Source organism: Thermolongibacillus altinsuensis (assembly GCF_004341205.1).
In the GTDB taxonomy this organism is placed as follows: domain Bacteria; phylum Bacillota; class Bacilli; order Bacillales; family Anoxybacillaceae; genus Thermolongibacillus; species Thermolongibacillus altinsuensis.
In genome coordinates this window covers 1-50,584 of sequence record NZ_SLUL01000017.1, presented here as the reverse complement: position 1 = coordinate 50,584, position 50,584 = coordinate 1, and the positions used below count along the sequence as shown (strand labels likewise).

General features: G+C 39.1%; 53 protein-coding genes, 2 tRNA genes and 2 rRNA genes. 1 reads left to right on the top strand and 56 read right to left on the bottom strand.

What is annotated here, in order from left to right:
* From EDD69_RS13330 to metG, 47 genes are all read right to left on the bottom strand, one after another.
* Positions 1 to 68, bottom strand: a 16S ribosomal RNA gene (locus tag EDD69_RS13330); the annotation flags it as partial.
* A 257-nt stretch (positions 69 to 325) separates the two neighbouring features.
* Entirely contained in the window at positions 326 to 1,810 is a 1,485-nt protein-coding gene (gene lysS, locus EDD69_RS13325; protein ID WP_132949416.1) for a lysine--tRNA ligase, read from the bottom strand.
* Positions 1,811 to 1,875: 65 nt separating this feature from the next.
* The gene (gene dusB / locus EDD69_RS13320) at positions 1,876 to 2,883 is read right to left on the bottom strand and encodes a tRNA dihydrouridine synthase DusB (RefSeq protein WP_132949415.1); all 1,008 of its coding nucleotides are present in this window, start codon (positions 2,881 to 2,883) and stop codon (positions 1,876 to 1,878) included.
* 25 nt (positions 2,884 to 2,908) lie between these two features.
* On the bottom strand, positions 2,909 to 3,112 hold the full coding sequence (locus tag EDD69_RS13315) for a helix-turn-helix domain-containing protein (protein ID WP_132949414.1): 204 nt from the start codon (positions 3,110 to 3,112) through the stop codon (positions 2,909 to 2,911).
* Complete coding sequence (gene folK / locus EDD69_RS13310) at positions 3,064 to 3,591, bottom strand: 2-amino-4-hydroxy-6-hydroxymethyldihydropteridine diphosphokinase (RefSeq protein ID WP_132949413.1); 528 nt, start codon at positions 3,589 to 3,591, stop codon at positions 3,064 to 3,066. Before folK ends, EDD69_RS13315 begins: the two co-directional genes overlap by 49 nt.
* A 3-nt stretch (positions 3,592 to 3,594) precedes the next feature.
* A complete protein-coding gene (gene folB / locus EDD69_RS13305) occupies positions 3,595 to 3,957 on the bottom strand; it encodes a dihydroneopterin aldolase (RefSeq protein ID WP_132949412.1) in 363 nt (120 codons plus the stop codon).
* The gene (gene folP / locus EDD69_RS13300) at positions 3,947 to 4,783 is read right to left on the bottom strand and encodes a dihydropteroate synthase (protein WP_132949411.1); all 837 of its coding nucleotides are present in this window, start codon (positions 4,781 to 4,783) and stop codon (positions 3,947 to 3,949) included. The genes folB and folP overlap by 11 nt, the downstream gene beginning before the upstream one ends.
* Before the next feature lie 5 nt (positions 4,784 to 4,788).
* Positions 4,789 to 5,658, bottom strand: coding sequence for an aminodeoxychorismate lyase (gene pabC, locus EDD69_RS13295; protein WP_132949410.1), 870 nt, complete (start codon positions 5,656 to 5,658; stop codon positions 4,789 to 4,791).
* Between the two features lie 3 nt (positions 5,659 to 5,661).
* The gene (gene pabA, locus EDD69_RS13290; RefSeq protein ID WP_132949409.1) at positions 5,662 to 6,240 is read right to left on the bottom strand and encodes an aminodeoxychorismate/anthranilate synthase component II; all 579 of its coding nucleotides are present in this window, start codon (positions 6,238 to 6,240) and stop codon (positions 5,662 to 5,664) included.
* Positions 6,241 to 6,245: 5 nt separating this feature from the next.
* Complete coding sequence (gene trpE / locus EDD69_RS13285; protein WP_279388154.1) at positions 6,246 to 7,646, bottom strand: anthranilate synthase component I; 1,401 nt, start codon at positions 7,644 to 7,646, stop codon at positions 6,246 to 6,248.
* 128 nt (positions 7,647 to 7,774) lie between these two features.
* Complete coding sequence (cysK, locus tag EDD69_RS13280; RefSeq protein WP_132949408.1) at positions 7,775 to 8,701, bottom strand: cysteine synthase A; 927 nt, start codon at positions 8,699 to 8,701, stop codon at positions 7,775 to 7,777.
* 77 nt (positions 8,702 to 8,778) lie between these two features.
* On the bottom strand, positions 8,779 to 9,666 hold the full coding sequence (gene hslO / locus EDD69_RS13275; RefSeq protein WP_132949407.1) for an Hsp33 family molecular chaperone HslO: 888 nt from the start codon (positions 9,664 to 9,666) through the stop codon (positions 8,779 to 8,781).
* 4 nt (positions 9,667 to 9,670) lie between these two features.
* On the bottom strand, positions 9,671 to 10,444 hold the full coding sequence (locus EDD69_RS13270) for a type III pantothenate kinase (RefSeq protein ID WP_132949406.1): 774 nt from the start codon (positions 10,442 to 10,444) through the stop codon (positions 9,671 to 9,673).
* 100 nt (positions 10,445 to 10,544) lie between these two features.
* Positions 10,545 to 12,437, bottom strand: a complete 1,893-nt coding sequence (gene ftsH / locus EDD69_RS13265; RefSeq protein ID WP_132949405.1) for an ATP-dependent zinc metalloprotease FtsH — start codon at positions 12,435 to 12,437, stop codon at positions 10,545 to 10,547.
* Between the two features lie 84 nt (positions 12,438 to 12,521).
* Positions 12,522 to 13,067, bottom strand: coding sequence for a hypoxanthine phosphoribosyltransferase (gene hpt / locus EDD69_RS13260; RefSeq protein ID WP_132949404.1), 546 nt, complete (start codon positions 13,065 to 13,067; stop codon positions 12,522 to 12,524).
* A gap of 21 nt (positions 13,068 to 13,088) precedes the next feature.
* Complete coding sequence (gene tilS / locus EDD69_RS13255) at positions 13,089 to 14,474, bottom strand: tRNA lysidine(34) synthetase TilS (RefSeq protein WP_132949403.1); 1,386 nt, start codon at positions 14,472 to 14,474, stop codon at positions 13,089 to 13,091.
* An 87-nt stretch (positions 14,475 to 14,561) separates the two neighbouring features.
* On the bottom strand, positions 14,562 to 15,506 hold the full coding sequence (locus tag EDD69_RS13250) for a protein kinase domain-containing protein (protein ID WP_132949402.1): 945 nt from the start codon (positions 15,504 to 15,506) through the stop codon (positions 14,562 to 14,564).
* The gene (locus EDD69_RS13245) at positions 15,475 to 16,209 is read right to left on the bottom strand and encodes a vWA domain-containing protein (RefSeq protein ID WP_132949401.1); all 735 of its coding nucleotides are present in this window, start codon (positions 16,207 to 16,209) and stop codon (positions 15,475 to 15,477) included. Before EDD69_RS13245 ends, EDD69_RS13250 begins: the two co-directional genes overlap by 32 nt.
* A 67-nt stretch (positions 16,210 to 16,276) precedes the next feature.
* Entirely contained in the window at positions 16,277 to 18,751 is a 2,475-nt protein-coding gene (gene spoIIE / locus EDD69_RS13240; RefSeq protein WP_132949400.1) for a stage II sporulation protein E, read from the bottom strand.
* A gap of 185 nt (positions 18,752 to 18,936) precedes the next feature.
* Positions 18,937 to 19,008, bottom strand: a tRNA-Glu gene (locus tag EDD69_RS13235).
* Positions 19,009 to 19,017: 9 nt separating this feature from the next.
* Positions 19,018 to 19,091 (bottom strand) — tRNA-Met (locus EDD69_RS13230).
* 143 nt (positions 19,092 to 19,234) lie between these two features.
* On the bottom strand, positions 19,235 to 19,627 hold the full coding sequence (locus EDD69_RS13225) for a S1 domain-containing RNA-binding protein (RefSeq protein ID WP_132949399.1): 393 nt from the start codon (positions 19,625 to 19,627) through the stop codon (positions 19,235 to 19,237).
* A 99-nt stretch (positions 19,628 to 19,726) separates the two neighbouring features.
* On the bottom strand, positions 19,727 to 20,098 hold the full coding sequence (locus EDD69_RS13220) for an FtsB family cell division protein (protein WP_132949398.1): 372 nt from the start codon (positions 20,096 to 20,098) through the stop codon (positions 19,727 to 19,729).
* A gap of 17 nt (positions 20,099 to 20,115) precedes the next feature.
* Positions 20,116 to 20,724, bottom strand: coding sequence for a spore cortex biosynthesis protein YabQ (gene yabQ, locus EDD69_RS13215; RefSeq protein WP_132949397.1), 609 nt, complete (start codon positions 20,722 to 20,724; stop codon positions 20,116 to 20,118).
* A complete protein-coding gene (gene yabP / locus EDD69_RS13210) occupies positions 20,721 to 21,014 on the bottom strand; it encodes a sporulation protein YabP (RefSeq protein WP_132949396.1) in 294 nt (97 codons plus the stop codon). Before yabP ends, yabQ begins: the two co-directional genes overlap by 4 nt.
* A 65-nt stretch (positions 21,015 to 21,079) precedes the next feature.
* Positions 21,080 to 21,337 (bottom strand): RNA-binding S4 domain-containing protein, encoded by a 258-nt coding sequence (locus EDD69_RS13205; protein WP_132949395.1) that lies wholly within the window; start codon positions 21,335 to 21,337, stop codon positions 21,080 to 21,082.
* 2 nt (positions 21,338 to 21,339) lie between these two features.
* The gene (yabN, locus tag EDD69_RS13200) at positions 21,340 to 22,803 is read right to left on the bottom strand and encodes a bifunctional methyltransferase/pyrophosphohydrolase YabN (RefSeq protein ID WP_132949394.1); all 1,464 of its coding nucleotides are present in this window, start codon (positions 22,801 to 22,803) and stop codon (positions 21,340 to 21,342) included.
* Positions 22,800 to 24,407 carry a putative polysaccharide biosynthesis protein gene (locus EDD69_RS13195; protein WP_132949393.1) on the bottom strand — a complete coding sequence of 536 codons (1,608 nt, stop codon included), beginning with the start codon at positions 24,405 to 24,407 and terminating at the stop codon, positions 22,800 to 22,802. Before EDD69_RS13195 ends, yabN begins: the two co-directional genes overlap by 4 nt.
* A 106-nt stretch (positions 24,408 to 24,513) precedes the next feature.
* Entirely contained in the window at positions 24,514 to 25,050 is a 537-nt protein-coding gene (gene spoVT, locus EDD69_RS13190) for a stage V sporulation protein T (RefSeq protein ID WP_132949392.1), read from the bottom strand.
* A gap of 176 nt (positions 25,051 to 25,226) precedes the next feature.
* Entirely contained in the window at positions 25,227 to 28,754 is a 3,528-nt protein-coding gene (gene mfd, locus EDD69_RS13185; RefSeq protein WP_132949391.1) for a transcription-repair coupling factor, read from the bottom strand.
* A 60-nt stretch (positions 28,755 to 28,814) separates the two neighbouring features.
* A complete protein-coding gene (gene fin, locus EDD69_RS13180; protein ID WP_132949390.1) occupies positions 28,815 to 29,045 on the bottom strand; it encodes an anti-sigma-F factor Fin in 231 nt (76 codons plus the stop codon).
* Between the two features lie 66 nt (positions 29,046 to 29,111).
* A complete protein-coding gene (gene pth / locus EDD69_RS13175) occupies positions 29,112 to 29,672 on the bottom strand; it encodes an aminoacyl-tRNA hydrolase (RefSeq protein WP_132949389.1) in 561 nt (186 codons plus the stop codon).
* A gap of 62 nt (positions 29,673 to 29,734) precedes the next feature.
* Positions 29,735 to 30,361 (bottom strand): 50S ribosomal protein L25/general stress protein Ctc, encoded by a 627-nt coding sequence (locus EDD69_RS13170; RefSeq protein WP_243643119.1) that lies wholly within the window; start codon positions 30,359 to 30,361, stop codon positions 29,735 to 29,737.
* Positions 30,362 to 30,440: 79 nt separating this feature from the next.
* Positions 30,441 to 31,391 carry a ribose-phosphate diphosphokinase gene (locus EDD69_RS13165; RefSeq protein WP_132949388.1) on the bottom strand — a complete coding sequence of 317 codons (951 nt, stop codon included), beginning with the start codon at positions 31,389 to 31,391 and terminating at the stop codon, positions 30,441 to 30,443.
* A 12-nt stretch (positions 31,392 to 31,403) separates the two neighbouring features.
* Positions 31,404 to 32,780, bottom strand: a complete 1,377-nt coding sequence (glmU, locus tag EDD69_RS13160) for a bifunctional UDP-N-acetylglucosamine diphosphorylase/glucosamine-1-phosphate N-acetyltransferase GlmU (protein ID WP_132949387.1) — start codon at positions 32,778 to 32,780, stop codon at positions 31,404 to 31,406.
* A gap of 189 nt (positions 32,781 to 32,969) precedes the next feature.
* Complete coding sequence (spoVG, locus tag EDD69_RS13155) at positions 32,970 to 33,260, bottom strand: septation regulator SpoVG (RefSeq protein ID WP_132949386.1); 291 nt, start codon at positions 33,258 to 33,260, stop codon at positions 32,970 to 32,972.
* 88 nt (positions 33,261 to 33,348) lie between these two features.
* Positions 33,349 to 33,735 carry a RidA family protein gene (locus EDD69_RS13150; RefSeq protein WP_132949385.1) on the bottom strand — a complete coding sequence of 129 codons (387 nt, stop codon included), beginning with the start codon at positions 33,733 to 33,735 and terminating at the stop codon, positions 33,349 to 33,351.
* A gap of 53 nt (positions 33,736 to 33,788) precedes the next feature.
* Positions 33,789 to 34,613: a pur operon repressor gene (gene purR / locus EDD69_RS13145; RefSeq protein WP_132949384.1), complete on the bottom strand. Its 825-nt coding sequence runs from the start codon at positions 34,611 to 34,613 to the stop codon at positions 33,789 to 33,791.
* 51 nt (positions 34,614 to 34,664) lie between these two features.
* A complete protein-coding gene (ispE, locus tag EDD69_RS13140) occupies positions 34,665 to 35,534 on the bottom strand; it encodes a 4-(cytidine 5'-diphospho)-2-C-methyl-D-erythritol kinase (RefSeq protein WP_132949383.1) in 870 nt (289 codons plus the stop codon).
* A 248-nt stretch (positions 35,535 to 35,782) separates the two neighbouring features.
* On the bottom strand, positions 35,783 to 36,046 hold the full coding sequence (veg, locus tag EDD69_RS13135; RefSeq protein ID WP_132949382.1) for a biofilm formation stimulator Veg: 264 nt from the start codon (positions 36,044 to 36,046) through the stop codon (positions 35,783 to 35,785).
* Positions 36,047 to 36,202: 156 nt separating this feature from the next.
* Complete coding sequence (locus EDD69_RS15430; protein ID WP_165871798.1) at positions 36,203 to 36,367, bottom strand: hypothetical protein; 165 nt, start codon at positions 36,365 to 36,367, stop codon at positions 36,203 to 36,205.
* Between the two features lie 63 nt (positions 36,368 to 36,430).
* Positions 36,431 to 37,324 carry a sporulation peptidase YabG gene (gene yabG / locus EDD69_RS13130; RefSeq protein ID WP_132949381.1) on the bottom strand — a complete coding sequence of 298 codons (894 nt, stop codon included), beginning with the start codon at positions 37,322 to 37,324 and terminating at the stop codon, positions 36,431 to 36,433.
* A 95-nt stretch (positions 37,325 to 37,419) separates the two neighbouring features.
* A complete protein-coding gene (gene rsmA / locus EDD69_RS13125; protein WP_132949380.1) occupies positions 37,420 to 38,307 on the bottom strand; it encodes a 16S rRNA (adenine(1518)-N(6)/adenine(1519)-N(6))-dimethyltransferase RsmA in 888 nt (295 codons plus the stop codon).
* Complete coding sequence (gene rnmV, locus EDD69_RS13120; RefSeq protein ID WP_207893287.1) at positions 38,300 to 38,860, bottom strand: ribonuclease M5; 561 nt, start codon at positions 38,858 to 38,860, stop codon at positions 38,300 to 38,302. The genes rsmA and rnmV overlap by 8 nt, the downstream gene beginning before the upstream one ends.
* Before the next feature lie 83 nt (positions 38,861 to 38,943).
* Positions 38,944 to 40,137 carry a G5 and 3D domain-containing protein gene (locus EDD69_RS13115; protein ID WP_132949379.1) on the bottom strand — a complete coding sequence of 398 codons (1,194 nt, stop codon included), beginning with the start codon at positions 40,135 to 40,137 and terminating at the stop codon, positions 38,944 to 38,946.
* 209 nt (positions 40,138 to 40,346) lie between these two features.
* A complete protein-coding gene (locus EDD69_RS13110) occupies positions 40,347 to 41,117 on the bottom strand; it encodes a TatD family hydrolase (protein WP_132949378.1) in 771 nt (256 codons plus the stop codon).
* A 127-nt stretch (positions 41,118 to 41,244) separates the two neighbouring features.
* Positions 41,245 to 43,191: a methionine--tRNA ligase gene (gene metG / locus EDD69_RS13105; RefSeq protein WP_132949377.1), complete on the bottom strand. Its 1,947-nt coding sequence runs from the start codon at positions 43,189 to 43,191 to the stop codon at positions 41,245 to 41,247.
* 522 nt (positions 43,192 to 43,713) lie between these two features.
* Here metG and EDD69_RS13100 point away from each other — a divergent pair.
* A complete protein-coding gene (locus EDD69_RS13100; RefSeq protein ID WP_132949376.1) occupies positions 43,714 to 43,998 on the top strand; it encodes an AbrB/MazE/SpoVT family DNA-binding domain-containing protein in 285 nt (94 codons plus the stop codon).
* A gap of 34 nt (positions 43,999 to 44,032) precedes the next feature.
* On the opposite strand, the gene rsmI is transcribed toward EDD69_RS13100, so the two are convergent.
* The 9 genes from rsmI to rrf all read right to left on the bottom strand — a co-directional run.
* The gene (rsmI, locus tag EDD69_RS13095) at positions 44,033 to 44,905 is read right to left on the bottom strand and encodes a 16S rRNA (cytidine(1402)-2'-O)-methyltransferase (protein ID WP_132949375.1); all 873 of its coding nucleotides are present in this window, start codon (positions 44,903 to 44,905) and stop codon (positions 44,033 to 44,035) included.
* A 17-nt stretch (positions 44,906 to 44,922) separates the two neighbouring features.
* A complete protein-coding gene (locus EDD69_RS13090; protein WP_424565368.1) occupies positions 44,923 to 45,615 on the bottom strand; it encodes a tRNA1(Val) (adenine(37)-N6)-methyltransferase in 693 nt (230 codons plus the stop codon).
* A 104-nt stretch (positions 45,616 to 45,719) separates the two neighbouring features.
* Positions 45,720 to 46,079, bottom strand: a complete 360-nt coding sequence (gene yabA, locus EDD69_RS13085; protein WP_132949373.1) for a DNA replication initiation control protein YabA — start codon at positions 46,077 to 46,079, stop codon at positions 45,720 to 45,722.
* A gap of 13 nt (positions 46,080 to 46,092) precedes the next feature.
* Entirely contained in the window at positions 46,093 to 46,920 is an 828-nt protein-coding gene (gene ricT, locus EDD69_RS13080) for a competence/sporulation regulator complex protein RicT (protein WP_132949372.1), read from the bottom strand.
* Positions 46,913 to 47,917, bottom strand: coding sequence for a DNA polymerase III subunit delta' (holB, locus tag EDD69_RS13075; RefSeq protein WP_132949371.1), 1,005 nt, complete (start codon positions 47,915 to 47,917; stop codon positions 46,913 to 46,915). Before holB ends, ricT begins: the two co-directional genes overlap by 8 nt.
* A gap of 20 nt (positions 47,918 to 47,937) precedes the next feature.
* Positions 47,938 to 48,579 carry a dTMP kinase gene (tmk, locus tag EDD69_RS13070; RefSeq protein ID WP_132949370.1) on the bottom strand — a complete coding sequence of 214 codons (642 nt, stop codon included), beginning with the start codon at positions 48,577 to 48,579 and terminating at the stop codon, positions 47,938 to 47,940.
* Between the two features lie 11 nt (positions 48,580 to 48,590).
* Complete coding sequence (locus tag EDD69_RS13065; RefSeq protein WP_132949369.1) at positions 48,591 to 50,018, bottom strand: aminotransferase class I/II-fold pyridoxal phosphate-dependent enzyme; 1,428 nt, start codon at positions 50,016 to 50,018, stop codon at positions 48,591 to 48,593.
* A 142-nt stretch (positions 50,019 to 50,160) separates the two neighbouring features.
* Positions 50,161 to 50,346, bottom strand: coding sequence for a sigma factor G inhibitor Gin (locus EDD69_RS13060; RefSeq protein ID WP_243643118.1), 186 nt, complete (start codon positions 50,344 to 50,346; stop codon positions 50,161 to 50,163).
* Positions 50,347 to 50,489: 143 nt separating this feature from the next.
* A 5S ribosomal RNA gene (rrf, locus tag EDD69_RS13055) occupies positions 50,490 to 50,584 on the bottom strand; the annotation flags it as partial.

Here is a 50,584-nt window from a genome sequence, read left to right as displayed (position 1 = left end):
CGCTCGACTTGCATGTATTAGGCACGCCGCCAGCGTTCGTCCTGAGCCAGGATCAAACTCTCCATAGAAAGTTTTCTCACTAGCTTTCACGCTTCTGTTTCGTTCAGTTTTCAAGGAACATTTTCATCGCTTTTTGAAGCGACTTTTTCAATATATCATTTTTCATCCTATTCGTCAACACTTTTTTTATTTTATTTATTTCGTTCAGTGAAGACGTTTAGTAATATACCATACATAACGAATCTTCATCAATACCTTTTTTGAAATTTTTTTAGAAAAAAATCCTTTATGTAGATCAGGCCATCTACATAAAGGATCGAAAAGCTTATTTATGACGCATTTGCGGGAACAACAAGACATCTCGGATCGAAGGAGAGTTCGTAAGCAACATAACTAAGCGGTCGATACCAATGCCTAAACCTCCAGTCGGCGGCATTCCATACTCTAAAGCTTCGATGAAATCTTCATCCATTTCATGCGCTTCATCGTTTCCTTGCTCTCTTTCTTTCAATTGAGCTTCAAATCGTTCGCGCTGATCAATTGGGTCATTCAATTCTGTAAAGGCATTCGCATGTTCACGACCGACAATAAATAACTCGAAACGATCTGTAAAACGAGGATCGTCTGGATTTTTCTTTGCTAAAGGTGAAATTTCCACCGGATGTCCATAAATAAATGTCGGTTGAATTAACTTATCCTCAACTTTTTGTTCGAAAAATTCATTGACGATATGTCCAAATGTCATGTGCGGAGCGATTTCAACACCATGCTCTTTCGCTAACTCCCGCGCTTCCTCATCGCTCATTTGCTTCCAAAAGTCAACACCGACATACTCTTTAATCGCATCAACCATGTGGAGTCGCTTCCATGGCGGAGTTAAATCGACCTCATGCTCACCATATTGGATTTTTGTTGTTCCTAATACTTCTTGAGCGATGTGGGAAATCATTTCTTCAGTTAATTTCATAATATCTTTATAATCCGCATATGCTTCGTACAGTTCAAGCATTGTAAACTCCGGATTATGACGAGTAGAGATTCCTTCATTGCGGAATACCCGACCAATTTCATATACCTTTTCTAATCCACCAACAATCAATCGTTTTAAATGAAGCTCAATGGCAATCCGCATATAAAGGGTCATATCAAGTGCATTGTGGTGCGTAATAAATGGACGGGCAGCCGCTCCCCCAGCAATGGAATGCATCATTGGCGTTTCCACTTCTAAATATCCTCGACTGTCTAAATAGCGTCGCATGGATTGAATGATTAAACTGCGAGTAATAAATGTCTTTTTACTTTCTGGATTCATAATTAAATCGAGATAACGCTGGCGATATCGTTGTTCAATGTCTTTAAGCCCGTGATATTTTTCCGGTAACGGGCGCAAAGATTTTGTTAAAAGCTCATAAGAAGAAACTTTAACTGACAATTCTCCCACTTTTGTTTTAAAAACGGTACCGCGAACACCTACAATATCGCCTAAATCTGATGTATCAAAAAGCTCGTATTGTTCTTCTCCAACATCATCTTTACGAACATAAATTTGAATTTGCCCTGTCACATCTTGAATATGAGCAAAGCCAGCTTTTCCTTTGCCGCGCTTCGTCATAATTCTTCCAGCGATCGCTACAGGAATTTGTTTTTCCTCTAATTCTTCTTTAGAGAATTGGCCATATAAATCAAATAGCTCTTGTGCTTTATGAGTGCGCTCAAAACGTTTTCCAAACGGATCGATCCCTTTTTCTCTTAATTTATGTAATTTTTCTCGACGCACTAAAAGCTGATCATTTAATTCTTCATGTGACATGTCTATTCACTCCAAACATTTTATTTTTTGGGAGAAAAACTGCCAGCGAAGGCTGGCAGTAAGCATCAAATTTGCACAGTTGCCAACTGACTTTGTTGTTTTTCTTCTACTTCCTCAACAAAGTTCATTAATAAAGTCACAAGCTCATCGCGAGTATTGCATTCGCTGATCGCATTGCGAACTTTTGCATTACCACGAATACCTTTTAAATACCAAGCCGCATGTTTTCTCATTTCCTTAACAGCAATATGTTCACCTTTTAACGCAATAAGGCGATCTAAGTGCAAGATGCACACTTCTACCTTTTCCCTTACAGATGGCTCTGGAATTAACTCCCCTGTTTCTAAATAGCGTACAGTACGATAAATCATCCATGGGTTTCCAAGGGCTGCACGCCCGATCATCACGCCATCTACTCCTATTTCATCTAACATTCTTTTCGCATCTTGCGGAGTTTGCACATCCCCATTTCCGATAACAGGAATATTGACAGCTTCTTTCACTTGCTTAATGATGTTCCAGTCGGCTTTTCCTTCATACATTTGTACTCTTGTACGACCGTGAACCGCTACAGCTTTTCCGCCCGCTCGCTCAACCGCTTGTGCATTCTCGACGGCATAAATATGATTTTCATCCCAGCCAATACGCATTTTGACAGTGACAGGTTTTTCAACTGCATCGACGACAGCCGCAACTACATCATAGATTTTATTCGGATCTAACAACCACTTAGCTCCTGCATCACACTTTGTAATTTTAGGAACAGGGCACCCCATATTGATATCGATAATATCTGCATTTGTGTTTTTATCGACATACTTCGCCGCTTCGACAAGCGATTCTTTTTCCCCGCCAAAAATTTGCAAACTAATCGGCTTCTCGCGTTCGTCAATATAGAGCATCCCCATCGTTTTTGGATTGTTAAACACAATGCCTTTATCGCTTACCATCTCGGCGCATACAAGTCCAGCCCCAAATTCTTTTACCGTTAATCGAAAAGCTGAGTTACACACACCCGCCATCGGAGCTAAAACAACGGGGTTATTGATTTGTACATCTCCAATTTTGAACATAAAGTTCCCTCCTTTCCTTTCTCCATTACTTCGGCGTCAACTCATCGATGCTCACATTTAACCGCTCAGCAATCGTTTGCAAAAGTTGGTCTGTAGGGAGGCGGTTCCCTCGTTCGATTTCACCTAAAATCGAAACCGAAATACCTAAATGCTTCGCAAAACTTTCTTGTGTGTAACCTTTTAATTTTCGAAAAGCGCGAATACGTTTCCCCCATCTCTCGGCTTCCATACGCGTACTCCTTCTTTATCCGACAATTGATCTATAATCAAAGGCAAGGGTTGGCCTGCATTTGGAATTTGAATGGCTGCATCTATTTCAAATAAAGGGATTAACACAAATGCCCTTTCCATCATTCGCGGATGAGGAATAGTGAGTTGTTCTGTTTCAATATTTTCGTGATTATACAATAAAATGTCAAGGTCTAACGTCCGCGGCCCCCATCGAATGTCTCTCTTTCGCCCAAACTGTTCTTCAATCTTTCTTGTTGTTTGTAATAATGCAAATGGCGACAGTGCAGTTTTTATTTTAATGACCATGTTTAAAAAACAATCTTGATCGGTGTAGCCGACGGGTTCTGTTTCATAAATAGAAGATGCGTCAATAACCGAAATCTCTTTATGCTCGTGCAACGCAATGATTGCACTACGTAAATAGTTTAAGCGATCACCGAGGTTAGAACCTAAAGCAATATAAGCAACATTCTCCATTATTTAACGGCTCCTCACTATTTCTACTGCAACAGATTGATAATGCCCTTTAATGGGTGGATTTGGTTTCGTGACTTTTACCGTGCACGAAAGAACGGTCGGAAACGTCGTTAAAATTCGCTCCGCAATTTGTTCGGCGACTGCTTCAATTAATTTAAACGGCTTCCCCTCAACAACTTCCTCACAAATTTGATAAAGGTGAGCATAGTTAATCGTTTCATTCAAATCATCGGTTTGCCCTGCTTTTTTTAAATCTGTTTCGATGATCAAATCGACAAGAAATTTTTGTCCTAGTTTATTTTCCTCAGGAAAAACACCATGGTATCCATAAAACTCCATCTGTTGAAGATAAATTTTATCGCTCATCTTCTTCCCCTTTTCCAAGCATGGCATCCATCATTTTAACCATTCTTGCAATTGGTAACACATCGTGCACACGAACGATGTGAACGCCTTTGGCAATTCCAAGACAAACGGTAGCTCCTGTTCCTTCCACTCGTTCATTTGTCGGTAAATTTAACACGTGGCCAATAAACGATTTTCGTGATGTGCCTAACAATACAGGATATCCAAGTTGCGTAAATCGTTCTAAATGGCGCATCACTTGTAAGTTATGCTCAAATGTTTTAGCAAATCCAATTCCTGGATCTAAAATAATATTTTCGTCTTTAACACCTGCTTTTTTAACGATCGAAATGCTTTCGGATAAATCGGATATCATATCAGCAATTAAATCTTGATAATGACGATCGTGTCGATTGTGCATCAGAATGATCGGCACATCATAAAAAGCAGCAACCTCTGCCATCTTCGGATCCGCTTTTGCTCCCCAAACGTCGTTAATGATGTGCGCTCCCGCTTCGATCGCTTGCTTTGCGACTTCTGCTTTATATGTGTCAATCGAAATTGGAACATCAACCGCTTTGGAAACGGCACGAACGACAGGGATGACGCGACGCAACTCTTCTTCTAAAGGCACTTTTTCCGCACCAGGTCTTGTCGACTCTCCGCCAATATCAATAATATCTGCTCCTTCTGCCACTAGTCGTTTGGCATGCTCTACCGCTCGATCCACCTCATTAAATTTTCCGCCATCAGAAAAAGAGTCAGGAGTCACATTTAAAATCCCCATAATGAATGTCTTTTTTTGTAAATTCAATTCATGTTTACCACAACGAATCACACGTACCATATCGCCTAACCGACCCTTTCTTCTAGTTCATACCTTGTCCACAATACATGCGTAAATTGCTCATATTTTTCTTTTAAGAGGCTCGTCAAAGCTCCTTCTACTCCCGGATACATCCGTTCCTCGAGCTGACGAACAGGTACAATTTCTTGAATAGAGTTTGTTAAAAATATTTCAGCAGCTGTTTGTAAATCTTCCAATGAGTAAAACCCTTCTTTGTAAGGAATCCCAAGCGAAGATAGCATTTTAAGAACAAATTGTCGTGTAATTCCATTTAAAATCCCTGTTTCGATTGAAGGCGTGTAAACCGTGTTTTGTTTTACCCAAAAAACATTCGAAACAATTCCTTCTGCCACAAATCCATCACGAGTAAGAAAAATTCCTTCTACTTGCGGATCTTGTCCAATTTCTCGCTTACCTAAAATATTGTTTAAATAATGATGGGATTTTAATCGTATTTCTCCCTCTGGACTATTTCTTCTCGTATTTAAAATTTTACATGCTTTCTCTAACGATGCGCTACGAGGGAGATCTTTCATATAAACAATAATCGTTGGATTTGTATATGCATCCGTTTGTAAGCCGACATCACCCAATCCCGCGGAAACATTGAAACGAACATAAGCGTTTCGCAATTGATTGGCCTTTAATAATTCATGAATGATGTTAACAACTTGTTCTCGAGTTAGAGTAAGATGAATGTTTAACATCCTTACCCCTTCATTTAAACGTTCCAAATGGTCATCTAATAAAAAAGGATGACCATCATATACGCGAAACGTTTCAAATAACCCAAGTCCATACATAAAGCCGTGATCAAACGGCGAAATACGAGCTTCTTCTTTTTTGACGATTTTTCCATTTACATAAACAAACATGAATTATCTTCCCTTTTTATATTGCTCAATAAAATTTTTCAGCATATCCAACCCATATTGCGTCATAATGGATTCAGGGTGAAATTGAACCCCTTCAATTGGAAAATGTTTATGGCGAATGGCCATAATTTCATCTTCCTCCGTCCAAGCCGAAATTTCAAAACAATCCGGCAATGTTTCCTTTTTAACAATAAGCGAATGATAGCGCGTCGCAACAAAAGGATTTTGAATTCCTTTGAAAATGGTTTTGCCGTCATGAAAAATCGTCGATGTTTTTCCGTGCATGAGTCGTTCTGCTCGTACCACTTCTCCGCCAAACACTTGCGCGATGGATTGATGCCCAAGGCATACACCAAAAATCGGAATTTTGCCCGCAAAGTACTGAATGGCTTCCATGCTGATTCCTGCTTCATTCGGGCTGCAAGGCCCCGGAGAAATCATTAAAAAATCTGGTTGTAATTGCTCGATTTCAGCAATTGTTATTTCATCGTTTCGCTTGACAACAAGCTCTTCCCCTAGCTGTCCTAAATATTGAACCAAGTTATATGTGAATGAATCATAATTATCAATCATTAAAATCATTTTGCTCACCTCATGCTTATATGTTCTAACTCCGCTTCGCTCAACTCTTTCGCTTTCCAAAGAGCTAACGCTTTTTTCAAACACTCTTTATACTCATATTTCGGATGAGAATCGATGACAATTCCAGCTCCTGCCTGCACATGAGCAAATCCGTCTTTCGCAATCATCGTTCGAATGACAATGTTTAGCTCCATATCTCCATTGAAGCCAACCCAACCGATCGATCCCGTGTAAATTCCGCGGCGAACAGGCTCTAATTCTTCAATAATTTCCATCGTTCTTACTTTTGGTGCTCCCGTAATCGTTCCACCTGGAAATACGGCCGAAATAACATCAAACGCATCCTTTCCTTCCGCTAGCTCTCCAGATACATGAGAAACAAGATGCATCACATGGGAATATTTTTCGATGGTTATAAACTCATCGACTTTAACCGTTCCATACTTGCACACCCGGCCGAGATCGTTTCGCTCTAAATCGACCAACATTAAATGTTCTGCTCTTTCTTTTTCATTTTCCATTAATGATTTCGCAATTTCTTCATCTTCCTTTGTTGTCTTTCCGCGTGATCGCGTTCCAGCAATCGGCCGAGTGCTTACATACTTTCCTTTTTTCTTTACGAGCAACTCGGGTGACCCGCTAACAATTTGGAATTCCGGAAATTGCATATAAGCCATATACGGAGATGGATTCAATAGACGTAACTTTTCGTAAATGGCTAGCGGATGAGTTAACAAACGCTTTGATTGCCGCACAGATAAATTCACTTGAAATACATCGCCTTGCGCAATGTATTGCCGTACTTTCTCAACCACATCAATAAATTGGCTTTCGCTCATCGAAACCGCCTCTTCCCCGTCGTAACGAGGAGAGAAAGACAGCGTTACATCCGACACATCTTCCGTCCACATTTGTTCATAATGTGCAAGGCGCCGTTGCGCTTCGCTTTCCTCTCCAGCTAAGTAGTGCGTTATGATATAAAGCGCTTTAGCCACATGATCGTAAACAAAAACATCGTCAAATACTAAAAAATATAGATCTGGCATTTGTAAATCATCTTCAGCAAGCACCGGAAGCTTTTCAATATACCGTGCGCAATCATAGCTTACATAACCGATCGCTCCGCCTTGAAAATCAGGTGCATCCGAAACCTTTTCCGTCTCCCATTGTTGAAACCACTGTTTCATCAGTTGCAAAGGATTTCCAATAACAGTTTCTGTTTTTTCTTTTTGCCAAATGGTTAGCTGATGATTTTTTCCGATCAGCACTGCAAATGGCCGCAATCCAATGATGCTATAACGTCCATCCCGTCCACTTTCCAACAACACATGATACCGCTCGTTATGGGATAACGCCTTATACTGAGCAAACCAGTCTCGGTCATAACCGTCTATTTTCTTAAACATCATAAATCGTTTTTGCCTTATCAAAGATGCCACTCTCCTCTCATCGAGTCCATAAGCTTATTTTACAATGAACGAGGAGAAACAATCATCCAAAAAAATTCGGCAGGGCGTTTCCCTGCCGAGATCCATTAGTCTTCAAATTGATATAATGCTGTGCTTAAATAACGTTCGCCATTACTTGGAATAATCGCCAACACTTTTTTCCCTTTTCCAAGCTGTTTGGCTACTTTCAATGCGACGTGGATCGCTGCGCCAGATGAAATACCCCCTAAAATCCCTTCTTTGCGTGCAGCAAGACGCGCAGCCGCAAACGCTTCTTCTGTCTTAACTGTAACCACTTCATCATAAATGTTTGTATTTAAAATCTCTGGCACGAAACCTGCTCCAATGCCTTGAATTTTGTGCGGCCCTGGCTTTCCACCTGAAAGCACCGGAGAATCAGCTGGCTCTACTGCATAAATTTTAATATTTGGATATTTCTCTCTTAGTACTTCTCCTGCTCCCGTAATCGTTCCGCCTGTACCAATACCCGCAACAAATGCATCGAGTTGATCGCCCATTTGTTCAACAATTTCTCTTCCTGTTGTCAAACGATGAATTTCTGGATTTGCTTCATTTTTGAATTGTTGCGGCATGAAATAACCATGCTCTTTCGCTAACTCTTCCGCCTTTTGAATTGCTCCGCGCATTCCCTCGCTTCCTGGAGTTAACACAAGCTCTGCTCCATATGCTCTTAATAAATTACGACGCTCCAAGCTCATCGTATCAGGCATGACAAAAATCGCCTTATATCCTTTCGCAGCAGCAACCATTGCTAAGCCAATTCCAGTGTTTCCGCTCGTTGGTTCAATAATCGTATCACCCGGTTTAATCTTTCCTTCTTTTTCAGCCGCTTCAATCATCGCTAACGCAATTCGGTCTTTAACGCTGCTTCCCGGATTCATAAACTCTAACTTCAAATACACATCTGCACTATCTTCATCTACAATTCGATTTAATTTTACTACTGGCGTTTGACCAATTAATTCAGTAATAGAATTGGCTACACGTGCCATCGCCCACACCCCTAATCCCGAGTATTTTTATAGAATTTGTATCAAATTTATCAGTTATTTTCTAAATTGTCAATTATTTATTCTCTTTCCGCAAATTTTTTTAATTGCTCTAACTCTTCTTTAGAAAATTCATACGTTTCATTACAGAAGTGGCAAGAAGCTTCTGCTTTTCCTTCTTCATCAATTATTTTTTGAATTTCTTCCGCACCTAAGCTAATGATGGCATCCGCAATTCGTTCGCGCGAACAGCGGCATACGAATGAGACAGGGAGCGTTTCAAGAATTTTGACATTGTCTTGCCCGCCAAGTAGCTCATATAAAATTTCTTCAGGACTTGATCCTTTTTCAATCATCTTTGAAACAGGCGGAATGGATTTGAGTCGTTGTTCAATTTCGTCAATCGTTTTTTCCTCGGTATCTGGCATCAATTGAAGAATAAAACCACCAGCCGCTAAAATGGAGTGATCTGGATTGACTAATACCCCCACTCCAACAGAAGATGGAGTTTGTTCAGATGATGCAAAATAATACGTAAAGTCTTCACCAAGTTCCCCCGATACAAGCGGTACTTGACCGGTAAAATAATCGCGCAAACCTAAATCTTTAACAACCGTCAACGTTCCGTTTGTGCCAACTGCTCGTGCGACATCAAGCTTCCCATGAGCGTTTAATTCAAAATGAACGTGAGGGTTTGATACATATCCGCGCACATTCCCTTTTGCATCACTGTCCACGAGAATGTGACCAATCGGTCCTCCTCCTTCAATTTTAATGGTTAGTTGACTATCCCCTTTTAACATTGCTCCCATCATCACTCCGGCCGTCATCGCTCGCCCAAGTGCCGCTGAAGCTGTCGGCCACGTTTGATGGCGACGCTGCGCCTCTCTCACTGTTTCTGTTGTGCGAACCGCATATGCTCGCACCTGACCATTATATGCCAACGCTTTCACTAAATAATCTGACATGCTTTCACTCACCTTTCTTATTTTTTTCGTATAAAATCTTCAATCCTTTTAATGTTAAAAACGGATCAACAATATCAATAACGTTTGATTCATGAGCGATGAGGGAAGCCAATCCACCGGTTGCGATGACTTTTGGCGGAATCGGGCTTTTTGCTTTCATTCTTGATACAATTCCTTCTACTTGTCCAACATATCCGTACAAAATTCCCGCTTGCATCGCACTGACTGTATTTTTACCAATAATGTCATCCGGTCGAGCAATTTCAATACGAGGCAATTTAGCGGCGCGCGAATAAAGCGCTTCCGTAGAAATTGTAATCCCCGGAGCAATCGCTCCTCCCATGTACTGCTTATGTTCATTAATGTAGCAGTAAGTCGTTGCTGTACCGAAGTCAACAATAATCAGCGGGCTACCGTATAAATGAATTCCTGCAACCGCATTGACAATTCGGTCGGCCCCTACTTCTTTTGGATTATCATATTTAATATTAAGGCCTGTTTTAATTCCTGGCCCAACAACAAGTGGTTTTATATGGAAGTACTTTAAGCACATTCGCTCGAGCGCGAACATGATTGGTGGTACGACTGACGAAATAATAATGCCGTCAATATCGGAAAAATCGAGTCCTACGTGATTCAGCAACAATTTGATCATCATTCCGTATTCATCTTCTGTTTTGCTTCGACTGGTTTCAATTCGCCAGTGGTGCTTTAATTCATCCCCATCATACACCCCTAAAACTGTATTTGTATTTCCAACATCTAATACAAAAATCATCGCTTCATCCCCACTTCCCACATTTTTTGCTTTTTTCATGATACCATATACAAACAAAGCGTTAAAATAATAAGAAAAGATGCCTCAACAAAGAGGCACCTTATTCTTCTTTTTTTGTATGGATATTGACTTTTACTTCATCTGAACGAGCAGAGTCGTTATCTTTTGATTCTGGCAACGTTCCATGCTCAAATAAATGTTTAATTTGTCGAGCATCTAATGTTTCTACTTCTAATAGCGTTTTAGCAATTAGTTCTAACTTGTCGCGATATTCGGTTAAAATTTTCTTCGCTCTCTCATAACATTCTTTAATAATTCGTTGCATTTCAAGGTCAATCTCATAAGCGATTTGATCGCTATAGTTTTGTTCATTATGCAAGTCGCGTCCTAAAAAGACTTGACCGCTTGATTGACCAAACTGCATCGGACCAAGCTTTTCGCTCATCCCAAATTCTGTAACCATTCGACGTGCAATATTTGTTGCACGTTGAAAATCGTTATGAGCACCTGTACTTACTTCTCCAAAAACAATTTCTTCTGCAACTCGTCCACCTAATAAACCAGTAATTTTATCTAAAAGCTCCGATTTGGTCATAAAATAACGGTCTTCTTTTGGTAACATAACCGCGTAACCGCCCGCTTGCCCGCGCGGCACAATCGTTACTTTATGAACCATATCTGCCTCATCTAATACCATGCCAATTACTGTATGGCCTGCCTCATGATACGCAACAATTTTTCGTTCCTTTTCGGAAATGACACGACTCTTTTTCGCAGGTCCGGCAATGACGCGATCAGTCGCTTCATCAATATCGCTCATATCGATCTTCTTTTTATTTTGACGCGCTGCCACAAGAGCGGCTTCGTTTAACAAGTTTTCTAAATCAGCACCGGAAAAACCAGGTGTTCTCATTGCAATAGCTTTCAAATCCACGGATTCATCAAGCGGTTTGTTTCGCGCGTGAACTCTAAGCACCGCTTCACGGCCTTTCACATCTGGACGATCAACCGTAATCTGGCGATCAAAACGTCCCGGGCGCAGCAATGCTGGGTCTAGAATATCTGGACGGTTTGTAGCAGCGATGATAATAATTCCTTCATTTCCGTTGAATCCATCCATTTCAACGAGCAATTGGTTTAATGTTTGTTCACGTTCATCATGACCGCCGCCTAAACCTGCACCACGCTGACGTCCTACGGCATCAATTTCGTCGATAAAGATAATACAAGGCGCGTTTTTCTTCGCTGTTTCAAATAAATCGCGAACGCGAGAAGCACCGACACCAACAAACATCTCAACGAAATCCGAACCGCTAATGGAGAAAAACGGAACACCCGCTTCTCCTGCCACCGCTCTTGCTAATAACGTTTTACCTGTACCAGGAGGTCCGACAAGCAAGACACCTTTCGGAATGCGAGCACCAAGTTCCACAAATTTTCGCGGATCTTTTAAAAACTCGACAATCTCCACCAATTCTTGCTTTTCTTCGTCCGCGCCAGCAACATCTTTAAAACGAACTCGTTTTTTATCTTCATTGTATAACTTTGCTCTACTCTTACCGAAATTCATAACGCGGCTTCCGCCACCTTGCGCTTGATTCAGTAAGAAGAAGAACAAAATAAAAATAATGACAAACGGAATAATCGATGTAAAAAACGTAACCCAACCGCTCGTTTCTTCGGCAGGCAACACTTCTACTCTTGTTTGTTTCGCAGCCTCATCGATGCGCTCAAGCACTTTATTGCTATTGACCACATACGTAGTGAAGAACTGTCCTTCCTCGTATGTTTTTAGTTGTCCCTTTACTTCGTACACGCCTCGTTCAGGCTTCATTGAAAACGATTTTACATCTCCGTTTTCTAAATGGGTCATAAATGCATCATATGTCATCCGCTCAGTTCGCTGATTATTTCCATTAAAAAAACTGACAACGCCGATGACAACGAGAAAAATGAGCAAATAAAATATTGTATTACGAAAAATGCGGTTCATTTCCTACCTCCTCCCACATAAAGCACACTATACTCAATAGTATCATAGAAAAACGTTCCAAAACAAACGATCTGCATGAAAAAGTTATTTGCTGTATACTTCCGGTTTCAACACCCCGATATATGGAAGATTTCGATACTTCTCGCAATAATCTAAACCGTACCCAACGACAAATTCATCCGGAACGATAAATCCTACGTAATCTGCTTCAATGTTCGTTTTTCTTCCAGAAGGTTTGTCAAGAAGCGTGACGATTTTAATCGATTTGGCTTTACGGTATCGGAATAACTCCACTAAATAACTTAACGTCAAGCCGCTATCAATAATGTCTTCAATGATTAAAATATCACGGCCTTCTACAGACGTATTTAAATCCTTTAAAATTTTCACCTCTCCAGATGAAACCGTCGCATTTCCGTAGCTAGATACGTCCATAAAATCCATTTCTAAATATGTATCAATATGTTTTAATAAATCAGCCATAAACGGCATGGCTCCTTTTAAAACGCCAACCGCAAGCGGAAAACGTCCCTCGTACTCCTTTGTTAATATTTGTCCAAGTTCTTTTACCTTTGCTTGAATTTGTTCTTCAGTAATTAATATTTTTTCCATATCTTGATGCATGCCCATATCCTCTTTCCTCCTAGATGATCATTGCTTTTTATAGTGTAATACAATATAACGATTTTTTGTAACATCAGTTGCTTCATAAACGGATTTTTTTAATCCGGGAAGCCAAATGATCCTTCCTTGCGCATCCTCAACAATTGGCCATAAGTTTCGTTCGTTTAAAGGAACCTTTTCGTCAATAAAGATGCGAGAAATTTTTTTTGTTCCTCTCATCCCTTTCATTTCCATCCGGTCGCCTGCTTTTCTTGTTCGAACACGCAATGGCAATGAAATGAGATCAGGATCAACAATAAATAAATGATGATGACGCTCTTTAGGATATTGTCCCCAAAATTCGCTAATCATTACAAATCCATTTGGAAGATGCAAGGTTCCAGGAATATTCATTTCAAAATTATATGCATCCACCTCTTTTTCATTAGAATCAAATGTAAATAAACCAATATGATACTTACGAATTAATTTTAATCCATTTGGAAAATGTAGTACACCTGAAGGGTGCTGTCTATTTAAAAAAAATAACGCATTATTTATATGTACTGAGGATAACGATGAAGGAATATTCCGATAAAGATAGTTTAATATTAGTTGAATCCCTCTTCTTTGTAAAGGTTTCGGCATCGCAAGAAATGGTGGAATCTCGATTTCCACGCAATCTTGCTGTTTTTTTATTACATTATTCATCGCTTGTATCGTTAATTCCTCTAAAAACGCTTCATCCTCGCTCATCATTTCACTAAATCGCTGAAAATGTTCATGAACATGTATATTTTCTTTTTTCAAAAAAGGAAGAACATGATGACGGAATCGATTTCTTGTGTAATCATCTTTGTCATTGCTTGGATCGCGACGTGGCTCAAGCTGATAAATTCGACAATAACGTTCAATTTCCTCTCGATCAATACATAAGAAAGGACGAATAATGTATCCTGTACTGAAAGGTCTTTTTATTGGAATACCTGCATATCCTCTTGGTAAACTCCCCCTTACTAACCGCATCAAAATCGTCTCAATTTGATCATCTCCATGATGCGCCAATGCTAAATAATGAGCATTATATTTCCGCATCACCTGATCAAAAAAACGATATCGACATTCTCTGGCAGCCTCTTGAGCTCCTAGTTGAAAACGATTCATATGTTCTTGCACATTCACTTGAATAGCCTCACATATAATACCGAATTTCTCACAAAAATGTTTCACAAAATGCATATCTTCTTCGGATTGTTTTCCACGAAACATATGATCGACATGCGCCGCAATAATCGTTAAATCCAATTGTTCCTTCATTGTCCAGAAAAAATGGAGCAAAGCGAGCGAATCAGGACCACCTGAAACTCCGACAACAACCGTTGACCGTTTTTCAAGAAGTTGATGTTTCTCAATAAATGCTCGTACTTTTTCCAACCTATCGCCCTCTTTTAAAAAATAGTTTGTTTTTTCATAATCGTACCATATCGAGCACTTACTTCTCAAAAACCTTGTTCTTGGAAATTAAAGGATTTGAGCATATAAATACAATATATACGCAAACAAAACAAAAATAACAAGAAAAGCCGTTTCTAATAATCGTTTTTTCTTTCGAGAATGTTTTTGTTTATTTTCTACTCTTTTTCCCTGTCGTGAGGAAGATTGATGAATCAGCTGAATCAAATCTTTCTTCATCTCGTCCGCTGCATCATATTGTCCTTCAATCGCACGCAAAAGAACTTTTTCGTATTTTTTTAAATAGCTATTTGATAAGATCGCTGCTCGTAATTGTTCTTTTTCATTTCCTTTTTTTTCAAATCGATTTGGATAGCATGCATTGATCATAATCATCGCAACGGCAAATAAATCATACGAAGGTTCCGCCTTTCGCGATCCCATTCCCCAATAACCTCGATCAAAAAACTCTGTAAATTCTTTAATCGCTCTTCCACGCAACGTGGTTCCTCCTACATCTACTAGACGAACTCTCGGCACAGATCCTGAAACAATTAAATTTTCTGGTTTCAAATCACCGAACACCCATCCTGCTGCATGTAATTTTTCCAAATCCCCTAATAACTGCAACATGAGAATAGCAATCCACTCTTTCCCTTTTTTATGAATAAAGCTTAAAAAATCTTCACCTTTTATATATTCCATGACATAAAACGAAACGGTTCGATTGATGTATGGATGGAACCAATCATCTACATCCAACAAACAAGGTCCGAGGGCAACTCCCTGGACCTCTGAAAAACGTCTTAATACATTGACCTCCGAAATGATTGCACTGCTATTATCGCTTATCTTCAAAGCAACAAGCCCCGTACCTCCTTGCGCTAAATAGACAACTCCATTCGCTCCTTGTCCTAGCGACTTAACAATTTTATAAGAATGACGATGCCATTTTCCTTTAACGACTGTTCCAGCTGGCAATTTACATAGATTCTTCGATGTATGGATCATCATCGGACAGCAAGCTCCTTAATGAACGTTTTTTATTAAAATGATGAAGAGCTTCGCGAATGGCAGGGCCTGTCGGTGTAATTCCGCCAGATGTCAACTTAGGGAAGACCGTTGAAATCGCTTCTAATTTCGGTGTCCAATCAAGCACTTTATCCGCATCGCCTCGTTTCCCGGGAAATACAAAAATAGAAAAACGATTATTTCCCAAACGAGCATTTAAACTAAGCGATAAATCAAACAAAGCTTCCTTCACTGTAGGAAGCTTCGTTTTCATGCTTCCACTCGTATCTACTAATATTAAAACTTCCAAATTCACGGTTTCCCCTAACTCTTCAACAACTTCCATAACTTCACTGCGCTTTTCCGGCGGCAAATCTTCAAATGAAGCATGCGATCCTAAAATTTGTTTTAACTCTTGATTCACTACTCCTTGCAACGTTTGTGTCATCGCTTTCCGCGTCACCATTTGCACGGTTTGGGATAATTGTTTCGCATAAACAACTTGGCTTACCCCTCCACCCGATAAAGCGATTCCTTCAATTTCACGCAATCCATTTTCGTCAATGATATCTTGATCAAGAACGCCAATGACATTGATGGTAATTCCTTGCTCTTTCGCTAATGCTGCCATGGCAATCGGATCTTCACCATGATTCGAACATCCATCCGTAATTAATAAAATTTGTCGCAATGTTCCTTTCCGCATTTTTCATCCCCTCCGAAAAAATGATGTATTCCCATCATCGCCGAGAAGAGGGGATTTTATACGCTCATCACACACTTTTCATATATTGATAAGCTGGGATGACGGCCCATTTTGGCGTATTATGCTTAATTTGCGCCACGACAACAGTCATGTCATCTTCGATATATCCGCCATTTATTCGAATCACTTCCTCCATAATCAAATCGGCTACTGCTTGCGGATCATTCGTTTTTAATTCTTTTATTTTTCTCTTCATCCACACATCGTGATTCTCAACATGAGCAGCTCCTTCAAACACCCCATCGCTCATCATAATAAGTAAGTCACCCGCTTTTAACTGTTCTTGAACAATATCAAACTCCACTTCCTTAATAATGCCGATTGGTAAGTTGCTTGCTTCAATTTTAATCACTTGGTTCCCTCTCTTAATAAAACTAGGAGCAGAACCGATTTTCAAAAATTTTGTCGTTGCATCTTGTAAATCGACAATCGCTAAATCTAATGTCGAAAAAATATCTTCCGTCGTTCTCAAAGATAAAATAGAGTTGATCGACTTAATGGCAATTTGTTCTTCAATTCCTGATTGTAAAATTTTTTGTAACAGCTTCAGCGTTTCTTTGCTTTCGTAATGCGCCCTCTCTCCATTTCCCATTCCATCGCTAACCGCTATTGCGTATTTACCAGCTCCAACTTCCATCGTTGCATAGCTGTCTCCAGAAATGAACCCTCCATCTTTAGCTGCATAAGCAACTCCTGTTTCAATCACAAACGCCTTAGAGGAGCTAAACGTAACCTGACAATCCCCATTTGGATAAACTGAACATGCTTCTCTCTTAACGACAATCGTTTCCCCTAAAATATCAGATAGCATTGGGGCAATTAATTTTTCACATTCCCCTCGTCCATCGCAGTAAGGAATGACCATTTCGATATCAACATTTCCTTTTTCAAGGCTATAAATATCAACATAACTGACATCAATCCCAAATTGTTGCAAAGCATTTAAAATTTGTTCCTCTTGTAAATAATGATTTTCCCTCTCTTTTTGAATTTCTTTTGCAAAATCCTCCATAACTTGAGATACGCCAAATAATTGTTCAGCCACTAATTTTCTACTTTCTTTTACTTGCTGCTTTAACTTTTTATTTGCTTGATAGAAAGACAAATTTTTTTCAATTAAATGAACCACTTTACTAGCTTTCACACAATGCTTATTCCATTCCCGAAGCAATTTATGATTAAAAGAAAGTTTATTTTCCTCCGCTTCTAGCATAATTTGCTTCATATAATCATATGTTTTATCAAAGTGTAAAGACCAGCATTGATCTTTTTTAAAGCATGTTTGGCAAGTTTTCTCAGTAACATCGCTTAAGAAATAATCGATCTCCCTTTCCGCTTCCTCCTCCTTTGACTTCAAACCATAAGTTGAAAAACTTTTTGCCAAGGCTTGAAATACATTTGAGAATTGTTCGACACGATGTGCAGTAACATCTCGAATGTTCCGTACATATTGTTGCTGTTCATTTGCATGCTCAACCGTCCCAGGAATGTATTTCGCCATCTTACTCGTAAAGGATGAGGAGGTGCATAAAAACAAAAAAACAGCCAATAGCGATTCAATGACATTAGGAAGTAATTGCGCAGTTCCTTCGCTATACAATCCGATTAATAATGTTGCGACAATCAATCCAAAAGATACTCCTAATTTCCGACCATCTTTTAATAATCCCCCAAGCAACCCAGCAAACGCTAGCAAACTCATTTGATACAAGTTCGACACATTTGCCAAACTCAAAATAAGTCCTGTAACAACACCGACAGTAGAGCCGATCGTTGCACCAGCAACAAACGCAAACAATAGCAATAAATAGCGAGCCATAATATGTTCCAATGATAATTGATAGAAAGACCACCCAATCATTCCGGTCAACATGGAAGATATGAGAATGACAAATGAAATAATCTCTTCAGGCTTTAATGATTGTTTATGTTTACGATTGTCAAATAAAGGCATACTTTGCAAAAAGATCAGAGTTAAAATGAATGCCAAGCCTGCTTCTACAAGTGTTGTCATTCCTTCATATAACGTCCATTCCTTTTTCCATATATATGCCATGGCTAATTTGACACCTAACGAGGTTAAAAAGACAACAATAGGCAATCGCCTGGCAGGAGTGTCAATCCATCGCTCAATAAAACGATGAAAAAGCAAAAATGTGATGATTCCAGCAACAATAAAAAGTGTTGTATAAAGCGATAACGTCAAAGCACCAGCAAGCAAAGCAACAAACACCAGCCCTGATTTTTCGCGTCGCATCGTGTAAATAGCAGCAAAAAACGGCAAAGCAAACGGAGTCATTTTCGTTAAAATTAGAGCTCGTCCTAAAAGAAAACCGATTAAAAGAAACATAAATCCTTGGTGCACAAACAAATGACCAAGCCGTACGTTTAAACGCCGAAACCATTGAGAAAATGTCGCTTTCGTGTCCCCCAATGGCACCTCAGATATTTGATTCACTACCTTTCGTTCTACTCTTTCCATTCCAATCGTCTCCCTTCCCCTTCATTTTATGATGTTTTGTTTATTATATAGACTGAATTATCAAAAATTTGTCAAAAAAGGGAGGCGATATGGATAAATCGTTCGACGTATTCTTTCAAAAAAAGCGCTATATATACAAAAAACCACCGATTTTCTTATGAAAATCGGTGGTTTTTATGAGCGAGTGACCCGTACGGGATTCGAACCCGTGTTACCGCCGTGAAAGGGCGGTGTCTTAACCACTTGACCAACGGGCCGTTATTCAATAGCGGCGGAGGGAATCGAACCCCCGACCTTACGGGTATGAACCGTACGCTCTAGCCAGCTGAGCTACGCCGCCACGTAACGACAATTAGTATAATACTATTATAATAAATGAAAGTCAATATATTTTTTTAAAAATTATACGTGAGGCTATCAACGAAAAAGCACCCATCACTAGATGGATGCTATGATGACTGCCCTTCATATTTCGGCAGCAAGTTAACCGCGTCTAGCGCCACGACCTCCTCGCTTTGACTCGGTATGACGTCTAAGGGATGCCAAACGATCTTCGCTTTCTTTTAAAAAGCGACTAATTTTTTGTTCAAAGCTTTCTTTCGAAGAACGATCGTTTGCTTTATTGCGCGAGCGTGGCGATTGTTCTTTCGCTTTCTTAATGGATAAACCAATTTTTCCATCTCTCTCAACATTGATCACTCTTACTTCGACGACATCACCGACTTTGAGATGATCGTTAATGTCTTTTACATAGTTATCTGCCACTTCGCTAATGTGAACTAATCCGGTTGAGCCTTCCGGTAGCTCCACAAATGCTCCAAATTTAGTAATGCCCGTTACTTTTCCCTGTAACTTGCTGCCTACTTCAATTGACATAAAAAAAGTGCTCCTCCTTAAAATCTAAAAAATCATTTTCTTCATTATACATAATGTAAAAAACAAGTGTCAATAAGGCAAGAGCCCAATCATCAAACATCAATCTTCAGGTGTAGTAAAGATGATCTCTCCCTCTTTAGAGAAGAAATACTCTTTGCGAGCAAGCTCAGCAATATATTCATCATCATTCAACTTTTTAATTTCATCATTGAGCTTCTCTTCTTCTTTTTTAAGCATCTGCAGCTTTACTTCTAGCCGTTCTTTTGCTTTCAATTTTGCATCGATTGCAGAAGATTGGGAAATGAGCGCATACAGAAAGACAGAAGATAAAGCCATCAGCATAACAGCGAATAAACTGAAACGCAGAAGCACTACTTTCCGACGTTTTGACGCCTTCTTTTCACGTTTTTCGTGTTCAAAGGCATAAGAAGATTGAATTTTCGTCACTTTGTTTTTATGCAATACGCTCATCTCCAACTCCTCCTGCTTCACCGCTTCTTACGAAATAAATTCGCTATTTTTTGCCAAAACCCTTTTCCCTTTTTTAACAAAACGATCACCTTTGTTCTCAAACGAATAGGGATCTTTGTCCAAAAGAAGATAAATATAGAATGAAAAGGTTTTAGTAGCAATTTGACTAAAAAACGGACAATCTTGTATAAAATTTTACCAACGTATAAAAGAATGTGGCAAGTACCAAACAAAAGAATGACAATAAAACGGTAAATAAGTCGGAGTGGCAATATGACGAAATAATGAAATAGTCTAATGATCAAACGATAAATCGAAACAACGATGCGAATAAAAAACTCTAAAATTTTTAAGTAGGTCGTTTTAAACAAACTTTGATAAGCTGCATACCCACACAAAAGGGCTAAAAATATATAAAAACGAATCTCTCCATTATTAACTAAAAGCAAAACATAAAAAGTTAACAAAGCTTGGACGATCCAAAAGAGAACATCGCTGATAAAAACGATCCAACGTGCCTTTTTTGAACGGTTCCATAAGCGGGCATACGTATCAAACGTAGCTCCAAGCCAACTTCCTATCCCAATCATTGAAAGCATGGTAAAAAACTGAGTGGTCAAGCTCATTTAAACAACTTGCTAAAGAACCCTTTAGCTTTCTCCGAGTGCTGCTCATCTAAATAAATGATCTCAAAAATTTTCCCTTTAATGGAAACGATCCCTTTATCAACATCTAAGTTTTTCATCTGTAAATTTTGACCTTTAATCGATAAAAAACCCATCACCGTTTCCAACAAAAATTCTTCATTATCGAAACTTTCAACTTGTTTAACACCTGTAATATCTAAAAGACGTCGACCGCGCATAATGAGATCATGTTCTTGCACCGTTCCTTTATTCGTTAAGCTTTGCGACATCTGTCATCCCCCCGCAAAATTCGTTTGTACATAATGTATGAATGCGGGGGTTTTTTTAGAACAAGCTACTCGATTCTCTCTTCTTTCACAATTTCATACAAAGTATTTGCATCTTCTTTTTTCACATTTTCTTGTAAGCTATTTACTCTTACGGTCACGTACTTTTGCCCGAATTGAATCGTAATTTCATCGCCGATCTTTACGGTTGAACTTGCTTTTGCTGTTTGGCCATTGATCATGACTCGCCCCTGATCAGCCACTTCTTTTGCTAACGTTCTTCGTTTAATTAAGCGCGAAACTTTTAAAAATTTATCTAAGCGCATCACTACATCCCCCTCTTTTTTGCTTCTTCCCATATTTCATCCAACTGTTCTAACGACAATTGTTGCAACGATTGCCCTCTTTTCTTGACCTCTTGTTCTATATATACAAAACGACGGTAAAATTTTTCATTGGCCATCGCTAATGCTTCTTCCGGATTAATTTTGTAATATCGGCATACATTAATGATCGCAAATAAAAGATCACCAAATTCAGCTTTTAGCTTTGTTTCTTCGATGTTCTCTTTATTGGCTTCTTGTTGGAACTCTTTGATTTCCTCTTGCACTTTTGCCCAAATCGGCTCTACTTCATCCCAATCAAATCCTACTTCCGCTGCTTTTTGTTGATACTTATATGCTCTTAATGTTCCTGGCAGCCCTTTCGCTACATCATCTAGCAATGACATCGCCTTTTCTTTCTTTTCTTCTGCTTTAATCTCTTGCCAATTGCGCACAACTTCCTCGGCATCATGGACCGTTACATCGCCGAACACGTGCGGATGGCGACGAATCATTTTTTCTGTAATGCTGCGAATGACATCATCAATCGAAAACATTCCTTCATCTTCGCCAATTTGCGCATGAAGCATAACTTGAAGAAGCACATCTCCTAATTCTTCAATCATATTTTCATCATCTTGACGATCGATGGCATCTAACAATTCATATGCCTCTTCAAGCAAATATTTTTTCAACGATTCATGCGTTTGTTTTCGGTCCCATGGGCAGCCGTTAGGTCCTCTCAATGTCGCAATGACGCGGCGCAGCGTTGTAAAATCATGATACAGCCATTCTTCCTTCTCCACTTTCGGAACATAAACACTTGTTAAATTATTGAGCGTAGCAACACGATCTAATTCATAAAGTGGCACCTTTTCGATTTTTTCGTCTTTGCTTCCTGCTGCTGTTACAATGTACACTTCGTAATCATGCGGCAATTTCTCTAACAAAGCGAGCTTTACTTCAGAGGCAACAAACGCATCATATACTTGGCAAAAAATCACATGATGTCTTAACTGAATCTCATCGGCCTGAAATGATGTCGCATCAAGCAACTGAAACCCTTCGATTGGATCTATTTTTAATGCGGTAAACAACGCGTCTAAAAAACTTTGCCCGCCTTCGACGACAATTCGACATTGACGTTGCTGTTCATAGTCGAACAACAATTGTACCGTTCGCTCAGCGACGAGCGGATGACCAGGTACAGCGTAGACAATATCACCCTTTTGCGCTTCTTGTAATAAAATAGAAACAATCTCAGCATACACATCTTCAAAACGATTATGTTTTTCATAGACATCGTCAAACGAGCGAAATTCAACACCTTCTGATTGCAATGACTGTACGACAGGATGGTCTTTTGTCCGTAGAAACAAACGTCCAGCCTCTTTCAATCTACGATAAACCCCTAACGGTAACTGTTCGAGATCTCCTGCTCCAAGGCCGACGACAAAAATCGTATTCATTTGGTATCCGCCTTTCTTACAATATATTTTTTGAAATAATACCCAAAAGGAATAACCGTTAACTCATTTTCCAAAAAGATTCCTTTCTTCATGATGATTATAATATAAACAATTCCGCCCAAGAAAACACCTAACACCGCTTGGACAGCAGAAAATAAACGCTCATGTTGCCAAAAAGAAAATAGCTGATTGGTTATCCATAAATAACCGATTAAAAAAACAGCCATCATGAAAGCTGAAAAAACCGTATGAACGATGATGGATTTAGATATAAACGGATTCTTCATTTTTCTATACAAAAACGCATATTGCAACAAAGTCATACCAACATAAGTCAATAACGTAGCAAAAGCCGCTCCAACCGTTTGCCAATGCGGAACAAGCCACATATTCAGCATCCATTTCATCACAATTCCTACAAAAACGGCCAAAACCGGAAATAGAACATATCCGAGCCCTTGTAAAATCGCAATCAATGTTAACGTCAACGACGTGAAAAGAATAGAGCAAGATAAAATCGTTAACTCAACCATCCCTGACGCATCTTTAAAAAGCATAATATTTGTCGGTTTTATTAAACAAACTAATCCAACCGATGCTCCAAGCCCAACAACAAAGGCAATCCGCAATGTTAAATGAATTTTTTCACGAATGAGTAATTCATTGCTTCTTATTTGATCACTCGACAAAGCCGGGACAAGAGCAAGAGAAAAAGAAGTGGCGACCACTGTTCCAAGTTGAATTAAGGGCTGCCCGCGATCATAAATCCCTTTCAACATTTTCGCTTCATTTCCTAGTCCTTCTGCTTGCAAAAGTGAAAGCAACGATAAAGAATCCACAAATTGAATAAAAATCAATACCATATTTGCCAAGCAAATCGTCATGCCTTGTATCGCTAAAAAGAAAAGCACTCGCTTTGTTTCCTTGCTAGAAAAGGAAATGTTCGTTCGAATGGAAACATGTTTTTGTCGAAGCCAATAAGCAATCAGGACGAAAAGAGCCGCAAAACCACCTAATAAAGAACCGAACATGGCACCTGCTCCTGCTTCATAAACAGTCGATCCGCTCATCAATAAAACATAAGAAAATGTTAAAATCGCTGCAACTCTGACAGTTTGCTCGGCAACTTGGGAAACAGCCGTAGGCAACATATTGTTTTTTCCTTGAAAGTAACCGCGAAGCGTTGATGTAAACGGAAGAAGTAAAAAAGAAAAAGAAACGGTGCGAATAAGCAACGTGAGTTGGTGATCGCCCATCATCGTTGCTAAAAAAGATGCTCCAAAATAAAGGAAACAAAAACTTATAAAACCAACAAATGTTAAAAAATAAAAAGAAAGGCGAACAATATGCATTTCAAATTGTTTTTGTTTATTTTCCGCAATCAACTTTGAAATGGCAACTGGATACCCATATGTCGATAACGCCAGAACAATGCCATAAAGAGGATATACTTGTTGGTAAATATAAAAACCGATGTCCCCAGAAATATTTTGATAAGGGATTCGATAAAAAGCGCTCAACACTTTTGTAATCAGGGCAGCAACTGTTAAGACAAATGCTCCCTTCAAAGCTGTTTTTTGTTGTTCTTGAGCTTGAAAAGACATTGTGTTTCCCCTTCCCAACAAACTAACGTCGATAATTATAGCACTTTTTCGTCCTTGTGAGCACAAAAGAAAAAAGGTAGCGCTTATGCTACCTTTCCTGTCTTTTTCACTGTTCCATTTGTCGAGCGAGAAATCCTGCTGCTGTTTCAGCCGCTTTATGTTCCACTTCTCCGATCGTTTTTTCTTTCGAAAAAATGACGACAGCACCAATGGGATCCCCGTTTGCAATAACGGGAGCAATCGTATACGACTTTACATCCTCTTTGTGCCCTTCAGCAAATTCTAATTCACTTTCTTCAACATGTAAAACAGATTGACGCTCTTCCATCACCTTTTCGACAAGTTCACTAATTTTTTTGTTTAAATATTCTTTTTTCGAAATTCCAGCCAAAGCAATAAATACATCTCGATCACAAATCAAGACAGGTTGTCCTAAGCTATCGAATAGCGCCTCCGCATATTCTTTTGCAAAATCCCCTAACTCGCTAATCGGTGAATATTTTTTCAAAATAACTTCTCCATCCCGATCAACAAATATTTCCAGAGGATCCCCTTCACGAATTCGCAATGTTCTTCGAATTTCTTTCGGAATGACCACTCTTCCTAAATCATCGATTCGTCGAACAATACCAGTTGCTTTCATCTATCGACGCCTCACTTTCATCTCATATTGAAAATGCACTGGTGAATTCATTGTTGAAGAATCCACCATTGTTGTGATTAGTATCCTTCACAACAAAACTTCTATACACGATGAAAGCGATTTTTTCAATTGAAGTGAAAATCCCCCATCATCATCATCAACAATAATTGCTAAATTTAAACATCCTCAATTATTTTTTTCGCATCGCCTAATCCTTTTAACAGTTCATAAATAATCGTGAGCCATTGTTGTGGTTTCATCGATTTCGTATAAACAACAATCTTAAATTTCTTCCCATCCATGCCAAAACCGATATCTCGCCCATAACGTTCGCCAAGTTTAAACAGTTTGCTTACATCGATTTCATTTGTCGTTTCCTCTGAAAGCAAGATCGTTACTTCTTGTTTTGTTTGTTTAATTAACTCTATTCGATGCTGTTTGGCATAAATTTTAATTTCTGCTATCTGGAATAAATAATCAACCTCGTCTGGGTAATCACCGAAACGATCACGCACTTCTTCACGTAACTCTTCAAGTTCTTCCAATGTTTCGAGCGATCTAAATCGCTTATACATGTCAATTTTTTGGCGGCCATCGGAAATGTAGTAATCCGGAATATAGGCATCCACTTCCACATCAATCTCTACTTGGAACTCCTCTTCTCGTTTTATACCTTTCCGTTGCTCAATCGCCTCTTTAAGCATCTGAGAATATAATTCAAATCCGACTGAATCAATGAAACCATGTTGTTCGGCGCCTAACAAATTTCCAGCACCGCGAATGGATAAATCGCGCATCGCAATTTTAAATCCAGAACCAAGCTCTGTAAATTCTTTGATAGCTTGCAAACGCTTTTCCGCAACTTCGGTTAATACTTTATCTTTTCGATACGTAAAATAAGCGTAAGCGATGCGATTAGATCGACCGACTCTTCCCCGCAATTGATACAGTTGGGAAAGCCCCATTTTATCCGCATCATAAACGATTAGTGTGTTTACATTCGGAATGTCCACACCTGTTTCAATAATTGTCGTGCTCACTAATACGTCATATTGTCCTTCTAAAAAGGCAAGCATCACTGATTCTAATTCATTCTCTGACATTTTTCCATGAGCATACGTCACGCGAGCATCGGGAACAAGCGCTGAAATTTCTTCTGCTTTTCGATCAATATCCTCCACGCGATTATAAAGAAAAAATACTTGTCCGCCTCGCGCCAACTCTCGCTCAATTGCCTCCCGAACAAGGACCGGACTATATTCCATTACGTAAGTTTGAACAGGGAAGCGATTTTCTGGTGGCGTTTCGATAATGGATAAATCTCTAACACCGATCATGGACATATGCAACGTTCTTGGAATCGGCGTCGCTGTCAACGTTAATACATCAATATTTGTTTTCATTTGTTTAATTTTTTCTTTATGTGCCACACCAAACCGTTGTTCTTCATCGATGATCAACAATCCTAAATCTTTAAATGCTACATCTTTTGAAAGAAGGCGATGCGTACCAATGACCATGTCAATTGTTCCGTCTTTTAATCCTTGAATCGTCTCCGCTTGCTGTTTTCGTGTACGAAAGCGGCTAAGCAATCCAACATTAATTGGAAATCCTTGAAAACGTTCCCGAACCGTTTCGTAATGTTGTTGAGCTAAAATCGTTGTCGGCACAAGAAAAGCGACTTGCTTTCCATCCATAATCGCTTTAAATGCAGCTCGTAACGCTACCTCTGTCTTTCCATATCCAACGTCTCCACAAAGGAGGCGATCCATTGGGCGTTCGCTTTCCATATCTCGCTTAATTTCACGAATCGATCGAAGTTGATCCTCTGTTTCTTGATATGGAAATGCGGCTTCAAATTCCCGCTGCATCTCGCCATCAGGAGAAAATGCATATCCTTTGCTCGCCTCACGTTCTGCATAAAGCTTCATTAAGTCTTCAGCGATATCTTGAACAGAAGATTCGACTTTCTTTTTAACTTTCTTCCATTCACTTCCGCCTAACTTATAAATTTTTGGTTCTTTTCCTTCTGAGCCAACATATTTCTGTACGAGATCAATTTGATCAACCGGAACATATAACGTATCATTTCCCTGATATTGAATATGAATATAATCTTTATGAATACCGTTAATTTCTAACGTTTCAATTCCTAAATATTTTCCGATTCCGTGATTCACATGAACAACATAATCGCCAACTTTTAACTCTGAATAACTTTTAATTCGTTCTGCATTTGATAGTTTTTGACGGCGAACTGGACGTTTCGCTCGTTTTTTAAATAATTCCTCTTCCGTAATGACCGCTAATTTTTGTAATGGCAATTCAAAACCTGTATTTAAATCCCCTTCAACAATTTGAAATCGCCCGTGCAACAACGGATCATTTTTACCTATTTTCGTTGTTTCAATTTCATAATCTTCTAATACGCTTTGTAATTTCTTTGTTCGTTCGTCATCACCAGCTAAGAACACAACCGCATAGTTTGCTTTTTTCCAGCGCTCTAGCTCTGATTTTAATAAATTCATTTGACTATAAAAAATTTGCATTTGCTTACAAGAGACGTTGACAATATTTTGCGGATGTGTATGCGGAATGTGACGCAAAAATAAAGATAAATAAATCATTGGTTTGGTCCGCTTCTGTAATACATCAGGGAATTTGTGAGAGACCATAACATCTTGAACCATTTTACCTTCAGCCAATAAGCTCGTATACCATTCTGCTTCTTCTTGTTCAAGCCGTTCAGCTATCTCTTGAATTCGGCTCATTTCATCGAGCAGCACAATGCCGTTGTTAGGCATATAGTCTAGTAAACTAGCAGGTGAATCGTAAAACAGCGATAAATACTTGTAAATTTCTTCGATTTTTTCTCCATTCTTCAGCTGTTCTAATTCAAATAAAATATGTTCGTGAAGACTCTCTTTTATTTTTTCGTCTTTGATATTTTGCAACGTGAATTGTAAACGTTCTTCTAATTTCTTAATTCCTTCTTTTAGCTGATTCTCGTCAACGATCATTTCCGTTGCAGGTCCAATAATCACTTCTTTAACTTCTGTAAGTGATCGTTGATCTTCTACGGAAAATGTGCGAATGGATTCAACTTCTACATCGAACAATTCAATTCGATATGGCAACTCCGCTGTCAACGGATAAATATCAATAATTCCACCGCGAACACTAAATTCGCCCGGAGTAGAAACCATTGAAACGCGTTCATACCCCATTGCCACTAATTGTTGAATATAATGATCAACATCGATTTCTTCCCCCAAACGAAAATGAAGCTGGCTTTTTTGCCACATTTCCTTCGGCGGAAGCAGTCTTCTTAATCCTGCAATCGGTGCAATGACAATCCCCTTCTCATTTTGGCACCAGTAATTCATAACCTCTAAACGCTGGCCTCTTAACTCTGGGCTAGCGACCGCTAGTTCAGCTGCCATTAGTTCGTTCACAGGATAAAGAAATACTTCATCCATATTAACCAATTGAACAAGATCATCGTATATTTTTTGCGCTTGGAATAAATTGTATGTAACAATACATAAAGGTCGATTCGTTTCTTTATATAAAGACGCAATAAAAACGGAGCGAGCTGACCCTGATAATCCTGTAACTAGTTGTTCTCTCAACCCCGCTCGAACTCCGTCCACAATCGATTGGATATCAGGATGTTTAATAAAATATTGTTGCAATCCTAACAAACAAAATCCCTCCTCTCATTCATCATAAATACAAAAATGCTTTGGTATTCCCAAAGCGCATTATTGTATAAATTTTTCACATTGATGAAAATCAGGGTTACGATCTAGTGCTTCTTGACAATCTTCGCAAATCGTTTTCACGTAAATATCTCCGTTTGGGAGGTAATCAATCATTTCAAGCCGTTCTTTCTCCGTTAATTGATGAAAACCTAGTTGCTCACTTCGCAATGATACCGCATCGATCGTGCCAATTTTGATACCGCAATGGCGGCAATAGTAGTGCAACGCCATAACAAGAAACCTCCTAATGGTCTTATCGAATACATTTTGAACCATTTAGAAGGTAAATATTCATATTTAATTAAATTCGTTCATTACTTGAATAAAAGGCGTCGATAACCATTTTTCACAAGCATCAGCCGATTTTTGAATAGCGGTTTCGATTTTTGTCATTTCCTCTTCAGTAAAGCGCCCTAACACGTAATCCGTCACCTTCATTCCATTTTGCGGACGATCAATCCCAATGCGAATGCGCTTAAAATGATCCGTACCGAGGTGATGAATTAACGACTTCATCCCATTATGTCCGCCTGCGCTTCCTTTTGGCCGCAAACGAATGGTTCCGGTTGGAAGATCTAAATCATCATAAACAACAATGATATCTTCCACATCGATTCGATAATAGTCCATCAGCGGACGCACACATTCTCCTGATAAATTCATATATGTTAAAGGCTTGCATAATATGACTTTTTCTCCACCAACCGTTCCGATCCCAAATATTCCTTTGAATTTTGCTTGATCTAACGATACTTGAAAACGTCTAGAAAGTTCATCGATCACCATAAATCCGACATTGTGCCTTGTTCGTTCATATTCTTTACCCGGATTTCCTAAACCGACAAATAACTTCACCATGCTCTCCTCTCCTTACATGTTCATCATATTACAAAAGACGTAACCAATCCTGGTTACGTCCGTTACGGTGCAGTTGTTTCTCGTCCTTCTTCTGACTCAGGCCGCCCTGCTTCCTGTTCTTCACCGCTATGAATTTCCTCTTCCTGTTTTGGCGGCAAAACGGATGCAATCACTTCCGTCGGTTCATGATTGATCTCGTATTTTCCTTCTGTTTGAATATCTTGAACGGTGATCACTTGTCCAACTTGTAAATGAGTGATATCAATATCAATAGAGGACGGAATATTGGTTGGTAAAGCCCGAATCGATAATCGATGAAGCGATTGTTGCAGCACTCCTCCATCTTTGACACCAGCAGCCTCACCAACCAATTGAACATTCACTTCCGCTTCAATTTCTTTCGTTCCATCAACTTCTTGGAAATCAAGATGAATAATTTCACTGCGAATCGGATCTTTTTGAATCTCTCGAACAATGACAGGATGTTCTTCACCAGCTACTCGTATGATTAAAATATTGGTTCTTCCAGCTGTTCGAATGGCCTGCAAAAAATGAGCTGCATCTACAGAAATCACTTTGTTATTTACGTTTTTCCCATAGATGACTGCTGGGATATAGCCGTTTTTGCGAATTTGCTGAACGTTCGAATTTTTAACATCTGTACGCACTTGAGCTTCTATCAATGCCAAAAAAATTCACCTTCCTGTTTTAGAATCTATTCATTAACTTCTCCTAAAACAGGGAGGTCTAAACGTCATTAATCAATCATTAATCAAATAGGGCGCTAATGGATTGTTCCTCGTGAACGCGAATAATCGCTTCACCAATTAATGGAGCGACAGATAGCTCTACAATTTTATCGATTTTCTTTTCTTCTGTAAGCGCAATTGTATTTGTTACAACAAGCTCTTTAATTTTTGAATTTTTAATGCGTTCAATCGCTGGACCAGATAAAACTGGATGTGTACAACATGCATATACTTCCTTTGCACCATGTTCAGCCAATGCGTTTGCTGCTAATGTGATCGTTCCAGCTGTATCAATAATGTCATCTACTAAGATTGCTACTTTTCCTTGCACATTCCCGATAATGTTCATGACTTCAGCTACATTTGGTTTTGGACGACGCTTGTCAATAATCGCAATCGGCGCTTTTAGACGATCAGCCATTTTGCGTGCGCGTGTCACACCGCCATGGTCTGGAGAGACAATGACAATATCTTCTAATTGTTTGTTTTTAAAGTAATCTGCTAAAATCGGCACACCCATTAAATGGTCGATTGGAATATCGAAAAATCCTTGGATTTGTGGAGCATGTAAGTCTAATGTAATGACGCGGGAAGCTCCAGCCGTTTCTAACAGGTTAGCGACAAGTTTTGCTGTAATCGGTTCGCGAGAGCGAGCTTTACGATCTTGACGGGCATAGCCATAATAAGGCATGACAATGTTAATCGTTTTGGCTGATGCACGTTTTAATGCATCAATCATGATTAATAGTTCCATTAAATGTTCGTTTACAGGTGAGCTTGTTGATTGAATTACATATACATCACAGCCGCGGATACTTTCTTCGATATTAATTTGAATTTCGCCATCACTAAAACGTGAAACGGAGCATTTTCCTAATTCAACACCAATGACTTTTGCAATTTCTTGAGCCATCGCAGGATTCGAATTTAACGCAAACAACTTTAGATTAGAATCAAGATATTGAGACATGGTAAACCTCCATTAGGAATTTTTCTTCGCTTGTAAACGTTCAACATAATTTTCTTTATTCGTTTGACGAGCGCGAGCGATTGCCAAAGCATTTCCTGGCACATCTTCTGTAATTGTTGAACCAGCTGCAACATAAGCTCCTTTTCCGACTACAACAGGGGCAATTAAATTCGAGTTGCAACCGATGAAAGCACCGTCTTCGATTTTTGTTACATATTTATTTGTTCCGTCATAATTGACGGTAATTGAACCACAGCCAAGGTTTACATTGCTTCCAACTTCAGCATCACCGATATAACTTAAATGCGACGCTTTGCTTCCTTTACCAAAGGTTGATTTTTTGATTTCAACAAAGTTGCCAATTCTTACATCATCATCAATTTTAGATAGCGGACGAATATGCGCAAATGGACCAATCGTAACATGGTTGCCGATTTCACTATCATGAACAACGGAATGACGAATCGATGTGTTATTTCCAATTTTACTATTTTTAATTTCACTATTTGGCCCAATGATGCAATCTTCTCCAATAATCGTACGTCCCTCAATCCATGTCCCAGGATAAATGATCGTATCTCGTCCAATTTGTGCATCAGGTGATATATACGTATGGTCCGGATCAATGATTGTTACACCATTTGCCATATGTTTACGATGAATTCGTTCACGCATAATTTTTTCCGCTTTCGAAAGCGCGATACGGTCATTAACTCCTAATGTTTCTTCAAAAGAAGAGGTTTCGTATGCGGAAATGATTTCCCCTTGTTTTTTCAAAATCTCAATCACATCTGGTAAATAGTATTCTCCTTGTGCATTGTTGTTCGATACTTTTGTAAGCGCTTCAAACAATGCGCGGTTGTCGAAACAATACGTCCCCGTATTAATCTCTTGAATTTTTCGCTCTTCTTCTGTTGCATCTTTATGTTCAACAACCTTCTCAACATGTCCTTCGCTATTGCGAACGATTCTTCCGTAACCTGTAGGATCATCAGCAATTGCGGTTAAAATCGTCGCTTTTGCTTTTGTTTTAAGATGATAGTTTAAAAGCGCTTCCATCGTTTCAGCCGTGATCAATGGTGTATCGCCGCACACAACAAGCGTAACACCATCTTTATCAGCTAGATGAGAAGCCGCTTGCATGACCGCATGAGCGGTTCCAAGCTGTTCTTCTTGCAACACATATTCGCTTTGATCACCAATTTGTGCTTTTACTTGTTCAGCACCAAATCCTACTACTGTAATTAATTGATCGACACCTAATCTTGAAATTTCATCCACTACATGCTGAACCATCGGCTTTCCACAAACAGGGTGCAATACTTTATACAACTTCGATTTCATTCTCGTCCCCTGTCCAGCCGCTAAAATGATCGCATATCGTTTCATCGCAAGGCCTCCATACCTCTCTTTATCCATATTGAATATATATCAATTATGTATGTATTTCAAGGAAACATTGTCATCTGCCAAAAAAAATCAATATTTCAATTATTTGTTTCGTATCAACAGGGAAAAACTTAACATTCTACACGTAAAAAGGACCCTTTCCGAAACGGATCGGGTCCTTTCCTATCATTACGAAGCGCCTGCTTCTTCAAGCTCTTTTTCCAATTCACCTAAACGATGATACTCAGCTAAAACAGCTTCTTGGATTTTCCCGCGGGTTGTTGAGTTAATCGGATGAGCGATGTCACGGAATTCCCCGTCAGGAGTACGCTTGCTTGGCATTGCAACAAACAAGCCATTGTTGCCTTCAATTACGCGAATATCATGAACAACAAATTCATGATCCAACGTAATTGAAGCAATCGCTCTCATACGTCCTTCGGTATTCACGCGGCGTAATCTTACGTCAGTTACTTCCATTCTGTTCACCACCTTTTCCCTATATAAGAACTTGAGTTAATTTATTCCACATCACTTTCATTTTTCCTGCTAGTACAAAAAAATTTTTTTAAAAAGTTTCACGATTCACAAGCGCGATGACTTCAATTTCGACAAGCGCATCTTTTGGCAAACGTGCAACTTCAACGCAAGAACGAGCTGGTTTATGCTCGTTAAAATATTGTCCATACACTTCATTCATGGCCGCAAAATCGTTCATATCTTTAAGAAACACCGTTGTTTTAACAACTGTGTTTAACGACGCACCAGCCGCTTCAAGCACCGCTTGTAAATTTTTAAACACTTGATGTGTTTGCGCTTTTATATCTCCTTGCACCATTTCTCCTTCTGGTGTCAATGCAATTTGCCCAGAGCTATAAAAAAGATTATTAACAATAACTCCTTGTGAATAAGGACCGATTGCTTGTGGAGCTTGATTGGTGTGTACTGTTCTCATGTTTTTTGCCTCCTTCATGTCGTTAAACAATATGTAATGTCGATCATTTTTTATTATTTGACAAACTGAAAGTAGTTTCCTTCTTCTACGGTAATTTGTTTTTCTTTCACATTCACAGATGTCAGCTTTACAAGCGAAACATATTCATCCACTAGCCGCTCTTCTGCTTCTTCGGATTCCACTAACACGCCAATTCCGACAACGTTCGCTTTAAACTCGGCTAAAAGGCTAATCATTCCGTTAATTGTTCCGCCCGCTTTCATAAAATCATCAACAATCAGTACATTGGCTCCTTCCGTTAAACTGCGTTTGGAAAGGACCATCGTCTGAATGCGTTTAGACGAACCAGATACGTAGTTAATGCTCACCATTGACCCTTCTGTTACTTTACTATCGCGACGAATGATGACGACAGGAACATTTAAAAAGCTAGCAACCGCATAAGCAAGCGGAATTCCTTTCGTCGCAACCGTTACAACAAAGTCAATTTTTTCGTGCGCAAAAACAGAAGCATACAGTCTTCCAATTTGATTAACAATACGCGTATCCCCGAGCAAATCCGTCATATACAAATAGCCACCCGGCAGCAAACGATCAGGATCGGCCAGCATTGTACATAGCTGAGCGATAAATTGCTTTGCTTCTTCTTCAGCAATTTTTGGGATATACTGTACACCACCTGCTGCGCCTGGAAGTGTCCGCAATATCCCGATCCCTTGTTGTTCAAACGTTTGCTTGATGATCGCTAAATCTTCACTAATAGAAGATTTTGCAGATTGGTAACGTTCAGCAAAAAATGTAAGCGGCACTAATTGATGCGGATGATGAAGTAAATAATGCGTCATGTCTACCAAACGGCTACTTCGCCTTAACTTCATAAAAAAACCTCCTAAACTCGAATTTTTTATCAATGACATGAATATACGTTCTTAATCAAGGAAGTGCCGTTCTCCAATCAGTCGAACAGCATATACGTGATCACAAAACCCTCGCAATCCGTTGTAAATACGATGCATTCTGGAGTCGTGCTGAACGAGACCAAAGACGGTTGGCCCGCTTCCACTCATTAGCACCATATCGGCACCAAACCGTTTCATTTGCTCTTTAATTTGTGCCACTTCAGGATACATTTTTAATGTGACACTTTCCAATACATTCCCAGCTAGAGAGCAAATTTTTTCATAATTTTTCTCCTTGATTGCAGCAACCATTCCATCCACATCAGGATGTTTGACCGACTGCAAGTCCAGCTGACGATACACGTCTGCTGTTGAGACGCCGATGGCAGGCTTGGCTAAAACAACCCAGCTCGATGGCGGAGCAGGAATATGTTCGATCTTTTCACCTCTTCCTGTCGCAATAGCCGTACCACCATACACACAAAAAGGGACATCTGAACCAATCTCTGCCCCGATTTGCGCTAGCTCGTCCAAACTTAATCCTAACCTCCATAGTTTGTTTAAGCCCCGCAATGTTGCAGCTGCATCGCTGCTCCCTCCAGCCAAACCAGCGGCGACAGGAATCGATTTTGTAATCGAAATAGCGACTCCTCGTTTAATGCCAAATTTCGTTTTGAGTAGCTTAGCTGCTTGATATGCTAAATTTCGTTCATCATCAGGTACAAAACGATTGTGCGAAACGATTTTAATCGTGTCTGTATATAGATCGACAAGTTCAATACGATCCGCTAAATCAATCGTTGTCATCACCATCTTTACCTCATGATATCCGTCCGAACGTTTATGTAATACATCGAGAGATAAATTAATTTTTGCTGGTGCTTTCACTAATAACCTCAAGCTCTTCACCTACTTTTCCGACTTCAAACTTCTATCGACATTGTACCATAAAAATACGAAACAAATACGTGACATTTCGACATCGCTCACATATCTCATAAATCGGTTCCTTTCGATCATACAAGTTGAGTATCTGATCATAAAAGAGAAATAGGTTTTCTGCCATCGGCGGTAAGATTTTTTACGGAAATAAAAAAAAAGAGACCACCTTTTGGTCGCCTCTCAGAACAAAAATAGCCAGTTTGAAATCACTGCCCATTCACTGCTATAGTTTCATCATCTAAAAATGTAAGTTGTACGGTTTCCGTCAACACATCTGCATAGCTGTATGATACGCGCTCAAAAGCGTTCTCTTCCTGGTCGAGTTCAATGACAAACACAGACGGATACGTCTCGGCTAAAATTCCACAACGCTCAATTGTTTTTCTTCGTCCACCATTCGCTTTCAACGTCAATCTTCTACCGAGATTGGAATCCAACACCTGTTTAATTTCCGACAATGTTTTTCCCATTTTATCCACCTCACTAATATGTATTATAACAAATAAATTCAAATAAGTCAAAAATTAAAAATTATATCAGTAAAAAATATTATATGTCAATATTTTTATTGACTATTTTAGTATGGAACAACCCATTTAAAACTATGTATAAAAACCTGCTAACGTTCAATTCACATTAGCAGGAACATTTATATATGATAAGCTTAATTTTCCGACATAAACAAGCTTTTCTGCCACTTCTCCGAACGAAAACGCCATCAGACAAATGAATTTGTCTGTCATGCGTTTTACGTTCGGAATCGGCATGCTTCTAGCATGCCGGGGCGGCAAGAAAAACCTTGCCGCCTATGGCAGAAAAGCGACCTTCTATTCACGATGAGATATGTCGGAAACTCAACTTGAATCTATATAGCTTGCATCTGTTACTTGCCGAAAAGGCATTCCGGTTCGTAAGACTCCTTTTGTCTCCACCCCGCCAAGCCCCTTTTCTCCGGTTAGCGTATTTCTTAACACATCCCAAACATGAACCCGTTCCATAAATGGCGTAAAGCTGATTCGCGATACGATGTATACAGGATCCAATGCATGAATATTTACTCGTGAAGGAGAACTAGCAAAATTAGCACCTGCGCGAATTAATGATTCAAAATGAGATTGACAAGCTCCTGCAAAAATGACGAGTTGATCGAGATGAGGGATTTTTTTTCGCGCCTCTCTTACCGTTTGCACAAAATATTTAGAATGACGATACGCGTTTAAATCTTGAATTTTACCTTTCGTCTTTGAATACGAATCATGCCCAGTAATCACTAAAATATCCGGTCGTACTTGTTCAAGCAAAGCACCTACTTTCTCTGGCATTTCTTTCTCGTTACAATGAACGCCATATACAGGTACACCGATGCGTTCATACAAATGAAGACATTTTCTTAAATAAAGGGGGTCTCCATCCAAATGAAGAACGCGCCCTGGTATTTGAAAAAAATCGACTTTCGCCTCATATCCTCCTGTTGCTTCATACTCGCTTTTTTCACGCAGCAAACGATAATCTTGACGCAATAATTTGTAGGATTGTTCGATTAATTCTTTTTCTTTCTGTTTGCGTTTTCTTTTTTCTCTTTCGTCTATAATCACTAAATCAGAAAAAGGAGCATCAGCAATGAGCCGAACATCTTCCCCGTGGAGAATCGCTTCCTTCTCTCCTTCTTGTTCTTTTATACCGGTCACGCGAAACAATATATCACATTCGTACGATTTACGAGCGACAATGTCGCCGATCTTGATCATTCAAATCCCTCCACCCCTTCTTTTCTCTGTAACATATGCATCGAATACCTAGATGGTGTTCGAAAAAACAGCCAATAAAAAAAGAGGCCAAAACGTTAGGCCTCTTGTTGAAAAATATCGTATAAACAATCGCTTAACGAAGCAAATTCAGCAATGGTTAACGTCTCCCCTCGTCTTTGCGGATCAATATTCGCTTGCTGTAAAGCTTTTTCAATTTGTCCTTTTCGCTCTTTTCCGTTCGGCAGCTGACTAATTAAATTGTTTAAAATGGTTTTTCTTCTCTGACCAAAGCTTGCTCGAACGACTGTGAAAAAGAAAGATTCATCCTTTACTGGAACAGCTGGCTGATCGAGTTTGGTTAAACGAATAATAGCTGAATCAACATTCGGTTTTGGAATAAATACCGTTCTCGGCACATTCATAACCGTTTCCGCGTTTGTATAATACTGAACAGCAATGGTCAAGGAACCATAATCTTTCGTTCCTGGTTTGGCAGCCATTCGGTCCGCTACCTCTTTTTGTAGCATAACGACCATTCCCCGAATCGGTAAACGATCGGTCAACAACTTCATAATAATCGGCGTCGTTACATAGTAAGGCAAATTCGCAACAATCATCACTTCCTCAACATCGGTAAACTCTTCTGAAATCACTTTACCGACATCCGCTTTTAAAATATCTTGATGAATAACAGAAACATTGGAATAAGGAGAAAGGGTATCTTCTAAAATCGGCAATAATCGTTGATCAATCTCAAACGCAACTACTTTTTTGGCCCGCCGAGCTAGATGTTCTGTAAGGGCACCGATCCCCGGACCGATCTCAATCACACCGCTTCGTTCAGAAATCTCCGCAAAATCAACAATTCGATGCAAAATATTTGGATCAATTAAAAAGTTTTGACCAAGACTCTTTTTAAAGGAAAAACCATATTTATCTAAAATTTCTTTTGTTCGTGTCGGGGTAGCAATATCCTTATACATAATTTTCCTCCTGCATCACTTGCTTTAATGCCTCCGCAAATTGTCTTCTCGAAATTTGAAACATTTGCAATCGCTTATGCAATTGTTTTCCGTTTGTATAGCCGATTTTTAATAATTTACCTAAACGTTCACGCCGCGCTTTTGCGAGAGGGCCGCCAATTAAACCTGCATCCATTAAATCCTGAAAAGTGATCTCTTCTTTTATCTCGATCGTCTCTTCATATACATTCGCTAAAGCATGGCGAATCGCTTCAACAGAAGCATGTTCGACACCTAAACCTTTTCCGTTTTTTTCTTTCGCCTCTTCTCGTGATAAAAATGCATGTTTGCACCCAGGTATTTTTTGGGAAATGATTTTACGAATTTTTTCCCCTGGATAATCAGGATCGGTAAAAATAATAACTCCTCTTTGCTGTTGCGCCAAACGAATGCGCTCTAACGTTTCTGCACTTAATGCTGAACCGTTTGTTTCAATTGTATCTGCTTGCACAGCTCGTTGAATAGCAACGGTGTCATCGCGACCTTCGACAACAATAATCTCTTTAATTTTCATAAAAACCTCCAACATACCTAAAACTTTTCTTTATCCATTATAACGAAAAAAACAGAGGATCGCGAAATCCTCTGTCCATCGTATCACTTAATAATTTTAATCTTAACCCTTTTTATTCCCCATTTGAATGCTTTAGATTTAGTTGGGAAAAACACGTCAATTTTATAACCTTTGACAGCTGAACCCGTATCAGCAGCAATCGCATAGCCATACCCTTCAACATACACTTTCGTGCCAAGCGGAATGATGCGTGGATCAACCGCAATCACTTTAGCATTTGGGTTGGCTCGTAAATTAACCCCTGTTGCCGTTTTGCCAGAACAACCGCCGCAATAGGCTGTATACGCAGTAGCAGTGACGTAAAGTTCTTGTGCAAATTCTTCTCTGCCACGCGATACTAAAGGTTGTGGAACGACCTTTGTTCCGACTGCTACGATGCGATTCTTACTCGGTTTAATCATCTCTTTTTTAACCAATTTCCGAGAAACTTCTTTCCCGTTTTCCAAAATGACTTCATATTGTTTAGAAACGAGTCCTTTTTCTCCCTGGCTAATCACTTTTTGTTGACCTTTTGATAATTGCGCATCTTTTTTTATAACAACGGCATAGTTCACTGGTTCTTCCACTACATCGGTGACTTTTTCAACTCGTATAATTTTAATTTTTGTATTTTCTTTAACGGTTTCATTTAATCCTGGGTGTATACGGTCCAGTTCATTTAATTTAATATGTTGCTTTGCTAAAAAGTCAGCGACAGTAGTCGAAGTGGACCAGACATGCTGCTCTTTTCCACCGTCATTGAGCACAACTGGAAACGCCTTTTGAATTGTAATTTTCATATTTTCCTTGATTGGCTCATTGAGATTTGGTGAAATTTCATCATGCTCATGAATTTCAATTTGTTCCGCCTTCAACAAATCTTTAATTGTTTTTGCTGTCGTTCGTAATTTCTTTTCTTTTCCATCAATCACAAGCCGAATCGGCTTACTAGCTTCCCAAGTAATTTTTAAGTCGTCAACCACTTTCGTATTTGCCGAGGGATACAAATAATCTTCAGGATGAAGTGGAATGTCATAGTTTTCTAGAATTTCAGCTACCGTTTTCGCATGTGTTCGAATCTGTTGTTCTTTTCCGTTTAAATTTAGCGTAACCGTTTCTTTTGTCCATTCATAACTAGCATATCCCGTCATAGTAGATAAAACAATGAAACTTCCTGCTGTAACAGCCATTTTTTTCTTTGGCGATGCCAGCAAGAAATTTTTAACGTTTGTAATCAAAATCGAAAACGCCTCCTTTTTAACGATAGACTCCCTGTAAGAACGCCTCCCTCATCTGTTAGATATTCATCCTCTATTATTCAAAATATTCAGCTAAAAGGGAAGGAAGACTTGTCGACAAGCTTATTGTATGCTTACAGTAAAAGTTGTAGAACTTTTTCTACTGATCTTTTGATCAGACAAGCCTCCTTCCAAAGCGACATATTTCGCTATCGAACAATGCCGAATAATCGCTTTGCATTGTCGGACGTTTTTTGCGCGACTTCCTCCCATGTAATCCCTTTTAACTCAGCAATCGCTTCCGCTACATATTTTACATAGCTCGGTTCATTTCGCTTCCCTCGAAAAGGATGAGGCGTTAAATACGGACAATCTGTTTCGATGAGCAGGTGCTCAAGAGGGATTTCTTTCGCTACTTCTTTTGGTTTTTTCGCATTTTTAAACGTGACTGGTCCGCCGAAAGAAATATAAAAATTCATTTCAATGCATTGCCGCGCTACTTCGAGACTTCCGCTGAAACAATGCATAATTCCGCCGACTTCAGCCGCATTTTCTTCACGTAAAATCTCAATAATATCAGCTGTTGCCTCACGATTATGTATAATAATTGGCAATTTTACTTTTTTAGCTAAGCGAATTTGTTTGCGAAAAACCTCTTTTTGAATATCTTTTGGTGATTTATCCCAATAATAATCAAGCCCCATTTCTCCTAAGGCTACTACCTTTGGATGAGAGGTCAGCTTTTCAATCATGATTAAATCATCATCGGTCATATCAACGGCATCGACAGGATGCCAACCAACAGCAGCATAAATAAAATCATAGCTTTCTGCTAACTCCATTGCCCGTGCAATCGTCGGGCGATCAAAACCAACAACAACAATATGGGATACACCTTCTGCGCGCGCCCGCTCAATAACTTCCTCTACATCTTCTTCAAATTGTGCAGCATTCAAATGTGCATGAGTATCAAACAACATAGCCGTTACCCCTCTTTTCATCCGAGTTTAGTCTACCATACATAAATCACAGCGATGTAACAATTCCATTACAAAACAGAAACAAAGAGGTGTTGTGCAAACCGCACAAAACACCTCTAAACGAACATTACTTTACTTTTGCCCCATTTGGCAGCGACTCATCGACCGTTGCCAACGATAAAATTCCATTTTCTTCTCCCGCAAGAATCATTCCTTGTGACAATTCTCCCCGTAATTTCACCGGCTTTAAGTTTGTCACACAAATCACTTTCTTCCCAATTAACTCCTCTGGTTTGTAATGTTGCGCGATTCCTGACACCACTTGTCGCTTTTCATATCCTAAATCTAATTGAAGTTTCAGCAATCGATCTGCCTTCGGAATTGGTTCAGCATGAATAATTTGTGCCACACGCAAGTCGATTTTCATAAAATCATCTATTGTAATTTCTTCCGTTTCCGTTTCATTTTTCTCTTTTTGTTGAACAGCCGTTCCTTTCATTTGCGATTTAATATATTCCACCTCTTCATTTACATCTAACCGTGGGAAAAGAGGCTCTCCTTTGACTACTTTTCTTTCTTCCTTAGATAATCCAAATGTTTGCAAGCTATCCCAGCTCATCCATTCCTCTTCGGAAATTCCTAGCTGTTCAAAAATTCGCTTCGGTGTTTGCGTTAAAAACGGTTGCAATAAAACAGCTGTATAACGAAGCGATTCAGCTAAATGAGCCATGACGGATGCCAATACGTCTCTCTTTGTTTCATCTTTCGCTAGCACCCATGGTTGCGTTTCATCAATGTATTTATTTGTTCGGCTAATGAGCTGCCATATTGCAGTAAGCGCAAGCGAAAATTCCATTTTTTCCATCGCATCTTCATAGTTTTTCACCGTTTCCTTTGCGGTTTGCACAAGCTGTTCATCAAATTCGGTATGCGCTCCGTTATAAACAGGAACCACGCCATCAAAATACTTCTCGATCATGGCAACTGTTCGATTGAGCAAATTCCCTAAGTCGTTGGCCAAATCGTAATTAATTCGTTCGACAAAACCTTCTGGTGTAAACACACCATCTGATCCGAATGGCACTTCACGAAGCAAATAGTAACGCAAAGCATCTAAACCGTAACGATCAATTAAAACAACAGGATCGACCACATTTCCTTTTGATTTCGACATTTTACCGTCTTTCATGAGAAGCCATCCATGAGCAAACACTTTTTTCGGAAGCGGCAACCCTAGCGCCATTAACATAATCGGCCAATAAATCGTATGGAATCGAACAATTTCTTTTCCGACAAGATGAACATCAGCTGGCCAATACTTCTTATATTTTTCATCGTTTTCCGTGCCGTATCCCAAAGCAGTGATATAGTTGGATAAAGCATCAATCCAGACGTAAATCACATGCTTTGGATCACCTGGAACCTTAATTCCCCAATCAAATGTTGTCCGAGAAACGGCCAAGTCTTCCAATCCAGGCTTAATAAAATTGTTAATCATTTCATTTTTTCGTGATTCCGGCTGAATAAACTCTGGGTTTTCTTCATAGAACGCAAGCAAGCGATCGACGTATTTGCTCATGCGGAAAAAGTATGATTCTTCTTTTACTTTTTCAACTGGACGACCGCAATCTGGACAATTTCCATCCACTAATTGCCGCTCTGTATAAAATGATTCACATGGAGTACAATACCATCCTTCATATTGATCCAGATAAATGTCTCCTTGTTCTAAAAGACGAGCAAAAATCTTTTCGACCATTTCTTTATGCCGCGATTCCGTTGTGCGAATAAAGTCATCATAAGAGATATCTAACTTCTTCCACAACTCTTTAATCCCGGCAACAATTTCATCAACATATTCTTGCGGTGTTACTCCTTTTTCTGCAGCCTTTCGCTGAATTTTTTGCCCATGTTCGTCCGTTCCCGTCAAATACATAACATCATAACCGCGCAATCGTTTATACCGAGCCATCGCATCCCCTGCGACTGTCGTATAAGCGTGACCGATATGTAGTTTATCGCTCGGGTAATAAATCGGTGTCGTAATATAAAACGTTTTCCGTTGATTTGTCACTCGCAAACCCTCCCTATCACACGTTTAGCAGAAAAGCCCTCGCCCAAAGGACGAGAGCGATTATATACTTCTATTCTTTATAAAAACATCTATTCCTCTTATCTCAACAAAATATACATAAAAACAGAGACAGATGTCAACTCTCCGCCATTCACGATCAAAATAATCCCCTTTCGACAAAACGAATTTCAAAAAGTCGAATTTTGTCGAAAAAAATAGGGTGATTTTGTCGAAAAAAGGTTGAAATTTGTCGAATAATCCTTATAATTAGGTTTGTATCGACTTGAAAAGAAGTAAAAATCTGTATAACTTTTCGAAAATCTCCTGTGCTCCAGCAATGTTTTTTTCTTTTTGAAAATCTTATGCTCAAGCGAAATCGAGCAAAAACAAAATACATTTTTTTTAAATTTTGTATATAAAAGGATTGACTTTTAATGGAAATATTGCTATGATGAAGCCACAGGAGTTTTGTCGAATATTGACGAAAAAGATAAAAAATTATAAAGAGAGGAGAAGAAAAATATGAAATCTACAGGTATCGTTCGTAAAGTTGATGAATTAGGCCGCGTAGTTATTCCGATTGAATTGCGTCGTACATTAGGCATTGCTGAAAAAGATGCATTAGAGATTTATGTAGACGACGATCGCATCATCTTGAAAAAATATAAACCAAATATGACTTGCCAAGTAACAGGTGAAGTATCTGACGACAACTTCAAACTTGCTGACGGAAAAATCATCTTAAGCCGCGAAGGTGCAGAAATCCTTCTAAAAGAAATTCAAAGCCGTCTCCAAGAAACAAAATAAAAAGTTTCTCTAGTCTTTTCTAGAGAAACTTTTTTTATAATCGATGATATTGCTCGTAAACATCTCGTTTTGGCAAATTACGGTCTTTGGCTGTTTGCTTAATCGCCTCTTTAGAACTCAATTGTTTTTCACGGATATAATAGTCAACATGTTCAATAACAGAAAGAGAATGCCACCATTCTTTTTCGATCTCTACTTCTTTGCTCCCTTCAACGATGAGACAAAATTCCCCGCGGACTTCACCTTCCTCGAGCCAATCAATCACATCGCCAATCGTTCCACGAACAAATTCCTCAAACTTTTTTGTCAGTTCACGTGCAAGCACCATCTTCCTGTTCCCGAACACTTCTAACATCATTTCCAACGTGTCTTTTAGACGATGAGGAGCTTCATAAAAGATCATCGTATCTGGAATTTGTTTCAGTTGTTCTAGCTGTTTTTTCTTTTCTTTTTTCTGTCGATGAAGAAAACCATAGAAATAAAAATGGCTTGTCGTTAAACCTGAAGCCGTTAACGCTGTAATCGCTGCATTCGCCCCGGGCAAAGGAATCACTTTACAATCGGCATCAAGCGCTTGAACAACTAATTCATAACCGGGATCCGAAATGGTGGGGGTTCCCGCGTCGCTAACCAGAGCAACATTTTTTCCTTCAAGAATGGCCGAAATAATCTTTTTCCCATTAGCTTCCTTATTATGTTCATGATAGCTAATAAGGGGTGTGTGGATTTGAAAATGATTTAATAACTTCTTCGTTTGTCTCGTATCTTCTGCCGCAATCAAATCAACTTCCTGTAATGTTTTAACAGCACGAAACGTCATATCTTCTAAATTTCCAATCGGCGTTGGAACAATATACAAAGCTCCTTTTTCGTCATCGTGTTCAAAACTTTTTTGTCGGTAATACATTTTCATTCCCTCGCTATTTATGATTCGCCGTATAATATTTCCTTTAATTCTTTCGTATACTCATTATCGTCATGATAGACAATGAGCGGCGGTAAAATTTTTAATCCAGCATTTCCATCTTTTATTCCCTCAATGAGAATCGTATTGGCTTCTCTTCCAGCCTTCGGATAGACAAATCGAAGCCGCTTCGGTTCAAGACGATATTGTCTCATCAGCGTCACAATATCCAACAAGCGTTCGGGACGATGAACAAACGCTGCTTTCCCACCTTGCTTTAACAGTTGACTGCTGACACGAATAACATCTTCTAACGTACAATAAATTTCGTGTCGAGCAATGGCGAAATGCTCATTTTTATTAATTTCATCTTGGCTCGGAGTTGGAAAATAAGGTGGATTGCACGTAACAACATCAAATTTACTGTAGCCTAGCTGCGCTGGCATATCTTTTATATCTCCATGAATGATCTCGATTTGTTCATCTAACCCATTGTAATGAACGCTTCGTTTAGCCATATCATAAATCTTTTCTTGAATCTCAACGCCAATGATTTTCCCTTTTGTTCTTTTACTTAACAAAAGAGGAATAACGCCGTTTCCTGTACACAAATCAACTAAATTTCCTTTTTGAATGGGTACATAAACAAATTTAGCAAGCAACACCGCATCTAACGAAAAAGCAAAAACAGAAGGACTTTGAATGATTTTCATATCCTCCGCTAAAAGATAGTCTAAACGCTCATCATCTCGTAGATCGATCACTTTCATCCCTCTTTCACCAAGAAAATAGCCTTCCGAAAAAATGATCGGAAAGGCTATTTTTTATTTAGAAACGATAAACAAAATAAGCAGTCGCCTTCTGTTCGCAGGCTCCCATAATGCACGTTACAAATATGAAATCCTTCTTGATAAAGTCGTGCTAAGTTATCGTATCCTTCTCCAATATCGATCAATCTCGATCCTTTTTTATGATGTTTTTCCTTTCGCTCGGATTGCTCAGCCTGTTTGGATAATTGCTCAAGGCGTCTACGCAAATGGTCATTTTCTACTTGCAAACGGTGATTTTCTTCTATAAGTTGCCCTAGATGCTCTTTTAACTCTCCCAATTGGCGATACAAATGGGCAATTTGCTCTTCCATGCTTGTGACCGATTGAAATATTTCTTTCTTATTCACGTAATCCACCTCATTAATCTGTGGCTTGAGTTGGTAGAGCTGTTTCTTTCATCAATTCATCAATCGTATATTCAACGACACGTTCCTTATCCACTAACTCAACCTGCAAAACTCTCTCTAAAATGTTCAATCCGACTACTTTTCCTACCCCGTGCGGCGTTTCGATCATCTCCCCGAGATCAGGAAGCTGTTCTTTAGCCGTTTCATATTCATCATTCTCATATTTCAAGCAACACATTAATCTTCCGCATAAACCGGAAATCTTTGTCGGATTTAGCGATAAATTTTGATCCTTCGCCATTTTTATTGAAACCGGTTCAAAATCTCCTAAGAAAGTCGAACAGCAAAGCATTCTTCCGCATGGTCCGATCCCGCCAAGCATTTTTGCTTCATCTCGGACTCCAATTTGTCTTAATTCAATTCTTGTCCGAAAAATGGCGGCTAAATCTTTAACAAGCTCACGGAAATCAACCCGACCATCAGCTGTAAAATAAAAGATCACTTTATTGCGATCAAATGTATATTCAACGTCGACCAATTTCATTTCTAAACCGTGCTCTTCTACTTTTTTCAAACAAATATCATAAGCCTCTTCCGCTGCTTTTTTATTTTCCTCCACAATGAGCTTGTCTTTTTGATCGGCAATCCGAATGACTTTTTTTAATGGCAATACAATATCATTTTCATCGACTTGTTTTTTGGCGATGACCACTTTTCCAAACTCGATTCCGCGAACCGTTTCCACAATGACATAATCACCATTAGAAATAGGAAGATCGCCCGGATCAAAGTAATAAATTTTCCCGGCTTTTTTAAAACGAACACCCACTACATCATACAAATGTTGATCCCTCCCGCAATTGCAATGCTAACTGCTCCATTAAAAGCTGCGGATTCATATTGGTATTCAAACGCGCTTTCGCCCTTAAAATCGCAGACATATTTTCAATCACGCGTTTTTGTGAATAAAGAAAAGAATATTGTTTCAATTCAGCAATGCAATCATCATAAATCATCTTTTCTTCTTTATTTGTTTGAATATACAGCAAATCTTTATATAAATACAATAGTAAATCTAATCCTAAACTCATTTGTTCTTTATCAGCAAAATGCGGTAACCACTGATCTTGAATCACGAAAAGAGCTTGTATATAACTTTTGTTTAATGCTTCATATAATTGTAACACTATTTTTCTTGCTTGTGCAAACCAATCACTTTGGCTTAATTCTAACGCTTCCTGCCGGCTGTTCGTAACATGAGCGGCAAGAACTGCGATGTGACGCGGAATGCCTTGTTCCTCTAAATATGCGGTGAGAATACGTGTCGGCAAAGGTTTGAAAGAAATAATTTGACAACGCGAAATAATGGTATTTAACATCCGATGAAGCTGCTCTGTCAACAGAATTGCGATGGTGTTTGAAGAAGGTTCTTCTAGAAATTTAAGCAAGCTATTCGCTGCATTGACCGTCATTTGGTCTGCATGCTCAATAATATAAAGCTTCTTATTTGACTCCATCGCTGTTTTTGTAAATTCCTCTTGTAATTGATCAATTTGATGTTTTTTAATGGATTGACCATCTGGTGCAACAATATGAACATCCGGATGATTGCCCGAATCAATCCGTCGACAATTGATGCATTGATAGCAAGGCTTATATGTTGAACGATTGAGACAAAATAAACTTTTTGCAAATAATAGACTTGCTTCTTTTTTCCCCGTTCCTCTCTGCCCTTCAAATAAATAGGCATGAGCAACTCTTCCCTTTTGAATGCTGTTGGCGATCATTCTTAATGCATTCGGTTGATATTGTTCAAGTTGCTCCCATGACATCGACATTTTTTATCACTCTCTTACTATTAAAGTTCATTCGCATTCGTTAAAAACGGCTCGAGTAACGCAACAACATCGCTGAAAACTTTTTCAATTGGTTGAGACGCATCTACTTTTCTCATTCGTTTTGGAAATTGCTCAAGCAGCATTAAATACCCTTTTCGAACTCTTTCATGAAAAGCCAGTTGTTCTAAATCGAGTCGATTGACTTCCCGTTTTTGATTTTTACCAATTCGTTCAAGACCGATCTTCGGATCAATATCGAAATAAATGGTTAATGTTGGCATAAGGCCGTTAATGGCAAATTGGTTAATGGATAAAATCTCATCCACTCCCAACCCACGCGCAAATCCTTGATACGCAAGCGAACTATCAATAAAACGATCACACAACACAACTTTTCCCTCTTCTAACGAAGGAATAATTTTTTCTACCAGATGTTGCCTTCTTGCCGCCGCATAAAGCAATGCTTCCGTTCTTGCATCCATCGTTTTGTTATTCGGATTTAAAAGAATCGAGCGAATTTGTTCAGCAATCTCAATGCCGCCCGGTTCTCTTGTCGCCATAACATTAAACCCTCTATTGATTAAATGACGTTCAAGCATTTGAACAATCGTTGTTTTTCCTGCCCCGTCTGGACCTTCAAATGAAAAAAATAAATGTTTCATCCAATTTCCTCCTATTCAAAAACCTCTAGACCGTCATTGATTGTATCTGATTGAAAATAAGCACCACAATCTTTTAAGTACTGAATCAGCTGAATATGTTGTTCAGTAATGATCTCCCCAACGAATAAAACGGGAATGCCAGGCGGATAAGGAATCACCATCTGTGCAGAAATACAATGAACGGCTTCTTCTAAAGGAACTACTTTTCTTTTTCGATGCTTGATTTTTTTATAACTTACAACTTCCGAACTTGTTGGAAAAGTATATTGAAATGTTCTTTTTTCATCTCTCTTTTCACAGGAAATTCCCTGTAAAGCTTTTTTTATTTTTTCAATGATGACATCAATGTTTTCAACTAACGCTAATGGATAGACGAGTAAAACATTGTTTGGATCAGCGAGTTCAGTAAAAACCCCTTCTCTTTCAAGTTTTCTCTGCAATTCATATCCAGATAAATGACTACGCGTTTGCAAAGTAATTTTCAACAAATCTGTTTGGACTAGAGGATTTTTAGACTCTACTACATCAATCCCATCTATTTGTTTAAGTTGCTGTTTAAAGTAATGAATTTGGCTTTCAAGCTGTTGAATATAGGATTGAGATAGCTGTGATAAGTAATATCTAGCTAAATCCAGTGACGCCATAATCGGATATGAGGGGCTGCTCGTTTGAAATAATTGCAAAAAATATTTCAATTCTTTTTCATTAATGAAACGGCTATTAAAATGCAAAAAAGATCCCATTGTCATAGCGGGAAGTGTTTTATGAGCCGAGTGAACAACAAGATCTGCCCCGCAAGCAATCGCAGTTTTGGGAAATGGCTTCCCAAGTATAAAATGCGCTCCATGTGCTTCATCCACTAAAACCGGGATATGATACGAGTGAGCAAGTTGCACCACTTCTGTCAAATCAATTGACATTCCATAGTAATTCGGATTGGTCAAAACAATGGCAGCTGCATCTGGATGCTGTCGCAATGTATTCTCAATGGTTTCAAACGAAACAGATCCCATTGTTTGCACTTCTTCATCAAATTCCGGGGAAATAAAAATCGGCTCTGCCTCCATCAAATTCAATGCATTGATAATTGATTTATGGCAATTTCGCTGCACAATAATTTTCTTATTCTCTTGACAAACCGTAGCAATCATCGCTAGATTGCCAACAGTCGACCCATTCACTAGAAAATAGGTTTGTTTCACACCATAAAGCTGAGACGCTAATCGCTGAGCTTCGGCAATAGCAGCCGTAGGGTGATGTAGATCATCTAAATGGGAAAGTTCCGTAACATCTAAATGTAGTAACGGTACAAAAAAAGAACGGGCTTCTTTCGGGAAAACAGAACCGTATTTATGCCCTGGTACATGAAAAGAAATCGGTTGTTGTTGATGGTGTTCATATAGCGCTGAATACAAAGGAGTTTGTTTTTGTTCGTCCATGATGCTTCTTCCCTTACGTTAAAATTCTATATAAACTTCATTTACTTTTCCAACCTGTCTCACTGTACAATGCAATTTGAGAAATTAAACATACCATATATATATTAAAACAAAACAGGCCCTAATGATAGGACCTTCACGATTACGAATATATCTTGTTTTCGATTAACTTCTTTAAACGATTTACATAAAATTGATATTTAGCATCATCCGTGCTTGTTTGTACGATGTCATTGTGACAATCAAGACATATAAAATAATGACAAAGATGAAAACCTTTTTTGTCTGAATGATCGCATATAATACAAACATCATCTAATTTTTCCATCCATCCTCCACCTCCCATAAACAGTTTTCCCAGTTTCATATAACAATATACTTTGAAACTATGCATTAGTTTCCAGAGGTAAAAGGATAGATGGTTGAATATAAAAAAAGACCAAACTCAAAAGAGTTTGGTCTTTTTCATACGCCCGGCAACGTCCTACTCTCGCAGGGGCCCCAGCCCCAACTACCATCGGCGCTGGAGAGCTTAACTTCCGTGTTCGGGATGGGAACGGGTGTGT

What these genes read in the sequence shown, in the direction of transcription:
- glmU (WP_132949387.1), bottom strand. Translation starts at nt 32,780, where the DNA reads ATGAAACGATATGCGATCATTTTAGCGGCTGGACAGGGGACGAGAATG.
- EDD69_RS13245 (WP_132949401.1), bottom strand. Translation starts at nt 16,209, where the DNA reads ATGCGGAAAGGAACATTGCGACAAATTTTATTAATTACGGATGGATGT.
- rnmV (WP_207893287.1), bottom strand. Translation starts at nt 38,860, where the DNA reads ATGAAAATTAAAGAGATTATTGTTGTCGAAGGTCGCGATGACACCGTT.
- EDD69_RS13270 (WP_132949406.1), bottom strand. Translation starts at nt 10,444, where the DNA reads ATGATTTTTGTATTAGATGTTGGAAATACAAATACAGTTTTAGGGGTG.
- fin (WP_132949390.1), bottom strand. Translation starts at nt 29,045, where the DNA reads ATGGCGTTGCACTACTATTGCCGCCATTGCGGTATCAAAATTGGCACG.
- EDD69_RS13225 (WP_132949399.1), bottom strand. Translation starts at nt 19,627, where the DNA reads ATGTCAATTGAAGTAGGCAGCAAGTTACAGGGAAAAGTAACGGGCATT.
- hslO (WP_132949407.1), bottom strand. Translation starts at nt 9,666, where the DNA reads ATGTCAGATTATTTAGTGAAAGCGTTGGCATATAATGGTCAGGTGCGA.
- holB (WP_132949371.1), bottom strand. Translation starts at nt 47,917, where the DNA reads ATGTCGATGTCATGGGAGCAACTTGAACAATATCAACCGAATGCATTA.
- yabG (WP_132949381.1), bottom strand. Translation starts at nt 37,324, where the DNA reads ATGATCAAGATCGGCGACATTGTCGCTCGTAAATCGTACGAATGTGAT.
- spoVG (WP_132949386.1), bottom strand. Translation starts at nt 33,260, where the DNA reads ATGGAAGTAACTGACGTAAGATTACGCCGCGTGAATACCGAAGGACGT.
- pabC (WP_132949410.1), bottom strand. Translation starts at nt 5,658, where the DNA reads ATGTTTGTTTATGTAAATGGAAAAATCGTCAAAAAAGAAGAAGCTCGT.
- EDD69_RS13110 (WP_132949378.1), bottom strand. Translation starts at nt 41,117, where the DNA reads ATGTTGTTTGATACTCATGCACATTTGAATGCTGCACAATTTGAAGAA.
- EDD69_RS13065 (WP_132949369.1), bottom strand. Translation starts at nt 50,018, where the DNA reads ATGGACGAACAAAAACAAACTCCTTTGTATTCAGCGCTATATGAACAC.
- veg (WP_132949382.1), bottom strand. Translation starts at nt 36,046, where the DNA reads ATGGGAAAAACATTGTCGGAAATTAAACAGGTGTTGGATTCCAATCTC.
- EDD69_RS13165 (WP_132949388.1), bottom strand. Translation starts at nt 31,391, where the DNA reads ATGTCTCAATATCTTGATTCTAATCTAAAGTTGTTTGCGTTAAATTCG.
- EDD69_RS13315 (WP_132949414.1), bottom strand. Translation starts at nt 3,112, where the DNA reads ATGGAAGCCGAGAGATGGGGGAAACGTATTCGCGCTTTTCGAAAATTA.
- yabQ (WP_132949397.1), bottom strand. Translation starts at nt 20,724, where the DNA reads ATGAGCTTGACCACTCAGTTTTTTACCATGCTTTCAATGATTGGGATA.
- tmk (WP_132949370.1), bottom strand. Translation starts at nt 48,579, where the DNA reads ATGAAACATTTATTTTTTTCATTTGAAGGTCCAGACGGGGCAGGAAAA.
- ftsH (WP_132949405.1), bottom strand. Translation starts at nt 12,437, where the DNA reads ATGAACCGCATTTTTCGTAATACAATATTTTATTTGCTCATTTTTCTC.
- folP (WP_132949411.1), bottom strand. Translation starts at nt 4,783, where the DNA reads ATGGTACGTGTGATTCGTTGTGGTAAACATGAATTGAATTTACAAAAA.
- spoIIE (WP_132949400.1), bottom strand. Translation starts at nt 18,751, where the DNA reads ATGGAAAGAGTAGAACGAAAGGTAGTGAATCAAATATCTGAGGTGCCA.
- hpt (WP_132949404.1), bottom strand. Translation starts at nt 13,067, where the DNA reads ATGGGCATGCATCAAGATATGGAAAAAATATTAATTACTGAAGAACAA.
- purR (WP_132949384.1), bottom strand. Translation starts at nt 34,613, where the DNA reads ATGAAGTTAAGGCGAAGTAGCCGTTTGGTAGACATGACGCATTATTTA.
- pth (WP_132949389.1), bottom strand. Translation starts at nt 29,672, where the DNA reads ATGGTGAAGTTATTTGTCGGTTTAGGAAATCCGGGTAAAGAATATGAA.
- trpE (WP_279388154.1), bottom strand. Translation starts at nt 7,646, where the DNA reads ATGTTTAAGAAAATAGACGGTTATGACCGAGACTGGTTTGCTCAGTAT.
- EDD69_RS13220 (WP_132949398.1), bottom strand. Translation starts at nt 20,098, where the DNA reads ATGAGCGTATTGCATAAAAACAAAGTGACGAAAATTCAATCTTCTTAT.
- EDD69_RS13150 (WP_132949385.1), bottom strand. Translation starts at nt 33,735, where the DNA reads ATGAGAACAGTACACACCAATCAAGCTCCACAAGCAATCGGTCCTTAT.
- folB (WP_132949412.1), bottom strand. Translation starts at nt 3,957, where the DNA reads ATGAGCGATAAAATTTATCTTCAACAGATGGAGTTTTATGGATACCAT.
- rsmI (WP_132949375.1), bottom strand. Translation starts at nt 44,905, where the DNA reads ATGTATTACCGACAAAAAAGTTTTGAACACGATGACGAAAAAGGAGCT.
- rsmA (WP_132949380.1), bottom strand. Translation starts at nt 38,307, where the DNA reads ATGTATAAGGATATTGCTACCCCGACACGAACAAAAGAAATTTTAGAT.
- EDD69_RS13205 (WP_132949395.1), bottom strand. Translation starts at nt 21,337, where the DNA reads ATGCGCTTAGATAAATTTTTAAAAGTTTCGCGCTTAATTAAACGAAGA.
- spoVT (WP_132949392.1), bottom strand. Translation starts at nt 25,050, where the DNA reads ATGAAAGCAACTGGTATTGTTCGACGAATCGATGATTTAGGAAGAGTG.
- EDD69_RS13250 (WP_132949402.1), bottom strand. Translation starts at nt 15,506, where the DNA reads ATGATGATCCATACATCGAAGAATCTATGTAAATTGCCAGCTGGAACA.
- lysS (WP_132949416.1), bottom strand. Translation starts at nt 1,810, where the DNA reads ATGTCACATGAAGAATTAAATGATCAGCTTTTAGTGCGTCGAGAAAAA.
- EDD69_RS13090 (WP_424565368.1), bottom strand. Translation starts at nt 45,615, where the DNA reads ATGAAAATCATTCAAAGTCCTTCTGTTTTTGCTTTTTCGTTAGATGCG.
- dusB (WP_132949415.1), bottom strand. Translation starts at nt 2,883, where the DNA reads ATGTTCAAAATTGGAGATGTACAAATCAATAACCCCGTTGTTTTAGCT.
- EDD69_RS13060 (WP_243643118.1), bottom strand. Translation starts at nt 50,346, where the DNA reads ATGGAAAAATTAGATGATGTTTGTATTATATGCGATCATTCAGACAAA.
- pabA (WP_132949409.1), bottom strand. Translation starts at nt 6,240, where the DNA reads ATGATTTTAATGATTGATAATTATGATTCATTCACATATAACTTGGTT.
- cysK (WP_132949408.1), bottom strand. Translation starts at nt 8,701, where the DNA reads ATGGCACGTGTAGCCAATTCTATTACTGAATTAATTGGTCAAACGCCA.
- EDD69_RS13100 (WP_132949376.1), top strand. Translation starts at nt 43,714, where the DNA reads ATGAAATCTACAGGTATCGTTCGTAAAGTTGATGAATTAGGCCGCGTA.
- yabN (WP_132949394.1), bottom strand. Translation starts at nt 22,803, where the DNA reads ATGAATACGATTTTTGTCGTCGGCCTTGGAGCAGGAGATCTCGAACAG.
- folK (WP_132949413.1), bottom strand. Translation starts at nt 3,591, where the DNA reads ATGGAGAATGTTGCTTATATTGCTTTAGGTTCTAACCTCGGTGATCGC.
- yabP (WP_132949396.1), bottom strand. Translation starts at nt 21,014, where the DNA reads ATGTCGCAAAGCTTAACGAATAAAGGAACGGTGCAAGAACATGATCTC.
- EDD69_RS13195 (WP_132949393.1), bottom strand. Translation starts at nt 24,407, where the DNA reads ATGTCTTTTCAAGCTCAAGAACAACAAAAAACAGCTTTGAAGGGAGCA.